Consider the following 42,139-nt stretch of genomic DNA (forward strand, 5'->3'; position numbering starts at 1 on the left):
TGATTCTGACTGTTGACTGTCTACTGACAATCTTCAATCCAAAAGGAATTGCATCATGACCCAACCAACCCGAAGGACGGCCAGGCACGAGGTCAATCAATAAATTGGCATTGACAATGTGCACGCTGTTGAGTTCTCAAGGACCAGACGCACTCGCTCCTCGGCTCAGATTCGAGCTTCGGCCACGAGGCTTGTGTACTTGGCTTGCCACCGGTGTGCGTCGGACCGGAATGTCCTGTGGCTCATCCCCGAGGGGAGAGAACCGGTGGGCTTGTCATCCTAGGCGTCGAAGCGATCGAGCACAAGGCCAGATCTGAACTTCAGTGGAGGATGGTCCCGCTTGAGGGCCGACGTGCTCTGGGCTCTCGCTCCAGCCGCTCCGCCGCACCTTTGGGGTGACGAGTAGGAACTTTACGCAGGGCTGGGCGTGTGTGCCAAGCCAGGCCCGATCCCGGGCGTGTCGCGTTGTGCAACACGCGTCGCCCGGGTGCCGGCGCGATCAGGCCAGCGTCACGCCGGCGAGGGTCTTCTTGCCGCGGCGGAGCACGAGGACTCCCCCTGGCAGGGCGAGGTCCGACAGCGGTGCGGTGGCGTCCTCGGCCCGGGCGTTGTTCACGTACACGCCGCCCTGGTCGATCGCGCGACGGGCTTCACCGAGGGACTTCACGAGCTCGGTCTCGACGAGTGCCCGCGCGACATCGGCTCCGGGTTCGAGGGTCACCGACCCCGGCAGCTCCGCGATCGCCGACCGCAGGGTGTCCGGGTCGAGCGCACCGAGGTCACCGTTGCCGAACAGGGCAGCGGCGGCGTCGATCGCCGCCTGGGTGGCGTGGACCCCGTGCACGAGCGAAGTCACCTCGAACGCCAGCGTCCGCTGCGCCTCGCGCCGGAACGGTTCGTCGGCCACCGCCTGCTCGAGCCGCTCGATCTCGGCCCGGGACAGGAACGTGAACTCCCGCAACCGGGCGATCACATCGGCATCCGCAGTGTTGAGCCAGAACTGGTACAGCGCGTACGGCGACGTCATCTCAGCGTCGAGCCAGATGGCGTTGCCCTCGCTCTTGCCGAACTTCGTGCCGTCGGAGTTCGTGATCAGGGGTGTTCCGAGCGCGTGCACGGTCGCCCCCTCGGCACGACGGATGAGCTCCGTCCCCGAGGTCAGGTTGCCCCACTGGTCCGAGCCACCCGTCTGCAGCGTGCACCCGTACTGCCGGAAGAGTTCGCGGTAGTCGAGCCCTTGCAGGATCTGGTAGCTGAACTCGGTGTAGCTGATGCCCGCGTCGGAGTTCAGCCGCGCGGCGACGGCGTCCTTCTTGAGCATCGAGTTCACACGGAAGTACTTGCCGACGTCACGGAGGAAGTCGATGGCGGACATCGGGGACGTCCAGTCCAGGTTGTTCACCAGCCGGACACCGTTGTCACCGTCCGGGCTGAGGAACCGCGACACCTGCGCCTGGAGCCGAGCGACCCATTCGGCGACCGTCTCGCGGGTGTTCAGTGTGCGCTCGGCCGTCGGGCGCGGGTCGCCGATGAGCCCCGTCGATCCGCCGACGAGGGCCAGCGGCTTGTGCCCCGCGAGCTGCAACCGACGCATGGTCAGGAGCTGCAGGAGGTTGCCGCAGTGCAGCGACGGTGCCGTGGGGTCGAAGCCGCAGTAGTACGTGATCGGATCACCGTCGAGGGCCTCTTGCAGCGCGGTCTCGTCGGTCGAGACCTGCACCAGACCGCGCCAGCGCAGTTCGTCCCACACCGAGGCGAAGGTGGGGTCGTTCTGCTGACGCGTCAGGACGTCTTGAGCGGTATCACTGGACACCCCGCCATCGTAGCGGCGGCGCACCACCGACCGCGCGCCGTCGACCGGGAGGCCCGTGGTGCGTCCGTCAGTCGAGGGCACCCTTGTGGCGTCGGTACGTCGACACCGTCGGGTCGCCCGTCAACCAGAAGCGCCAGGGGTACTGCGCACCGCCGGCGATGCCGCCGACGCCGGTGCGCGGTCCGCGCGAGATGCGCGGGACCGGAGCGGTCCCGCCGGGGCCGGGTGTGGTCTCGGTCAGGAGTTCGTCGATCACCCGGGCCAGCGGGGCGGAGGCGAGCCGGGCCTCCAGGCCGGGTGCCAGCGTGAGGACGAACGGGCCGGAGCCGTCGAGCAGCGAGGTGCCGTCGTCCTGCCCGAGCACCGCGCCGAGGGCGCCACCGAGGTTGCCGGGGCCACGCGCCAGCGCGACGTCGGCGACCGACGGGCCACGTCGTCCGCGTGCGGTGTCGACGCCCTCGATCACCTGCGCACCGCGGAGCAGGGAACCGGACGAGGTGCAGGCCGGCGCGCTGACGACGTTGACGCAGGTGTGGATGCCGTACGAGCGGTACGCGTACAGGGTGCCCGGCGACCCGAACAGGTGGCGGTTGCGCTCGGTCGGACCGCGGTGGCCGTGCGAACCGGGGTCGGTCGGGCCGGAGTACGCCTCGACCTCGGTGATCCGCAGCGTGACCCCCCGGCCCGCGATCGTCGCACCGAGCAGTGCCGGTGCGACGATCGGCGCAGGCTCGGCGAGCATCGCGAGCAGCCCCTCGGTCATCGCGTGAAGGGTGCGCCCTCGGCCAGGTCGTGGACGCGACGCGTGACGGACGCCAGCTGCTCGGCCACGCGGTCCGGAGCGGTTCCGCCGACACCCGAGCGGGACGCGACGCTGCCCTCGATCGTGAGCACGGCGCGGACCCCGGGGGTCAGGTGCTCGGAGACGGACCGGTACTCGTCGTCGGTCGGGTCGTCGAGCTCGATGCCGCGCTCTTCGCAGTACCGGACCAGTGCGCCGGACACCTCGTGCGCATCGCGGAACGGGACGCCCTGGCGGACCAGCCACTCGGCCACGTCGGTCGCGAGCGAGAAGCCCTGCGGCGCGAGCTCGGCCATCCGGTCGGTGTCGAACGTGAGCGTCGCGATCATGCCGGTGAAGGCGGGCAGCAGGACCTCGAGCGTGGCGACCGAGTCGAAGACCGGCTCCTTGTCCTCTTGCAGGTCGCGGTTGTAGGCGAGCGGCAGCCCCTTCAGGGTCGCGAGCAGGCCCGTCAGGTTGCCGATCAGGCGGCCGGACTTGCCACGCGCGAGCTCGGCGATGTCCGGGTTCTTCTTCTGCGGCATGATGCTCGACCCGGTCGAGAACGCGTCGTGGAGCCGGACGAAGCCGAACTCCTTCGTGTTCCAGAGGATGACCTCTTCCGACAGACGCGAGACGTCGATGCCGATCTGCGCGAGGACGAACGCGAACTCGGCGACGACGTCGCGGGCGGCCGTGGCGTCGATCGAGTTGTCGGCCGGGCGGGCGAACCCGAGCTCCGCGGCGATCGCGGCGGGGTCGAGGCCGAGCGAACTGCCGGCGAGGGCACCGGCGCCGTACGGGCTCACGCTCGCGCGGCCTGCCCAATCGCGGAGGCGCTCGAGATCGCGGACCAGCGGCCACGCGTGGGCCAGCAGGTGGTGCGCGAGCAGGACGGGCTGCGCGTGCTGCAGGTGCGTGCGACCCGGCATGATCGCCTCCGGGTGCTCGTTCGCCTGCTGGGTGATCGCGTCGACCAGGTCGATCACGAGCCGGCCGATGCGCCGGCCGTGGTCGAGCATGTGCATGCGGCCGAGCGTGGCGATCTGGTCGTTGCGGCTGCGGCCGGCGCGGAGCTTGCCTCCCAGCTCCGGACCGAGGTCGGCGATGAGGAGGCGCTCGAGGGCGCCGTGGACGTCCTCGTCGGAATCGTCCGGCTGCAGCGTGCCGTCGGCGTGTGCGGCCTCGAGCCGGTCGAGTCCGGCGAGCATGCGCTCGAGCTCGTCCGCCGTCAGGTACCCAGCGGTGTGCAGGGCTCGGGCGTGCGCGCGGGAGCCGGCGATGTCGTACGGGGCGAGCTGCCAGTCGAAGTGCGTCGACTTCGACAGCGCTGCGAGGGCCGCACTCGGGCCGTCGGCGAAGCGGGCGCCCCAGAGGGCTCCGGTGTTGGTGGCGTCGGTCTTCTCGTCGGTCATGTCGTCCTGCGTCGTTGTCGTCGGGCCGGGTGGCGGCGGTGTGTCGTCCGCCGGGTGGCGTGCTGTCAGTTCGCCGCGTCGCGGCGGGCGGAGATCTTGCTGGGAAGCGACCAGAGCTCGATGAAGCCCTTGGACAGGGTCTGGTCGAACGTGTCGCCGGTGTCGTACGTGGCCAGGTCGAAGTCGTACAGGCTCTGCTCCGAGCGACGGCCGGTCACCGTCGCCCGACCACCGTGCAGCTGCAGGCGGACGTCACCGGAGACGTGCTGCTGGGTGTGGTCGACGAAGGCGTCCAGGCTGCGCTTCAGGCCACCGAACCACAGGCCGTCGTAGACCAGGTCGGCCCACTCCGACTCGACACCGCGCTTGTAGCGGTTCACGTCGCGCTCGAGGGTGAGGCGCTCGAGCTCCTCGTGCGCCGTGATGAGCGCGATCGCCGCAGGTGCCTCGTACACCTCGCGGGACTTGATGCCCACGAGCCGGTCCTCGACCACGTCGATCCGACCGACACCGTGCTTGCCGGCCACGGCGTTCAACTCCTGCACGATCTGCAGCACGCTGAAACGCTGCCCGTCGAGTGCCACCGGGACCCCGCGCTCGAACGTGATCGTGACCTCGTCCGGCTCGTGCGGGATCGCGGGGTCCTGCGTGTAGGTGTAGAGGTCCTCGGTCGGCGCGTTCCACGGGTCTTCGAGGAAACCCGTCTCGACCGCACGGCCCCACACGTTCTGGTCGATCGAGTACGGCGACCGCTGTGACTGCTGGATCGGCAGCGCGTGCTGCTCGGCGTACGCGATCGCCTTGTCACGGGTGAGGGCGAGGTCGCGCACCGGCGCCACGCTCCGCAGGTCCGGGGCGATCGCCGCGACCGCCGCTTCGAAGCGGACCTGGTCGTTGCCCTTCCCCGTGCAGCCGTGCGCGACGCTGTCGGCACCGAGCTGCTTCGCCGTCAACGCGAGGTGCTTCGCGATGAGCGGGCGGCTCAGCGCCGACACCAGCGGGTAGCGCTTCTGGTACAGCGCGTTGGCCTTGAGCGCCGGCACGATGTACTCGTCGGCGTACTCGTCCTTGGCGTCGACCACGATCGACTCCACGGCACCGCAGTCGAGCGCGCGCTGCCGGATCGCGTCGAGGTCCTCGCCGCCCTGGCCCACGTCGACCGCGAGTGCCACCACCTCTTTGCCGGTGGCGTCACGCAGCCAGCCGATCCCGACGGAGGTGTCGAGGCCGCCGGAGTAGGCGAGGACGACGCGGTCAGCCATGGTGCTCAGGCGTTCGCGGCGAGGAGCCAGGCCAGCAGCGCCTTCTGGGCGTGCAGACGGTTCTCCGCCTCGTCCCAGATGATGCTGCGCGGACCGTCGATGACATCGGCCGTCACCTCGAAGCCACGGTCGGCCGGCAGGCAGTGCATGAACACCGCGTCGTCGGCCGCGTGTGCCATCAGGGCGTCGTCGACGCGGTACCCGGAGAAGGTGTCGAGACGCGACTGCTTCTCGGATTCCTTGCCCATCGACACCCAGGTGTCGGTGACCACGACGTCGGCACCGGCGACCGCGGCCACCGGGTCGGTCACGACCAGGACGGAGCCGCCGGTCTCGGCCGCACGGCCCTCGGCGTCGGTGACGACCTGGGGGGACGGCGAGAACTCGGCCGGGGCAGCGACGCGCACGTGCATGCCCGCGGTCGCGCCGGCGAGCAGGTACGACTGCGCCATGTTGCTCGCGCCGTCGCCGATGAACGCCACGGTCTGGCCGGCCAGCGTGCCGCGGTGCTCGCGGATGGTGAGCAGGTCGGCGAGCAGCTGGCACGGGTGGAAGTCGTCGGACAGCGCGTTCACCACGGGGACCGTCGTGCCGGCGGCCATCTCCTCGAGACCGGCCTGGCCGTACGTGCGCCAGACGATCGCCGACACCATGCGCTCGAGCACACGGGCGGTGTCCGACGGGGTCTCCTTGCCGCCGAGCTGGCTGTTCGCCGTCGAGATGATGAGCGGGCTGCCGCCCAGGTCCGAGATGCCCACGTGGAAGGACACCCGCGTGCGGGTCGACGACTTGTCGAAGATGACGGCGACGCTCTGCGGGCCGGCGAGCGGCTTGGCGCCCCAGCGGTCGGCCTTCATCTGGTCGGCGATGTCGAGGATCGCGGACTGCTCGGCCTGGCTGAGGTCGTCGTCGCGGAGGAAGTGGCGGGTCATGCGGAGGTCTCCTGGGTAGCGGTGCCCTGCTCGGCAGCGACGGCCGCGAGGCTCTCGGCCAGGATCGACACGAACTCGTCGATCTCGGCGTCGGACACGATGAGCGGCGGCGCGAGGCGCAGGCTCGACTCGTTCGGGGCGTTGATGATGAGACCGCGCTCGAGAGCGGCGGCGTTGACGGCGGCTGCGATCGGGCCGGTGAGCCCGACGCCGATGAGCAGGCCGGTGCCGCGGACCTCTTCGACGAGCGGCGAGCCGATGCCGGCGATGCCGGAACGGATCCGCTCGCCCTTGACCACGGCGGCCGCGACGAGGTCGGCGCGCTCGATCTCGGCGAGGACGGCGTTCGCCACGCGGGTGCCGAGCGGGTTGCCGCCGAAGGTCGAGCCGTGCTGGCCGGCCGAGAACAGGTCGGACGCCCACCCGAAGGTCACGAGCGCGCCGATCGGGAACCCGCCGGCGATGCCCTTGGCCACCGTGATGGCATCGGGGGCGAAGCCGTGGCCCTGGTACGTGAACCAGTTGCCCGTCCGGCCGACGCCGGTCTGGATCTCGTCGAGGATGAGCAGGGCGCCGTGTTCCTCGGTCAGCCGGCGGGCTGCGAGCAGGAAGCCCTCGGGCAGGTCGACGACGCCGGCCTCGCCCTTGATCGGCTCGATGATGATGGCAGCGACCGTGTCGTCGATCGACTCCTCGAGCGCAGCGACTGTGGAGTCGATGTGCTCGACCCCCGGGATCATCGGCAGGAAGTCCTGCTGCAGCGCGGGCTTGCCGGTGAGGGCGAGTGCCCCCATCGTCCGGCCGTGGAAGCCCTGCTTCAGTGCGAGGATGCGGGTCTTCTGCCCGTCCGCGCCCTTGTTCAGGCGCGCGAGCTTGAACGCCGCCTCGTTCGCCTCGGCACCGGAGTTGCCGAAGTACACCCGACCGGCCTCGCCCGCACCGGTGATGCGCTTGAGGCGCTCCGCCAGCTCGAGCTGCGGCGGGGTCGCGAAGTAGTTCGACACGTGCACGAGCTTCGCGGCCTGGTCCGCGATGGCCTCGACCAGCGCGGGGTGCGCGTGGCCGAGGGAGTTCACGGCGATGCCGGCCAGGAAGTCGAGGTACTCGTTGCCGTCGACGTCCCAGACGCGGCAGCCCTGCCCGCGCTCGAGCATGATCTTCGGCGGGGTCAGGGATCGCATGAGCGACGCCCCGAACCGGTCGTTCCAGGTCTCGGTCTGCGTCTCGCTGCTCACGGCTGCTGCCCCTTCTCGGTCGTGCTGGCCACGTGTTGGCCGGTGCTGGTGCTCGTCGACGGTGCTGCCACGCGTCGGCCGATCTCGGCGTGGGTCATCTGGTTCTCGGTTCGTCGGCTCGGGTCCGGGATCACCTCGGTGCCCGCACCACGCAGGGTGAAGACCTCGAGCAGGATCGAGTGCGGGATCCGGCCGTCGATGATCGTCGCGCCCCCGACCCCGCCGACCACGGCGTCGAGACACGCGGTCATCTTCGGGATCATGCCCGACTCGAGCGACGGCAGGAGCGCCCGGAGCTCCTCGACCGCGATGAGGTCGACGAGCGAGTCACGGTCCGGCCAGTTGCGGTACAGGCCGGGGACGTCGGTGAGCATGATGAGCTTCGACGCCCGCAGCGCGATCGCCAGAGCTCCGGCAGCCGCGTCGGCGTTCACGTTGAGCGCCTGGTCCGGGTCGGCGTCGTCGATCGCGATGCTCGAGACGACCGGGATCCGACCGGCCTCGATCGCGGCGAGCACCCCGGACGGGTCGACGTGGGTGATGTCACCGACGTGGCCGAGGTCGTACTCCTGCCCGTCGACGACCACGCCCTTCTGCTCGCCGGTGAACAGCGACCCGCCGTCACCGAACACCCCGACGGCCAGGCCGTCACCGTGCTCGTTCATCAGGTCGACGATCTCGCGGTTGACCTCGCCCGCCAGGACGTCGCGGACGACGGAGATCGCCTCGGTCGTGGTGACGCGGTAGCCGCCGCGGAACTCTGACTCGATGCCCTGTTCCTTGAGCGCTGCGGAGATCTGCGGACCGCCGCCGTGCACCACGACGGGGTGCAGGCCGGCGTACCGCAGGTAGACCATGTCCTCGGCGAACGCGCGCTTGAGGTCGTCGTTCACCATGGCGTTGCCGCCGAACTTCACGACGACGACCTTGCCGGAGAACCGTTTGAGCCACGGCAGGGACTCGATCAGGGTCGCGGCCTTGACGGCGGCGAACTCGTGTTCTTCTTCCTTCGTGAGGGGCGTGCCGGCCCCTTCGGTGTCACTCGCCATCAGCTGGAGTACGCGCTGTTCTCGTGCACGTAGTCGTGCGTGAGGTCGTTGGTGAGGATCGTGGCCGAGTGCGTCCCGACCCCGAGGTCGATGCGCACGTGGGTGTCCCGCGGCGTCAGGTCGACGGTGTCGCTCGGCTGGTCCGGTGCGCCGGCGTGGCAGACCCGGACACCGTTCATGCTGACGTCGACCGCGTACGGGTCGAAGTCGGCGTCGGTCGTGCCGATCGCGGCGAGCACCCGGCCCCAGTTCGGGTCGTTGCCGAAGACGGCCGCCTTGAACAGGTTGTTGCGGGCGACGCTCCGTCCGACGGTCACGGCGTCGTCCTCGGTCGCGGCGTGCACGACCTCGATCGCGATGTCGTGGCTCGCGCCCTCGGCGTCCTGCTGGAGCTGGCGGGCCAGATCGGCGCAGACGGCGGTCAGGGCTTCCTGGAAGTCACCGACCTCTGGAGTGACGCCGCTCGCACCCGACGACAGCAGCACGACGGTGTCGTTCGTCGACATGCAGCCGTCCGAGTCGACGCGGTCGAACGTGATGCGGGTGGCCGCACGGAGCGCCTGGTCGAGCTGGTCCGGGGTCTGCACGGCGTCGGTCGTGATCACGACGAGCATCGTCGCGAGCCCGGGCGCGAGCATGCCAGCACCCTTGGCCATGCCGCCGACGGTCCAGCCGTCCTCGGTCACGACGGACTGCTTCGCCTTCGTGTCGGTCGTCATGATCGCCGTCGCCGCGTCCGGGCCGCCGTCGGCGGTGAGCGCAGCGCCGGCGAGGTCGACGCCCCGGAGCACGTTGTCGCGGAAGGTCTGGTCGCCGACGCCGATCAGCCCGGTGGAACAGACGACGACGTCGCCCGCACCGATGCCGAGGGCGTCGCCCACGGCTTCGGCCGTCATGTGGGTCGTCTGGAACCCGAAGGGGCCCGTGAAGCAGTTGGCGCCGCCGGAGTTCAGGACGACGGCACGCGCGACGCCGTCCCCGACGACCTGGCGGGACCAGATCACCGGGTGCGCCTGCGCACGGTTGCTGGTGAAGACCGCGGCCACGGCCGCGTCCGGGCCGTCGTTGACGACGAGCGCCACGTCCGGCTTGCCGCTGGTCTTCAGGCCGGCGGTCACGCCGGCAGCGCGGAACCCCGCTGCCGCGGTGACGCCCTGGAGGCCCGGTTCGCCCTGGGTGGGCTTGCTCACGTCGGTGAGGTCGGTCACGGTGCGACTCCGTCCACGCTGAGGCCCAGGGTCTCCGGCAGACCCAGGGCGATGTTCGTCGACTGGACGGCGGCGCCCGCCGTGCCCTTCGCGAGGTTGTCGAGCGCCGTCACGGCGACCACGCGGCCAGCGGCCTCGTCGACCGCGATGCCGACGAGCGCGGTGTTCGCGCCGATGGTGTCCGCGACCCGGGGGAACTCGCCCTCCGGCAGCAGGTGCACGAACGGCTCGTCGGCGTACGCCTGCTCCCAGGCGAGCCGGACGTCGCGGGCGCTGACCCCGGGGGTGAGCTTGGCCGTCGTCGTCGCGAGGATGCCCCGCGACATCGGGACGAGGACCGGCGTGAACGAGATCGTCACGCCCGCGGCTCCCGCCACGACCAGGTTCTGCTGGATCTCCGGGACGTGCCGGTGCGTGCCGCCCACCGCGTAGGCGCTGGCGGAGCCCATGATCTCGGACGCCAGGTAGGTGTTCGCGAGCTTCTTGCCGGCACCGCTCGGGCCGACGCTCAGCACCGCGACGATGTCGTCCGACTCGACGAGCCCGGCTTGGATGCCCGGCTGGATGCCCAGCGTCACCGCGGTGACGTTGCACCCGGGGACGGCGATCCGCTTGGTGCCCACCAGCGCCGAGCGCTGCTTGCCCTGCGCCGTGATGTCCTCGACCTCGCGCCACTCGTCGGCCGAACCGGGGGTCGGGGCCGCGAGCAACAGCTCTGGCAGGCCGTAGGTCCAGGCGCCGTGGTAGTCGCCGCCGTAGAACTGCTCCCACGCCGCGGGGTCCGTCAGGCGGTGGTCCGCACCGCAGTCCACCACGAGGGCATCGTCGCCGAGCTCTTCGGTGATCGCCCCCGACTGACCGTGCGGCAGCGCCAGGAACACGACGTCGTGCCCGCGCAGGGTCTCCGCCGTCGTCTTCTCGAGGGTCAGGTGCGACAGCGAACGGAGGTGCGGCTGCGTCGCGATCAACGGCTGTCCGGCGTTCGAGAACGCCGTCACCGTCCTGACGTCGAACTCGGGATGGGAGGAGAGCACGCGAAGGAGCTCACCACCCGCGTAGCCGGAGGCTCCCGCCACGGCGACGGATACGGACATGGGATTCCACCTTTGGTCGGACTGGTCGTCGAGAGAGTCGGAGGCGGCGACCCCGGGCGGTGCTGATCCCGTCGTGGGTCAGTCGCGCAGGGTCGCCCCGAATCGCTCGCCGGCACGTCGGACTGCGCCGTCGCGGGCCTCGGTGGCCTCGGCAGCGGTCAGCGTGCGGTCCGTGGCACGGAAGCGCAGGGCGAACGTCAGGGACTTCTGTCCCTCGTCCACGCCGGAGCCCCGGTAGTCATCCACGAGCCGAGCATACTCCAACAGGTCTCCGGCACCAGAGCGGACCGCATCCAACACGTCACCGGCCGGCACCCCGGCGTCGACGACCAGGGACAGGTCCTGCGTCGCTGCCGGGTACGACACGATCGGAGCGACCGCGACGAGCTCGGGGGCCGCGGCCACCATGGCGTCGAGGTCGAGCTCGACCACGGCCACCACACGGGGCAGCACCGCAGCGGCGGACAGCTCCGGCAGCAGTTCACCGGCGACGCCCACGACGGTGTCGCCGACGAGCAGCGACGCCGCGCGGCCCGGGTGCAGCGACGGGTGTGTGGTCTGCGCGACGCGCAGTTCCACGCCGACGGCCCACGCGACCTGACGGGCCGCGTCGATCGCGTCGGCGATGCCGTACGGCTCCGCCGTGACGCCGGCCTGCTTCGCGACGCGGTTGCCGGTGAACAGTGCGGACACGTGGAACGGCTGCGCGGGCAGGGACGCGTCGAGTGCCTGGAGCGTGGCGCGGTCGGGCAGTGCGGCGCCGGCCGGGACCTCGTCGGTGCCGAGCGTCACGCCAGCCACCGGCAGGAACACCCGCGAGGTCTCGTAGAGCGCGACGTCGAGCAGGCCGCGGGACACGTTGCGACGAGCCGCGTCGACCAGGGCCGGCACGCCGCTGCGACGGAGCAGGTTCTGCTCGCTGTCGAGCGCGTTCGCGAGCACGACGCTCGGGCCGCCCTCCGGGTCGATGCCCGGGTAGGCGTCCTGGGTCGCGGCCGACACGAACGGCGCCGTCACGGCCTCGACCAGACCAGCGGCGGCGAGGGCTGCGGAGACCCGACGTCGCGCCTGCTGGTGCGGGGTGAGTCCGCGTCCGGGCGGGGCGACGGGCAGCACGCTCGGGATGCGGTCGTACCCGACGATCCGCGCGACCTCTTCGACCAAGGTGGTGTCGTCGGTCAGGTCGGGGCGCCAGGTCGGCGGCGTGACCGCGAGCTGGTCGCCGTCAGGCTGCACCGCGGCACCGATCGCACGGAGGGTGTCCACGACCTCGGCATCGGTGTAGTCCACACCGATCAGTTCGGTCGGACGCGAGATCCGCATCGCCACCGTCGCTCGCGGCTCGGTGTCGACGAGCGTCGAGCCGAGGGCGTCGGCCGTACCCCCGGCGAGCTCGACGAGGAGCTCGACGGCGCGGTTCGCAGCGGCCTCGGCCACGAGCGGGTCGACACCGCGCTCGAAGCGACGGGACGCCTCGCTTGGCAGCTTGTGCCGGCGAGCGGTGCGCGCGATCGACACCTGGTCGAAGCCGGCTGCCTCGATCAGGACGTCGGTCGTGCTCGCGGAGATCTCGGTGCGGACACCGCCCATGACGCCGGCGAGCCCGACGGGGCCGTCGTCGTCGGTGATGACCAGGTCTTCGGGGTCGAGCTTCCGCACGGCGCCGTCGAGGGTCTCGAGCGTCTCGCCCGCAGCCGCACGACGGACGCCCAGGCCGCCGCGCACGGTCGACAGGTCGTAGCCGTGCAGCGGCTGGCCGAGTTCGAACATGACGAAGTTCGTGACGTCGACCGGGAGCGAGATCGAGCGGACACCTGCCAGGGCAAGGCGCGACACCATCCAGGCGGGTGTCTTCGCGGTCGGGTCGATGCCACGGACGACGCGCGTGACGAAGGTGCTCGCACCGACGCGACCACGGATCGGGGCGCGGTCGTCGATCGTCACCGGGAAGCCCTCGGCCGAGCGGGGTGCGACGCGGTCGGCCGGGTCGTGGAAGCTCGCACCGGTGGCGTGGGCGTACTCGCGGGCGACGCCGCGCATGCTCAGCACGTAGCCGCGGTCCGGCGTGACGTTGATCTCGACCGCGGCGTCGTCGAGACCGAGGAGCGCGATGGCGTCCTGGCCGACGGTGGGCTCCATGCCGAGGTCGGCGAAGCGCAGGATGCCCTCGTGCTCGTCGCCGAGCCCGAGCTCGCGGGCCGAGGCGATCATGCCGTCGGACACGTGGCCGTAGGTCTTGCGGGCGGCGATCGGGAACGGCCCGGGCAGCACGGCGCCTGGCAACGTCACGACGACGAGGTCGCCCACGTCGAAGTTGTGCGCGCCGCAGACGATGCCGCGGGGCTCGGGCTCGCCGACGTCCACCTGGCACCAGTTGATCGTCTTGCCGTTCTTCTGCGGCTCGGGGACACGCTCGAGCACCCGGCCGACCACGACGGGACCGGTCAGGTCGAAGGTGTGGACGTCTTCTTCCTCGAAGCCGACCGACACGAGCGCCGCGTGGACGTGCTCGAGGGTGACGTCCTCGGGGAGGTCGACGGACTCGCCGAGCCAACGGAGTGGGACGCGCATCAGACCACCGTTCCGAACTGCTGCGAGAAGCGGATGTCGCCCTCGAGGAAGTCACGCATGTCGTTCAGGCCGTTGCGGAACTGCAGCGTCCGCTCGATGCCCATGCCGAACGCGAAGCCCTGGTACTCGTCCGGGTCGATGCCGGCGGCGCGCAGGACGTTGGGGTTGACCATGCCGCAGCCACCCCACTCGACCCACCGGGCGCCACCCTTGGCGTTCGGCTGCCAGACGTCCATCTCGGCGCTGGGCTCGGTGAACGGGAAGTAGTTCGGGCGCAGGCGGATCTGCGCCTCGGCGCCGAAGACCTGGCGGGCGAAGTGCTCGAGCGTGCCGCGCAGGTGCGCCATCGTCAGGCCCTTGTCGATCGCGATGCCCTCGACCTGGGTGAAGACCGGCAGGTGCGTGGCGTCGAGTTCGTCGGCGCGGTACACGCGGCCCGGGGCGATGACGTAGAGCGGGAGGTCGCGGGACAGCAGCGACCGCACCTGCACGGGCGACGTGTGGGTGCGCATGACCAGGTGGCGGTCGACGGGCTCGACGAAGATCGTGTCCGCCATGGCCCGGGCCGGGTGGTCCTGGTCGAAGTTCAGGGCATCGAAGTTGAACCACTCGTGCTCGAGCTCGGGGCCTTCTGCCACTTCCCACCCCATGCCGACGAAGATGTCCGCGACGGCTTCGTTGAGCAGCGAGAGCGGGTGGCGCGAGCCGGTCGGGCGGTGCGTCGGCAGCGCCGTGACGTCGACCCGCTCGGCCTCGAGCCGCGCACGTTCCTCGGCCACGGCGAGGACGGACTCCTGCTCCGCGATCGCCGCGTTCAGCCGACCGCGGGCCTGACCGACGAGCTTGCCGGCCGCGGCCTTCTGCTCCGGCGGCACGCTGCGCATCGACGCGTTCATCCGAGCCAGCGGTGACTGCTCACCGGTGTGCTCGGCCCTGGCCTGCTTCAGCTCGGCGACCGTCGTCGTGGCGCGGACGGCGGCGAGTGCTGCGTCCACGGCGTCGGCGACGGCCGATTCGCTGATCTCGAGAGGTTCTGACACGAGACCCAAGCCTACCGGCCGACGGGATACCACCCGCCTGCACCGAGCAGACGGTGGATGACCGTCAGTACCGGCAGGCCTGTGGAGGAACGTCAGCTCCGGAGCGCGAACGCCGACTCGTACAGGCAGACCGAGGCCGCCGTCGCCAGGTTCATCGACTCCGCCTGCCCGTAGATCGGCACCTTCACCGCACGGTCGACGAGGGCGAGGTCCTCGGTGGTGAGCCCACGGGCCTCGTTGCCGAACACCCACACGGTCGGGCCGTCGAGCATGCCCTCGGCCCGGACGGTCGGCAGGTCGTCGCCCGAGACGTCGGCCGCGAGCACCGTGTACCCGAGCGCCTTCGCCCGCTCGATGGTGTCGGCCAGGGTCACGCCGACGGAGACCGGCACGTGGAAGAGCGAGCCCGTGGTCGACCGGACGACCTTCGGGTTGTACAGGTCCACCGACCGCCCGGTGAGAACCACGGCGTCGGCGCCGGCGGAGTCGGCGGCGCGGATGATCGTGCCGGCGTTCCCCGGGTCCCGCACCTCTTCGAGGACGGCGACCAGCCCCGGCAACGCGGCCGGCTCGTCGGAGTCCCCACGGGGCTCCAGGTCGACGGCGGCAGCAGCGTCACCGACGCGACGGTCCGGGAAGACGTCCTTGACCGACGTCGGGAACTGCTGGCAGACGGCGACGACGCCCTGCGGCGTCACCGTGTCGGCCATCGCGTCGAGGACCTGCTCCGTGACGAACCAGGTGTCGACCGGCGCGTCGTCGAGCCCGTAGCGGGCGGCGGCCGTCGGCGTCACGTAGAGCTCGCGCAGCAGCTCCGGCGCGTACTGCAGCGCTTCACGCACCGCCTGCGGCCCTTCCAGCAGGAACAGGCCCGTTTCAGCACGGACGTCCTTCTTCGACAGGGCCGCAACGGCCTTCACGCGTCCGGCACGGGGGTTCTCGAGGAGTTCGCTCACGACCCAAGTCTAGGAACGACGAAACCCCCGCCGTGCGGCGGGGGTTTCGCGAGCAGAAGAACTGACTACGCAGCCTTCGGGGCCGAGGTGTCGGCCGGGAGGGCCTTCTTCGCGGTCTCGACGAGCGCGGTGAAGGTCTCGGGGTTGTTCACCGCGAGGTCGGCGAGGATGCGACGGTCGACCTCGACACCGGCCAGACCCAGACCCTGGATCAGACGGTTGTAGGTCAGGCCGTTCGCACGGGACGCAGCGTTGATGCGCTGGATCCACAGGCGACGGAACTCGCCCTTCTTCGCGTGACGGTCGCGGTACGCGTAGACGAGGGAGTGGGTGACCTGCTCCTTGGCCTTGCGGTACAGACGCGAACGCTGGCCGCGGTAGCCCTCGGCGCGCTCGAGGATGACGCGGCGCTTCTTGGCGGCGTTGACCGCTCTCTTTACTCGTGCCATTGCACTATTCCTTTACGATCCGGGGGCTCAGAGGCCGAGGAGCTTCTTGACGTTCTTCGCGTCGGCCTTCGAGAGGACCTGGTCCTCGTTCAGGCGGGCCTTGCGCTTGGCGCTCTTGACCTCGAGGTTGTGACGCATACCGGCCTGCTGCTTCATGATCTTGCCGGTACCGGTGACCTTGAAGCGCTTCTTCGACCCGGAGTGGGTCTTCTGCTTGGGCATGGTGGTGCCTTTCCGTGGGATGGATGGGGACCGCGTCGTTGCGGGGTCGGTCTGGGTGACCTATTCGGCGGGAGCGTCGCTCTTGGCCGGTGCCGCGTCCTGCTCGGGCGCGGGTGCCTCAGCCGGGGCTTCGGTCTCCGTCGCGACGTCCGAGTGGTCCTTCGCAGCGTGCTCGGAGGCACGGCGCTCGGCCTTCTGCGCAGCACGCTTCGCGTTCTGCTCGCCCTTGACGTCGGACTTGTTCTTCAGGGGGGCGATGATCATCGTCATGTTGCGGCCGTCCTGGGTGGGACGGGACTCGACGACGCCGAACTCGGCGATCTCCTCCGCGAACTTGTGGAGGAGACGGACACCCTGCTCGGGGCGCGACTGCTCGCGGCCACGGAAGAGGATCATCGCCTTCACCTTGTCGCCACCGAGGAGGAACCCCTCGGCGCGCTTGCGCTTCGTCTCGTAGTCGTGCACGTCGATCTTCAGGCGGAAACGGACCTCTTTCAGGTCCGTGTTCACCTGGTTGCGACGGGCTTCCTTGGCCTTCTGAGCGGCCTCGTACTTGAACTTGCCGTAGTCCATGATCTTGGCCACGGGCGGCTTCGAGTTCGGCGCGACCTCGACCAGATCCAGTTCGGCTTCCTGCGCGAGACGCAGTGCCATGGCGATCGGGACGACGCCGACCTGCTCACCCTGTGGGCCGACGAGTCGGACTTCGGGAACGCGGATTCGGTCGTTGGTACGGGGATCGGTGATGCGGAGCTCCTTCAATCAGGTGGTGGTCGTCCGGGACGTTTGCCCTGGACGACAGCACGAGAGAGGAGATCTGACGCACGGATCGGAACCCGTTCGGCAGCCGCCCTGCGTCGGATCCGTGGACCCGACCGACGAGAGCACCCGCTTGCTGTGCACTCGTGGAGCGATTGTGACCCGGTAGCCTGGTGGAACGCGGCCGCGGGTGGGAGAGACTCCTCTTTCGTGACACCGTTCGTCGGCTTCAGGAGAACCTGGTTCCACACGGACAGCATCTGCCGTGGGCGAGTCTAGCAGAGGAGCACCGTGACCGACACCCCGATCGACGACGACGGCAGCGGCATCGACGCCGCCAGGGACATCTCGGAGGTGCCCGCCGTCGAACTCATCAACACCGTGGCCGTGCACCTGCTGAGTGCCGCAGCCGTGAAGGTCGGCCTGGCCGACGACCCCCAGGAGCAGACCGACCTGGACGAGGCGCGCAAGCTCATCACCGCACTGGCCGGTCTGGTCACCGCCGCGGCGACCGAGATCGGCGACCACCACGCCCGTCCGCTGCGCGACGGGCTGCGCTCGGTGCAGCTCGCCTTCCGCGAGGCGTCGGCGATCCCGGACGCGCCGGGTGCGGGGCCGGGCGAGAAGTACACCGGCCCCGTCAACTAGCCGGCATCCGTTCCGCGCGTGGGATCGGACGGGAGGCCCGTGGCGGCGTCGCCACGGGCCTCCCGTCCGACACGACGCCGGATCAGGACGCGCTGCGGCCGACCAGGCGCGCGACGGCCGCGAGCGGGATGCCGACCCAGTCGGGTCGGTTCCGGGTCTCGTAGACGACCTCGTAGACGGCCTTGTCGAGCTCGAACGCGTCGAGGAGCTCGCGGTGCGCGCGGAGGTCCGCGCCGATCTCCCGCTGGTACCCGTCGAGGAAGCGTGCCCGGGCCTCGTGCGCCCAGCCCGCGGCGTCGACCGGTTCGGCGTCGTGCGCCAGGGCTCCGGCGACGTAGTCGAACGAGCGGAGCATGCCCGCGACGTCACGGAGGGTGACGTCCGGCAGCGAGCGCTCGGTCAGGGGGCGGAGCGGCTCCCCCTCGAAGTCGAGGAAGACCCAGCCGCGGGGTTCCGGAGCGGCGAGCACCTGACCCAGGTGCAGGTCACCGTGGATGCGCTGGAGGTCGGGCCAGGGTGTCGCGGTCGCACGGGCGTAGACAGCGCGGATCGCGTCGGCGTGCTCGGCGACGGCCGGGGCCTCGCGTGCCGCGGTGTCGAGGCGCTCGTGCATGGTCGCGACGGCCGTGTCTCGGCGGGCCTCGTCGGCGGGTTCGGACGGCAGGGCTCCGGCGAGGGTGCGGTGCACGTCGGCGAGCGCCGCCCCGAGCTGCTCGGCCCGGTCGCCGAAGGGGGTGCCGGCGTGCGCTTCCTCGAGGGCCACGCGCCAGGCGTCCTCGAGCCCCGGCAGGAACTCCTGCGCGAACGCGAGGTGTCCGGTCGCCGTGCCGTCGTCTCGACCGACGTCGGGCCAGCTGCCCCGCAGCGCGCCGTAGACCTGCGGGACGCGGGCACTCCCCGCGGCGGACAGTGCGAGTTGCGTCGTGACGTCGGGGTTGTCGCCGTGGTGCAGGACCCGGAAGACCTTGATGATGACGCGGGCGCCGGACTCGGTGTCGCAGATGACCGAGGTGTTGGACTGCTCGCCGGTCAGGACGCGGGCCGAGCGGATCCGACCGATGGGGCGGAGGCTCTGCGGGTCCGCGTCGATGCGTGCGGCGAGCGCCGTGATCCACGCGTGGTCGGCGGTGGCGTCAGCGATCGTGCCGTCGGGGCCGCTGGTCACGGGTGACTGGTAGAGGACCGGAGCCGCGGGGGCTGCGGGGGCCTCGTCGAGGACGAGCCGGGTGCCGGCGGCGGTGGAGAGGGTGCGGAGGCGTGGCACGGACCCCTTCGAGGCGTACCACCGGCGGTCGCGGATCCAGGACTCGAGGTCGTGGTCGCTCGGGGCGGTCGTTCCGGGTGGGGTGGTGTCGGGTGCGGTGTCGCGGGTGTCGGGTGCGGTGTCGCGGGTGTCGGGTGCGGTGTCGCTGGGGTGGCGGGCTCCGTCGCTCATGCAGCGGACCGTACGCTCCGGGGCCTGGCGAGGTGCCGAGTCCGGTCGTCATCCCTGCACAGCTCGAGGTATCGAGCTGTCCGTCCACAGAACGCGCCTGCGCCCGGACCGCACGGGTGTGGGCGGACGACACTTGCCACATGCCGAGCCAGCACCCCGCCCCCGACACCGCCCACACCGATCCACGTGCGAGTTGGCGGATCCCCGACGACCGCCGCCTGCCGGCGCTCGAACCGTTCGCGACCGAGGTCCACCGGCACGCCGTGGTCACGCTGCGCGAGACCCTGTGGGACTCCGAGGACCGGGTGCTCGCTGCCGAGGGGATCACGCTGGCCCATGCCGACGACGGCACGTGGAGCATCGACCACGGCGACGGGCTGGAACCGCTAGGACCCGACCTCGACGGCCTCGGCGACGGGCCGCCGCGGGACGCCGTCGAGGCGTTCCTGCGCGGACGGCCGCTCCGGACGGTCATCCTGCGGGACACCTCGACCGCCCTCGTCACGCTCCGCGGCAAGGACGGGCGCCTCCGGGCCGAGGTCGCGGACGTCCGTGTCGACGAGGGCGATCCCGACACCGCGCTGCTGCGGTCCGCACGGTGGTGGGCGCTGACCGACGACGGACGGAACGGCGCGACGGCTCGTGCGGCGGAGCGGGCCCTGACGGATGCCGCGACCGAACCCGCCGCGCTGTCCGCGACGCCGGACCCCCGGGTCACACCGCTCACTCCGGCACGTCGCGGCGGCCGGGCGAAGCGACCACGGGCCGGCACGGCGGCGGCGTTCGTGCTGCGGGTGCTGGGGTCTCTGCGCGCCGACCTCGTGGCCGTGGATCCGCGCGTCCGGGCGGATGAACACGACGCCGTGCACGACTTCCGGAAGGTGCTGCGTCGACTCCGGAGCGTGCTCGCGGCGTACCGCGGGGCGCTCGACCGCGACGCGACCGAGGCACTACGGGCCTCGCTCACCGAGGTCGGACGGGTCGCCGGGGCCGCCCGTGACGCCGAGGTCCTGCACGGTGGGCTGTTGCGGTCGGCGGCGCGGGCTCCCGACGGCTTCGTCGACGGTCCGACACTGGACCGCATCGGCGGGCACGCGCTGCAGCTGCGGGACAGGACGTCCGCCGAGCTCCGGCGAGCGCTGCGCACGGACGACTGGTTCCGCACCCTCGACGCGCTCGACCGACTGCTGCTCCGCGCTCCGGCCGGCCCGCACGCCCAGGACGACGCCGCGGTGTTCGTCGCGGAGCGCATCGCCCGGGAGCGCACCCGGGTCCGACGGCTGGTCGGCGGCGGAGCAGAGGACCTCGAGGCACTGCACGAGGTCCGCAAGGCCGCACGCCGTCTGCGGTACGCGGTGCAGGCGGCCGGCGACGTGGCCGACCTCGGGAAGCGCCGGCTCGGGACGCTCCGGCGGGTGCAGGAGACGCTCGGCGAGGCCCTCGACGCCGCCCATGCGGCGGCGGCGTACCGGCAGCTGTCGGGTCCCGCTGCGCAGGACGGTGCGGACACCTTCGGGTACGGGGCACTGGCGACGGCCGAGCACGTGGTGCTCGAACGGGGGCTGCGTCGGTCGCGGAAGCTGTTGGCCCACCTCTGAGCCCACAGCGCCCGGCTCTGGGATGCGCCAGGGCCTTTACAACGATGTACCGCGCGCGGGAACATGGACCCATGAGCACGCAAGACGGCACCGTGGCCGCACCTGACACCGCATCCGCTCCCGCACTCCCCCTCGCCTCGCGGCAGGACGGCACGTACCCCCGGCCGCAGATGCTCCGCACCGCCTGGGCCGACCTCGACGGCACGTGGTCCTTCCGGAACGACGGCGACGACACCGCCTGGCGCTCCGGGTTCCCCGACGCCCGCGACATCGTCGTGCCGTTCCCGCCCGAGTCCGTCGCCTCGGGCATCGACGAGCCCGGCTTCCACCCGGTGGTCTGGTACTCCCGCGCGATCACCCGCGACGACCTCGAGGCCGCCGGACACGGCACCACCGCACCCCGACTCGTCCTGCACTTCGGCGCCGTCGACTACCGCGCCCGCGTCTGGATCGACGGCCAGCTCATCGGTGAGCACGAGGGCGGTCACACGCCGTTCTCGTTCGACGTGACCGACACCCTCGCAACCGACCCCGACGCCGTCCACACCCTGGTCGTCCGCGCCGAGGACGACCCGCACGACCTGACCCAGCCCCGCGGCAAGCAGGACTGGCACGAAGACCCGCACGCCATCTGGTACCGCCGCACCACGGGCATCTGGCAGACCGTTTGGCTCGAAGCCGTTCCGACCGCCTCGATCGACTACCTGCGCTGGACGAACGTCGACCACGCAACCGTCCGCTTGACCGTTCGGATCGCCGGCGAGCGCACCGGCGGCGACCGCCTGCGCGTCGTCGCCCGCTGGGACGAGCGCGACGAGCACCTCGCCACCATCGAGGCGACGCTCGGCGACACCTCGGACGAGTTCGACGTGGTCGTGCCGATCGCGCGCCAGACGAACGGGCAGGCCGAGGACGAACTGCACTGGACCCCGGACGCCCCGCGCCTGGTCGACGCCACGGTCTCGCTGCTCCCCCGTACCGGCACGACGCCGATCGACTCCGTCGCGTCCTACTTCGGGCTCCGCACAGTCGGCGTCGACGGCGGCACGTTCCTGCTCAACGGCCACAGCTACGACGTCCGGAGCGTCCTGAACCAGGGCTACTGGCCGGACTCGCACATCGCCGCCCCGTCGCGCGAGGCGCTGCGCCGCGAGGTCGAACTCATCAAGGAGCTCGGCTTCAACGCCGCACGCAACCACCAGAAGATCGAGGACCCCCGGTTCCTGTACTGGGCGGACCGGCTCGGCATCCTGGTCTGGGGCGAGGCCCCCGGTGCCTACGCGTTCTCGCCCCGAGCCGTGCAGCGCCTGATGCGCGAGTGGATGGACGCCGTCGAGCGTGACGCCTCGCACCCGTCGATCGTCACCTGGGTCCCCGCGAACGAGAGCTGGGGCGTGCAGCACATCAGCACCGACCCGGCGCAGCAGGCATACGCCCGGGCACTCGCCGACGTCACGCGGGCGATCGACCCGACCCGTCCGGTGATCTCGAACGACGGGTGGGAGCACACCAACTCCGACATCGTCACGATCCACGACTACGAAGGTGCCGGCGACGCACTCGCCCGCACCTACGCCGACGATGCCGCCCGCACGGCGCTGTTCACGCACTTCGGCCCGTCGGACCGCTGGGTGCTCGTGGGCGGCGCGCAGGACCTCGGCCAGCCGGTGATGCTCACCGAGTTCGGTGGCGTGAACTACCAGCCGGGTGTCCAGCGCGAGGACGGCTGGGGCTACACCTCGGCCAGCGACGGCGACGACTGGGTCACCCGCATCACGGCGCTGTACGACGCGATCCGGGCGAGCTCGTTCCTGGCCGGCTCCTGCTACACGCAGCTGACCGACACCATGCAGGAGACGAACGGCCTGCTGAACGCCGACCGCTCCCCCAAGGTGCCGATCGAGCAGATCCGCCTGGCGGTCACCGGTCGCTAGCCGGGAGGCCCGGCCCCACTGAGCAGAAGACGTCGGGTCCCGCAGATGGACCCGACGTCTTCTGCTCACCCGATGGGCAGGTCGGCGCGCGGCCCGGCGCACGGCGGGGGCCGCCCGCCGGAGCGGGCACGCGCCCTGGTCTGGGAGGATCGGGCGGGTGACGAGCGTGGCGGAGACGAGCCGGGCCTCCCGGTCGGGGGTACGCAGCCTGCTGACCGGACCCCGTAGCACGTGGACCGCACCCCTGCTCATCTGGGCGGCCTCGCGGCTGCTGAGCACACTGCTGCTCGCGACGACGTACGTACTGGCGACGGCGAACGACTGGACGTTCGCGTCGTACCGGCAGGACCCGTCGTTCTTCACGTTCTCCGGATCGTGGGACGCCTCGTTCTACCGGACCATCGCTGAGCACGGCTACCCGGCCACGCTCCCCCTCGACGATGCGGGTCACGTGCTGCCGAACGCCTGGGCGTTCCTGCCCGTGTTCCCCGCGATCGTGCGGGCCGTCATGACGCTGACGGGTGCGTCGTTCTGGGTCGCGGGCGTGCTCGTCGCGACGATCGCGGGAGCCTGCGCCTGCGTGCTGCTGTACCGGCTGGTGCTCGCGGTGGGCTGCTCGCACCGTGCACGCTGGGCGACCGCACTGTTCGCCTTCGCGCCGACCGGGTTCCTGCTGCAGGTCGCGTACGCCGAGAGCCTGCTGCTCGTGCTGCTGTTCGGCGCACTGCTCGCCTTGGTGCGGCGGCGGTACTGGCTGATCGCGCCGCTCGGCGTGGTTGCCGCGTTCACGAAGCCGGGGGTGCTCGCGCTGGCCGTGGCGCTGGCGGTGCACCTGGTCGTGCGGTGGGTCGGGTCCCGCCGATCTGCTCGACCTGCCGAGGTGTTCCCGTGGCGTGACCGCGCCGCGATCGTGGTCTCCGGCCTCGTCGTCGCGGCGGCGGGTCTGGCGTGGCCGGTGATCGCCTCGGCGGTGACCGGGCGGCCGAACGCGTACCTGGACACCGAACTGTCGTGGTGGGTGGGGTTCGTCGGGCGACAGCACTTCGCCCCGCTGACGCCGTGGTTCACGATGGCCTCGACGTGGCTCGGGCCCCTCGGCATCGTGCTCGTGGTGGCGGTGCTCGGCGGTGCGGTGTGGTTCTTCACCCGACGGAGCACCCGTGCGCTCGGCACCGAGGTGCTCGCGTTCACGGCGTCGTACGGGTTGTACCTGGTGGCGGTGTTCCTGCCGCAGCAGTCGTTGCCGCGGCTGCTCATGCCGATGGCGCCGTTGCTCGGGTCGGACGTGTTCGTCCGGACGCGGCGGCGGGCTGTGACGTGGCTCGTCGTCGGGGTGTGCCTGCAGCCCGTGGCGATCGTGCTGCTCTGGTTCCTCGGCTACCCCTGAGCGGCAGGCCGATGCCTGCCCGCCAGTCGGCCTACGCGTCGAACGTGTGGAACCAGGCCGTCCCGCCCGGGTGCTGCACCGTGATCATCTCGTCGAGGTCGCGGTACGGGCCGTCCTGGTTGTGGCTCGCCGACTTGATGCGGATCGTGCCGTCGGACTCGGTGAAGACCTCGGACACGATGGTGGTGTGGTCCGGCGAACCGTTCGCGTTCCAGTCGTAGAACACGATGTCGCCGACCTTCACCTTGTCGCGCTCGTCCGAGGTGCGCCGGGTCAGCCCGAACTCCGCAGCGTTCGTCTCGAGCCACGGGTCCATCGTCGGGCAGTAGGTCCACGTGGCACTGTGCTCGGCGCCGGCGGCCCGGTTGTACCAGTCGGAGCGCTGCTCCCAGCCGCGAGCGATGAGCGTCTGGCTGACGTAGTTCGCGCAGTCGCCGCCGATCGGGTTCATGGTGCCGTACTCGGACAGGTTGTAGTCCTTCCAGTGCGCCATCGCGTACTGGAGCTGCCGGTCGACGTCGGTCAGCGCTGCGTAGGCCACCGTCGACGTCGCCACCGCGGTGGACGCGTCGGGCACCGGTGCAGCCGTGGGGGTCGGCGTCGCCGTCGCGGAGTCCTGCGTCGCACCGGTCTGGCCGTCGTTCGCGGCACTGCCGTTGCCGTCAGACGACTGGTTGGCGGACGGGCTCGGCTCGATCGTCTCGGTGAAGAGCGCGACGGCGGCGTCACCCGCGGCGTACATCGCCTGGTGCGGAGCCGTGAAGGTCACCTTCGACGCCGTGGCCGTGACATCCCTGGCGGCGACCCCGCCGACCGTGACGCCCTTGACCGCTGCGAGCCCGGTCCCCGCGATGGTGACCGTGATGCCGCCGACGAGCGGGACCTGCACCGGGGTCAGGGACTTGGCGACGGGCTTGGCCGTGGTCTCGCTGCCAGTGGCCTTGTCGCCACCTGTCGTGTCGCTGCCACCCTTGCTGCCGCCGTCGTTGCCGTTGCCGCCCTTGCCGCTGCTGTCCTTGCCGGACGAGCACGCGGCGACAGCGAGCCCGATCCCGGCGACACCGGCGAGGGACAGGAGTGCGCGGCGGTTCATCGAAGCAGTCATGACACAGCCAGCGTAAGCGACGCACCTGACGTTCCGACACGGCATGATCATGTGCGGGGGACGAGTGTCCTCCGTGTCCGGACGGACGCGTTCGAGAGGATCAGCAGACCATGCCCGAGAGCCACGACTTCTTCGTCGCCACCGACCCCGAGACCGCACGCGCGCAGGTCCGCGACGCGCTCTCCCGCCAGGGCTACGCCGTGGACGACGCCGACCAGGGAGCGCTCCGTGCGACCCGCGGCAGCATGGGCCTCACCCTGCTCATCGGCGGCCTGGCGAACGACCGGACCTTCCACACCCGGCTCGACGTGCAGATCATGGTCACGCCCGACGGCCGCACCGTCGCGCGACTGCTGCGCGGCTCGGGCAAGTCCGCGCTCAAGGGCGGTGCGATCGGCATCTCCCGCGGGAACCGTGCGTTCGAGGAGGCCGCGAACGCCATCCACGCCACCTTCACGCAGGCCGGCGTCCTGACGGACAGCTTCGCGAGCTGACGAGCTGGCGCGCCGGCGCGCGGTGGACGCGCCCCGGCTGCAGACGGGAGGCCCGGAGCCAGCTGGCACCGGGCCTCCCGTCCGTCAGGTGGTCACCGCACACGCCCTTCGCGACGATCCACGCGACGAACGTCTCGTGGATCGTCGCGGACCGCGCGTTCGGCTACGTGCAGGAGACGTCGCGGTCGATCGTCCCGGACCCGTAGGCCACCTCGACCTGGACCATCGCGATCGTGCCGCCGGGCAGCGGGGTGCCGGAGCAGGCCTTCCGCGCCTTGGTGACCGTGCTCTTGCCGAGAGCGATCCAGTTCGAGCGGCCGTACAGCGGGCTGTTCGACTTGACCGTCCCGGCGATGGTCTTCCACTGCGAAGTGGTCGAGTAGAGGCCGATCCGCTTCACACCGGCCGTCTTGAGCCCGACGATCATGCCCTGCATCGCCGCACGGTTCTGGGCGGTGTCGCGCTGGAACGACAGGCCCTCCTCGACGTCGAGCCACCAGCGGTACGCGGACGGGTTCGCGACGCCGCGGCTCTGGACGTCGTCGTACCCACGCGCGTAGCCGTACATGAAGGAGCACGCCAGGGTGACCTGCTTCTTCCCGCCCTTCGTCACGCACTTGCCGAACGGGTTGGTGGGCACGGTGTTCATGTAGCGGTTCGAGGTCGGCCAGACCTTTGCCTTCAAACCAGGGTTGGCGAACAGGACGTACAGCTGCGTCTTCGGCTGCGTCGATCCACCGACGGACTGCGCGGCCCAGTCGAGCTGTTCGGCGAGGCACCGGTTCGTTTGGTCGCCGAGCGACCCATTGACGCCGACGATGCCGAACGCCTGGTCGGTCGGGACCTGGCTGCCGCACTGCGGCCAGGAGATGTCGACGCCCAGCGGTGTGACGGCGGCAGAGGCGCCCGACGCCGGTCCGGCGACCGCGATGCCCGCGGCCACCACGACGGCGGTCGCGATGGTCGCGACGAGACGATTGAGACGGTTCATGCTCTCCCCCTGATCGGGCCCGTTGCGGGCCTGCCGCGCCCCTCCGGCGCACCGGGAGTCTAGGACGATGCGGTCAACAACACACCACCCCGGTTCGTGAACTGTGCACAACGGCACAGCTGCGCAGGCATGTGGAGACAGCAGAACGGCCCGGAACCTGTCGGTTCCGGGCCGTTCTGCTCTTGGTGGAGCTAAGGGGATTCGAACCCCTGACCTTCTCATTGCGAACGAGACGCGCTACCAACTGCGCCATAGCCCCAAGTGCTCGATCACACTAGCACCACCGATCGGCCGATCCGAAATCGCAGGAGGCCGGTCGGGCGAGCCGCGCCTCAGACCGCGCGACGCCGCCGCATGATCGCGTCGAGGTCGGCCTGCTGGTACGCATCGTCGTCGAGGACCCCCATGCCGGCCCACTTGCTCGGCGGCGCCGGCGGACCTGACGGAGCGGACGAACCGTTCGACTCCTCGGTGACGAGCTCGGGCACGGCAGGTGCCCGCAGGCCCAGCCGCTCGGCGAGACGTCCCTGGTCGTGGGCGGACAGTGACGCGGCAGCGTCCTCGAGCTCGGGGCGCATGCGTGACACCCGGGCGAGTGACGGGTCGGCCTCGCCGGCGCGGATGGCAGCGGCTTCCGCCTCGGCCTCGGCCTTGGCCGCGGCGACCCGCTCCTTGAGTCGCGCAGCGAGCTCGGCAGACGACTCCGGCGACGCAGCAGGAGCGGTCGGACGCTCGACGTACAGGGGTTTCGGCACCCGGTTCGGGGTCCAGCTGCGGTCCTCCGCGGGCTCCGCGGACTGCTCGGTCGACAGCGGCGGCGCCGGGTCCGTCCACGCGGTCGCCGGCCGGGAGGCCCGTGTCGACCCCGCCTCCGACGCCGCGACACGGGTCTTCCGCGCCGTCGCCACCTGGTGCAGCTGGGCCAGGACCGCTGCGGACCCACCCGCGGCGAGGAGCCCGGCGACACCGAGGAGCCAGAGCGCGGGAGCCACGACGAAGACCACGAGCGCGACGATGATGCCGAGCGTGCCGAAGAGGGTCGCTCCGAGCCGGGAGCGACGCATGCGCATCGCGGTCAGGGCGGGAACCGACGAGGCGCGCTCGAGGGCGGGGGCCTGCTCGGCGAGCCGACGGGTGATCTCCCGCTGCCGTGCGGCCTCGTGGGCTCGGACGATGGCGGTGCGCTTGGCCTCTTCGGACCGGGCGACGCGTTGCGCCTCGGCGAGGGACTTCGCGTTCAGTTCGACGCGGACTTCATCAGGCAGCTCGGCGGTCTGCGCGAGGATGCGGAGGGTCTGCTGCAGGCGGATCGCGTTCCGCTCGGTGGCGAGGTACTGGCGCCGGGCGGCCCAGGACGGCATCAGGTAGACGAGCCAGAGGACGGCTGCGACGAGCAGGACGATGCCGCCACCCCACGAGCCGATTCCTGCCATGGGGACACGGTAGGGGCGGGCGTATCCCCGTCGCGTGATTGGGGAACGCGTGTTGCGCGTGTCGCGGCGGAATCTACCGGCGCGGCGTGGTGTTGATGGGCAGCGCCGCTTCGTCACGAGCGGCGAGCGGGACGGCACCGAGTCCGGGCGGGACCTGGCCGCGGACCCAGCGCTCGAGGACGCCCTCGCGGACCTCTTCGGCGACGAGCGCGAAGCAGAAGTGGTCGCGCCAGTCCCCGTTGATGTGGATGTACCGGCGACGGAGGCCCTCGTACCGGAACCCGAGCTTCTCGACGACGCGCAGACTCGGGGCGTTCTCGGGCCGGATGCAGATCTCGATGCGGTGCACTCCGACCGCACGGAAGCAGTGGTCGACGGCGAGGGCGACCGAGATCGGCGTCACGTTGTGGCCAGCCGCGCCCTCGACGACCCAGTAACCGATCGAGGCGCTGGCCAGGGATCCGTAGGTGATCCCGGAGACGTTGAGCTGCCCGACGAAGCGGCCGTCGAGCTCCATCGCGAACGGCAGTCCGAGTCCCGCGCGGGCGTTGGCCTGGAGCGCGCGGATGCTGCCACGGACGTCGGTGGAGACGTGTCCTGAGGGGTTCGTGGCCTCCCAGGTGCGGAGCCACGACCGGTTGGAGGCGAGCGCGAGGTCGAGGTCGCGCGTGTCACGGAGCCGGAGGGGCCGGATGGTGACCCGCCCGTGGGACAGGGTCGGGATCGTCGTCATCGCTTGCTTCCTCCGGGATCCCGCCGCTGTGCGGGACGGGGTGTCCCGCCCGGGTCCGTGTGCACGGTCCCGGGCGGGATGGCCGACTCATTCGCCCGCGTTGAACTCCTTCAGCCACGACTTGAGGTCGGGGCCGAGGTCTTCGCGGTCCGAGGCGAGCTGCACGATCGCCTTGATGTAGTCGAGTTTGTCACCGGTGTCGTACCGGCGTCCACGGAACACGACGCCGTACACGCCGCCGGTCCACTCTTCGGCGCTCGCCATCTTCATGAGCGCGTCGGTGAGCTGGATCTCGCCGCCCTTGCCCGGCTCCTGCTTCTCGAGGACGTCGAAGACCTCGGGGCGGATGACGTAGCGGCCGATGATGGCCAGGTTCGAGGGCGCCTCGCCCTGCGGGGGCTTCTCGACGAGCCCGGTGATCTTCACGACGTCGTCGGTGTCGGTCGGCTCGACCGTGGCGATGCCGTACAGGTGGGTCTGCGACTCGGGGACCTCGAGGAGGGCCACGATCGTGGCGTTCTTCTCGCCCTGGACCTCGATCATGCGCTTGAGCAACGGGTCACGGGCGTCGATGATGTCGTCGCCGAGGAGCACGGCGAACGGCTCGCGGCCGACGTGCATCTTGGCGCGGAGCACCGCGTGGCCGAGGCCGAGCGGGTCACCCTGGCGCACGTAGTGCATGTCGGCGAGGTCCGTCGACTGGTTGACCTTCTGCAGCTTCTCGTGGTCGCCCTTCTTCTTGAGGGTCTCCTCGAGCTCGGACACGTGGTCGAAGTGGTTCTCGAGCGCGTTCTTGTTGCGGCCCGTGATCATCAGGACGTCAGTGAGTCCTGCGCCGACGGCCTCTTCCACCACGTACTGGATGGCTGGCTTGTCGACGACGGGGAGCATCTCCTTCGGCATCGCCTTGGTCGCGGGGAGGAAGCGAGTGCCCAGCCCTGCCGCTGGGATCACCGCCTTGGAAATCTGGAAGCCCATGCCCCAGACCGTATCCGATCCGGGTTTCCGGGGCATGTCATCGCTACAGGGGACACGGCATCAGCGCGTTTCCCGGCGGGAAGCCGCAACGGGCGCCCTCGGTAGACTCCTGCGCATGATCGCCGATCTCGGGAACGAGAAGCGCGCCCTGCGAGCCGAACTCCGGCAGCGGCGGCGCACCCGGACCACGACCGAACGCGACGCGGACAGCGCGGCGCTCACCGCGACCCTGCAGCGCTTCGCCGAGGAGCGCCAGGTCACCTCGCTCGCGCTCTACCTGTCGGCGTCCGACGAGCCCAACGTCCGCCCGTTCCTGAACTGGGCGTTCGCGCACGACATCCGGGTGCTGCTGCCGGTCACCCGCGAGGACGGCCTGCTCGACTGGGCCGTCGGCGACGGTGAGAGCGAGACCGAGGGGATCTTCGGCATGCCGGAGGTCGTCGGCGAGGTCCTGTCCCCGATCGCCATCAACGACGTCGACGCGATCCTGGCCCCCGCGGCGGCGGTCGGACACGACGGCGTCCGGATGGGCTGGGGCCGCGGCTACTACGACAAGACCCTCGGGTCCATGGCGAAGCGCCCGCCCGTCTATGCTGTGATCTTCGACGCGGAGTACCTCGACGAGGTCCCGCGCGAACCCCACGACGAACCCGTCGACGGCATCATCACGCCGTCACGCATCATCACGTTCCGGAGCTGACGTGCCCACTTACTCGTACCGTTGCACCGAGTGCGACAACGCGTTCGACATCAAGCAGTCGTTCTCCGACGCCACCCTGAGCGAGTGCCCGGTGTGCGGCGGCGTCCTGCGCAAGGTGTTCTCCCCCGTCGGCGTGACCTTCAACGGTGGCGGCTTCTACCGCACCGACTCGCGTCCGGCGCCGAAGTCCGAGGGCTCGTCGAGCACGCCGGCGAAGTCGGAGACGAAGGCCACCCCGGCGAAGACCGAGTCGAAGCCGAGCACGCCGAAGCCCAGCGCGTCGTGACCACGAGGACTCCTCGCCGATAGGTTGATGGAGTCGCCGACCGGCGACTGTCCTCGACCGGAAGGAGTCCCGTGAAGGGCTTCAAGGAGTTCCTGCTCCGCGGCAACGTCATCGACCTGGCCGTCGCAGTCGTCATCGGTGCCGCGTTCACCGCGATCGTCACGGCGATCGTCAGTTCGCTCATCAACCCCCTGATCGGTGCGGTCTTCAACGCCTCGAGCCTGGACAAAGCGCTCGTCTGGTCCATCCCGACGGTCTCCGGCGGCAGCGCGAAGATCCTGTTCGGCGCGATCATCGGCGCGGTCATCAACTTCGTCATCGTCGCCGCGGTCGTGTACTTCGCCCTCGTCGTGCCGGTCAACCACCTGAAGAAGGTGGCGTTCGAGCGCGTCAAGAACGACGAGGAGCAGACCCCGCAGGACGTGCCCCCGACCGACGTCGAGGTGCTGCTCGAGATCCGCGACCTGCTCCGCTCCCAGAACGGTGTCTCGACGAGCACCGGGACCGGCGCCCACATCGCGCCGAGCGACGCCCCCGAGGGCCCCGGTATCGGCGGCTCGACGAAGCTCTAGCGCGACCCGGAACCAGGTTCCGGACACGACACCACGGAGATCCGCGGTGCTGTGTCCGGAACCTGGTTTCGTTGCGGGGGTGGGAGCGTCAGGCGGTGACGCGGCGGCGCTTGGCGAACATCGCGACGGCGTACTGGACACCGGCGAGGACGTGGCCCGCGGTGCCGAGGTACACGAGCACGAGCGCGACGACACGGACCCACGGCGCGTTCTCGTCGACGGCGTGCACGGCCGAGAACAGCAGCACCGGCAACCCGACGAAGAGCAGCGCGGAACGGATCTTGCCCGTCCACGTGACGTCGAGGTCCGGGTTGCCGCGGAACAGCACGCTCGAGAGCACGACGAGCACCAGGTCGACCAGCACGACGACGGCGACGACCCACCACGGCAACAGCCCGGTCAGCACCAGCGACAGCACGATCGCGATGATGGCCAGGCGGTCGGCGATCGGGTCGAGCGACTTGCCGAGCTTCGAGGTCTGGTCGAACTTCCGCGCGATGAAGCCGTCCGCCCAGTCGCTCACCCCGAGCACCACGAGCGAGACGAGCGCCCACCCGGGGTGACCGGCGACGACCAGGCCGATGAAGACCGGGATCAGCACGAACCGGAACAGGGTGATCAGGTTCGGCCAGGTCTGCCAGTCGGGGCGCTGGCGCACGGTCTCAGTCATCGCAGCCAGGCTACCTGTTACCAGTGTGGCGGGACGTCGCGCCGGAGCTGGTCGTCGTTCTCACCGTCGCGGTGTCGCGCCGGTTCCGGTGGCGGCGCCGGGTCGTAGCCCGCCACCGGCTGGGTGGTGACGCGTCTGCGGCGCCGCACCGGGTCTCCCGACCGGTCGTCCGAGTCGCCTCCGTCAGACGCTGGACGGACGGGAGGCGCGGCTGACGACGCGTCGTCGGCTCGCGTCCACGTGCCCACCAGCTGGTCCGTCTCCGGCGTGACCGGACCGGCAGGCCGGGAGGCCCGCCGACTCGGCCGGTCGGTCATCGGCGCGCGGGGATCGGCGGGATCGAGATCTCCTGCGTGGCACCACGGTCGACACCGAGCACGGCGGCGACGGTGTTCGCGACGCGGTCCGGGTCGGAGAACAGCTGGAACGCGTGCACGCGGACGTAGTGCCAGCCGAGTCGGCGCAGGACCTCGGGGCGCAGACGCAGGGACTCGCGGAGCGACCCCCTGACCAGCGACGCGTCGGTCTCGATCGTGACGCACACGCCACCGTGCGCAGCCACCAGGCCGAGCTTGCCGCGGTGGCCGAGCGCGACCGGGATGCCGCGCATCTCGAGGCGTCGCGCCAGGTCGACGAGCAGCGGGTCGGAGTCGTCCGGCACGTACTCGGCGGTGGTACGAGCACGGACCTCGGCCAGGATCTCGGCGAGGGCGACGGTGCCGTGGCCCATCCGCTCGGCCTCGATGTCAGAGGGCTGGAAGCACGTGACGATGACCATCGAACGGCGCGCACGGGTCATCGCGACCGCGAGCAGCCGCTCGCCTCCGGGCTTGCCGAGCGGGCCGAAGTCGCGCAGCACGCGGCCGTGCGGGGTGCGGCCGTAGCCGATCGAGAACACGACGCGGTCACGGCTCTGCGCGACCGACTGCTCGAGGGTCGCGACGATGAACGGCTCGGCACGGTCGCCGATCACGAACTCGGTCAGGTCCTTGTGGCCCTGCGCCGCCGTCAGCACGGCCTGCTCGACGCGCACGGCGTGCTTCGCCGAGGCGGTGATGACCATGAGCGACTCGGTCGGCCGGGTGCGGGCGTGGTCGATGACGAGCCGGACCACGCGGTCCACCTCGGCGTCGACGCTCTCGACGGCACCGGACTCGGGGTCCGGCACGGCCTTGCCGTCGCTGACGTAGTCGAGTGCGATCGAACCGTGGCCGAGGAACGAACCGGCCCACGGCAGCGACTCGATCTTGCCGCCGTAGAAGCGACGGTTCACGAGCTCGGCCAGGTCCTCGCCGCCGGCGCGGTACGAGCGCGACAGGGACAGGGTCGGCAGCAGCGTCGACAGCTTCGCCAGCGCGGAGTCGGCGTGGAACGCGTCGAGCGTGCCCTCGTCGACCTGCAGGGTGCGGTGCTCCGGGTCGACGGCGATGCGGAACGGCGACGGCGTCTGCGTGACGGGGTCACCGAACACGACGGTCTGACGTGCGCGGCGGACGGCTCCGACGGTCTCGGCGATCGTCACCGCGCCGGCGTCGACCAGGATCACGGTGTCGAACGGCATCGTGTCGGCGATCTGCGACACCTCGTACGGGCTCGCGAGCCAGACGGGCGCGATCGACCGGGACAGGTGCGGTGCCGAGTCCTGCAGCAGGCGCGAGGTGATCGCACCCTCGCGCAGTTGGGTCTTCAGCGCCGTGGCCTCTTCCGGCCAGTCGACGAGTCCGACCTTCCAGTTCTCGGCGAGCTGCCACGCCAGGCCCTGGGAGACCCCGGCCGCGTGGGCGTCGTCGACGAGTCGGAAGTCGGCTTCGACCCGGTCGAGCATGTCGGTGTTCGCGCCGAGCAGGGCCCGGTCGGACTCGAGCATCGTCTCGAGCGCGGACTGCCACCAGGCGAGCTCGAGTTCAGCCGGCACCTGCAGGTCGGGCACGTGCCGGTTCGCCAGATCGGTGATGAGCGGTTCGAGCTGCAGGTCACGCAGCGTCTGCATGAGCTCGGTGCGCTCCTGCAGGTTGTGCAGGACGTCGGACTCGGCCGCGAGCTCGGCGATGGTGGGGACGAGCTGGTCGACCGGGGTGTTCGCGAGCTGCCGGTCGCGCTCGGTCCGGCCGAGCGGCTCGTCCAGGCGCGCGAGATCCTCGGCGACGTTCGAGAACAGCACCTGCACGTCCGCGATGCCCGTGGGCACCTCGGGGTTCACGCCGGCGGCGACGTAGCGCTGCCACAGGACGCGCTGCTGCTGCACCCGGGTCAGGGCCTCGTGCAGGTCGGACACGTGCACGCCGGGACGCACGTACTCACGGGCGAGCTTCTTCAGCCGGCGACGGTTGGTCGACGACATCGGAGCACCCTCGCCGCGCGGGGCGGTGGCCGCGACGAGCTCGGACACCGAGCGGTCGAAGACCACCGGCAGGAAGCGGTCGAGCGTGTCACGGATCTCGGTGAGCAGGCGCAGGTAGATGCCGAGCTCGTTGATCGTCGTGAACTGCCGCATGTGCGTCGTGGCGACCAGGTCGTGCGCACGGCGGAGCAGGGACGGCAGGCCGTCGGCGTCGAGGTCCTTCGCGATGCGGTGGGCACGCTGGGCGCCGTCGCTGGTGGAGAACTTCGCGCCGTACCAGGGCGAGTCGTCGGGGCCGTAGCGGAACTCGCCGAGGTTCGCCGCGCTGACCATCGTCTCGGCGACGCGGGAGCGCCCCTCGACCATGGACGCCACGGACTGCTTCGACAGACGCGCGGTCGTCGACGGCGGGACCGGCAGCAGCGACAGGCGCGACAGCTCGACCAGGCAGTCGAGCACCGAGACGCCGAAGTCGGCGTCCTTGCGGGTGAGCGAGCCGCGGTAGTCCTTCAGGACCTTGCGGAGCCGGACCAGGGCGTCGTCGACCTCGCGCAGGTTCGGACGGGCCGCCTTCTCGTTGCGGGCGATCGCTCGGACGACGTCACGGCGCAGGGTCGCGGGTGTGACCGCGACGCCGGGCAGCTGGACCTCGCCGAAGCGTGCCGCGATGCCCCGCAGGGTCGCGCGGCGCGGGCTCACCACGAGGACGCGCTTGTTCGCGGCGACCAGGCCGCCCAGGGCGTTCACGATGGTCTGGGTGCCACCGGTGCCGGGCAGGGTCTTCACGACGATGGAGTTGCCGGCCGCGATCTGCGCGATCACGTTCTCCTGCTCGTCGTCGGCGTCGAGCAGCAGCGTGTCGGTCTCCGGGCTGCGCTCGTCCGACGGAGTCTGCTCCACCGGGTGGTACGACTGCTCGACCTGCCACTTGGCGCTCGGGTTGCCGGCCAGGGCGTCGAGCACGGGGTGGGACAGGTCGCCGGTGTCCTCGACCATGCCGGTCGCGACCTCGGCGAACGTGGAGACCACGAGCCGGGCGTGCACGGAGAAGCCGGGGATGTGCGCGGTCAGGCCACGCAGGCGGTCGATGACGGGGTTCGGCGTGAACGAGCCGTCCTGCTGCGCGAGCGCCACGAAGGACTGTGCGTCGAGGATGACGCCGAACTGCTCGTGCAGGGCGTCCGCGAGACCCGGGTTGAGGACGGGTTCACCGAGGAGCCGGACCTCGAAGTCTCGGCCGTGGCGGCGGATCGCCAGCGGGCGGAGGAGCACCGGGCCGCGGAACTGCTCGTCGCCGTGCTTCCAGTCGGCCATGCCGATGCCGAGCTTGACGGCGTCGATCCCGCGCACGGTGGCGAGCTCGGTGCCCTTCGCCTCGACCTGTCCGGCGGCGACGCGGGCCGCACGGAGCGCCACCTCGTCGCGGATCAGGCTGGACAGCAGGGTGGTCTTGCCGGTGATGAACTGGGCGAGGCCGCCCGGGTGCGTCGTCGACAGCTCGATGCGCGCGCGGGGGTGGTCGCTGAAGTGGGTGAGCGGGCTGGTGCCGCCGACGCCGGTGAGCTGGCCGCGCCAGCCGTCCCACGTCGGCTCCGCCGCGTTGCCCGCCTGCAGCCGGGGATCGCCCAAGCTGATCGCCTGCGGGCTCGTCAGCTGCAGTTCCGGGCGGAGCGTGCGGTCCGGCTCGTCGTCGATCCGGTCCTCGTCCACGTCCTGCTGCTCGTCTCGGTCGTCTCGCTGATCGCGGTCGTCTCGTTCGTCGTCGGGGCGCTCGTGGGCACCCTCGACGGGGACGTCGTCGTTCACGTCGTCCTCACCGTCGGTTGCCCTGTCCGCTCGCCACACATCCGACACTGTAGGCGGGAACGCGCGCCCTCTCTGGCAATGAACCGAGGTTTCGGGGTTTCCGGCCGATGCGGCACCCGCCGGACGGCCCGCGGTGCACGTCGGACCGGCCGCGTCGCACTGCTGATGGGACGCCCGGCACGTCCGATGTGGTACCAACGGGACATGGCCATCGACGACCGCACCGCCCCGTCCGCCCCCACGCCGAACCGGCGTCGATCGGTCCCCGCCGAGATCTCCCGCTCGTGGCTGCTCGTCTCCGGTACCGCGACCGACCGGTTCGAGACGTCGCAGCGGTCCCGCGCCGACCAGATCATCCTGGACATCGAGGACGCCGTCGACCCCGCCGCCAAACCGTCGGCCCGCCAGGGCGTCGCCGCGTGGCTGGCCGGTGGCGGCGAGGCCTGGGTCCGGATCAACGACGTCACGACCGACTTCTGGGCCGACGACGTCGAGGAGCTCCGCGGTCTGCCCGGACTGCAGGGCGTGATGCTGGCGAAGACCGAGTCCCCGGCCCAGGTCACCGACACGTGGCACCGACTCGGCGGCCAGACCCCGGTGATCGCCCTCGTCGAGTCGGCACTCGGCATCGAGGAGTCCGTCTCGATCGCCAGGGCCCAGGGCGCGTTCCGCCTGGCGTTCGGCTCCGGCGACTACCGGCGGGACACCGGCACGAGCGCCGACACCCTGGCGATGGCGTACCCGCGGTCGAAGCTCGTCGTCGCCTCGCGCGTCGGCGACCTGCCCGGCCCGATCGACGGCCCGACCGTCGGGTCGTCGCACCCGATCCTGCGCGAGCAGTCGCAGGTCGCGGTCTCCCTCGGCCTGACCGGCAAGCTCTGCCTGGACACCGAGCAGTTGCCCGTCATCAACGAGGTCATCTCCCCCACACCGACCGACGTCGCCTGGGCGCAGGACTTCCTCGACGACTTCGAGGCCCGCGGCAAGGTCATCCGCGACGGATCCGACCTGCCGCGCCTGGGTCGGGCCCAGAAGATCCAGCGGCTCGCACAGGCGTTCGGCGTGGAAGCGCGGTAGGACTGCTCCCATGACCTGGTCCAACGTCCCCGGCGGTCCGCCGCAGTCCTCGCCCGGCCCCCAGGACCCGCAGCGCGGCGCCTGGGAGCGCGGGGGCACCACCCTGTTCCCGCCCGCGAAGCTCGCCGACCGGATCTCGACGGTGCTGCTGCTCGCCTTCGGTGCGGTCATGACGATCGTGACCGCCGTGGTCGGCATCATCGCGGTCATCTCGGCGACGGCGACGTGCGATGCCTCGGCCGGGTGCTCGCCGGGCGGCTACATCGGCGGCACGGCCATCGCGGTCGGTGGCGCGTTCGTGATCGGTGTCGCCACGATCGTGCTCGCGATCGGTGCGTGGATCCGCCGGAAGTCGTCGTGGTGGATCGCCGCGATCGGCTTCGTGCTCGCGATCGGCGTGATCGCGTGGGGCGGGGTCGTCTTCGCGAACGCGGCCGACGGCGAGTCCGCCGGTTCGTCGGTGTCCGCGAGCGCCTAGCTCTGGCGCGCACCGCGCTGGTCCTGCCGGACCGACTCCGAACGACACCATCGACGTCGTACGACTACGAGTTCGTCGTTCGTTGCGCCTGCCGCCAGTTCCGCGCGCGCAGCTGCGACATCCTCGACGTCGTCCGACGTCGACGATGTCGCAGCGCGTCGCATCGCGTGGGCAGAGGCGACGGGGCGACGGACGGGAGGCCCGTGGCGGACGCGGCAACGGGCCTCCCGTCCGGCACGGCGTACCGTCCAGGGCATGGTGACGGTGTCGCGGACGACGGTCGCGGTGGTCGGTGGTGGCCCCGCCGGGGTCGTCCTCGGTCTGCTGCTCGCGCGGGCGGGCATCGCGGTGCGCGTCGTCGAACAGCACGACGACTTCAACCGGGACTTCCGCGGCGACACCGTGCACGCCTCGACCATCCGGTTGCTCGACGAGCTCGGACTCGGCGAGCGCTTCCGGGCCCTGCCGCAGTCACGTCTGGACGACTTCTCACTGCCGATGCCGGACGGGTCGCGGTTGCTGCTCGGCGACTTCTCGCGACTCGCGCCCCCGTACGACCACGTGGCGATGGTGCCGCAGTGGGACCTGCTGGACCTGCTCGTGACCGCTGCCCGGCACGAGCCGTCGTTCGACATCGCGATGGGCCTGGCGGCCACCGGGCTCATCGCGGAGAACGGCGTCGTCACCGGGGTCCACCTCCGCCCGCGCGACGGCAGCGGCGAACCCGAGGAGCTCCGTGCCGACGTCGTGATCGCCTGCGACGGACGGAACTCGGTCCTGCGCCGTGCGGCGGGACTCGTGCCGCGCGCGTTCCGGGTGCCGTTCGACACCTGGTGGTTCCGGCTCCCTCGGCGGTCGGGTGATGCGGCGAGCGCCCTGACGCCGGCGTTCTCCGACCGAGACGTGCTGCTGAGCTTCCCACGGCCCGACTACCACCAGGTCGCGTACTTCGCCCCGAAGGGCTCGGACGCGGTACTGCGGGCCGAGGGCATCGACGCCTTCCGTGCTCGGGTTGCCCGACTGCGTCCGGACTTCGCGGACCGGGTGGACACGATCGCCTCGATGGACGACGTGCACGTGCTCGACGTCCGGATGGACCGGTTGCGGCGGTGGTGGCGGCCCGGGCTGCTGTGCATCGGCGACGCGGCGCACGCGATGTCACCGGCCGGAGGCGTCGGTATCAACCTGGCGGTGCAGGACGCCGTGGCGACGGCCGCGATCCTGGTGCCGTCGCTGCGGCGCGGGCTCCGCGGTGCAGGGCTGGACAGTGCCCTGGCCGCAGTGCAACGCCGTCGGAGGCCGCCAGCCGTGATCGTCCAGTCGGCGCAGGCCGTGCTGCACCGCGCGGTCTTCGAGCGGGCGTTCGCGGGGCGCCTGCAGGACGGGCCACCACTGCTGCCCGTGCTGCTCGCCCGGTACGTGCCGCCGTCGCGGGGCCTGTACGCGCGGGGCATCGCGTTCGGCCCACTGCCGGAGCACGCGCCGAGTTGGGCGCGGCGCTGACGACCGGCGCAGGACGAGGCGACGTGGGTGCGGTGGGCGGGACCGGACGGCGGACGGGAGGCGCGGGGCGGGGCTGCCACGGGCCTCCCGGCCGGCGGCTGGTCACCACCACTGCAAGACGCACCCTGGGCGTGGGCATGCGCGTCGGGCACATGCTGGGTCGATGAAGCAACGAGTCATCGGAGACGTGTCGGTCAGTGCCATCGGTCTGGGCGGGATGCCCATGTCGATCGAGGGCCGACCCGACGAACGACAGTCCATCGCGACCATCCACGCGGCGCTCGAGAACGGCGTCACGCTCATCGACACAGCGGACGCGTACCACCTGGCCGCCCACGACGAAGTGGGGCACAACGAGGAGCTGATCGCGCGGGCCGTGCGGGAGTTCCACGGCGACATCGAGTCGATCCTCATCGCGACGAAGGGCGGACACCTGCGTCCGGAAGCCGGCGCGTGGGCGCAGAACGGCCACCCGGAGTACCTGAAGCAGGCGGCGAAGGCCTCGGCCAAGCGTCTCGGTGTCGAGGCGATCGGTCTGTACCAGTTCCACCGCCCGGACCCGGCGGTCCCCTACGCCGAGTCCGTCGGCGCGCTCGGCGAGCTGCTCGACGAGGGCGTCATCCGGATGGCCGGCATCTCGAACGCGGACCCGGACCAGATCCGGACGGCGAACGAGGTCCTCGATGGGCGGCTGGCCTCGGTGCAGAACCAGTTCTCTCCGAAGTTCCGATCGAGCGAGCCCGAGCTCGAGCTCTGCGACGAGCTCGGGATCGCGTTCCTGCCGTGGAGTCCGCTCGGTGGCATCGCGAACGCCGCCGACCTCGGCACCGCCTACGAGGACTTCGCGTACATCGCGCGCGACCGGGGCGTGACCCCGCAGGTCATCGCACTCGCGTGGGAGCTGCAGAAGAGCGACGTGGTCGTCCCGATCCCCGGGGCATCGCGGCCGCAGTCGATCCTCAACTCGCTGACCGCACCGACCGTGAAGCTGCGGCCGGAGGACATCGCCCGTCTCGACGCGTCGCAGCCGGCGGCCGTCTGAGCCGCCTTCGTCCTGCCGCTGCCTGACGCGCGGCGACGCCCCGTGGTTCCGGTCGGAGCTGCGGGGCGTCGTCGTCGGGAACTGCTCAGCTGCCCGGGCAGACCGCCGACACCGCGTTCAACGAGGACTGCACGTCGCCCTGCGCGTCCGTCGCCTCGGTGGAGTCGGTGGAGCCGCTGTCGGCGATCGCGGACGCGTAGTCCCGCGCATCGTCGGTGAAGTCCTCGAAGGCGTCGTGCACGGAGTCGTTCGTGACCTTCGGCAGCGCGGCATCGAGCCGGTCGGCGAACTCGCCGACGATCGCGGCACGCGCGGCGGGGTCGGCCGGCGCCGACGACGACGACTGCTCGTCGATGAACGACTTCAGCTCGCGCTCGACGAGCGCACACGCCTCGGTCTTCGTCTGCGCGGCGGCCGACGTCTCCGACGGGGCGGACGTCTTCGACGGGGCGGACGTCTTCGACGGGGCGGACGTCTCCGTCGAGCCACCGTCGTCCGACGACCCGCCGGAGCAGCCCGCCAGCAGCGTCACGGCGACGAGCGCCGTGGTGACCGCGGTGAGCGTGCGACGCATCAGGAGTTGCACGCCTTCTGGAAGGCGTTGCCGGCGTCCTGCACCTTGGTGCTCGACTTCGTGAGCGCCGAGACGTCGGCCGACTGCGGGTCCTTCGCGATGTCCTCGATCTGGTCGACGAGGTCGCCGTAGGCGTCCTCGAACGCGTCGCCCTTCTGCTTCAGGTCGTCGTCGGACAGGTCGTCGACGCCGTCGGAGATCTTCTCGTCGAGCTCCTTGAGCTTCGTGACGGCGGCGTCCGGGTCGGACTGCAGGTTCGCGGCCTCGGACTGCACGCCCTCGGCGGCGGACTTCACGGTCTTCTCGAACTGGGTGCACTGGTCGGCCTTCGACGGCCCGGTCGAGCAACCGGCGAGCAGGGTGAGCGCGAGGCCGGCGGTGGCGAGCGCGATGAACTTGTTCTTCGGCATGGTGGAGAGTCCCCCTCTGTCGGTCCGCACTCCCCCGGATGAGGTGCAGATCCGTCATCGAGCGTACATGGAGCACTCACAGGATGACCGGCGTCGCGGCGTACCGTCGAGGGCATGCGCGCCATCACGTTCGACGACACCTCCATGTCCGTGACCGACCTGCCCGACCCGGTGCCCGCCGCCGGCGAGGTGCTCATCGAGGTCGCCGCCGCCGGGGTGAACAACGCCGACCTGCAGCAGCGTGCCGGGAACTACCCGCCGCCGCCCGGGGCGTCGGAGGTCCTCGGGCTCGAGGTCTCCGGCACCGTCCGGGCACTCGGCGACGGCGTGACCTCGGTGTCCGTCGGCGACCGCGTCTGCGCCCTGCTCTCGGGCGGCGGCTACGCCTCGCTCGTCGTGGCACCGGCGACCCAGGTACTGCCCGTCCCCGACGCCGTCGACCTGGTCGAGGCCGCCGGCCTGCCCGAGGCCGCCTGCACCGTGTACTCGAACATCGGCATGCTCGCCGGACTCCGACCCGGGCAGACGCTGCTCGTGCACGGCGGCACCGGCGGCATGGGCTCGCACGCCGTCCTGTGGGCGAAGGCCCTCGGCGCGACGGTGATCGCCACGAGCGGTGGCGACCGCAAGGTCCAGGCGTCGCGTGACCTGGGTGCCGACCTGGTGGTCGACCACCGCACCGAGGACTTCGTCGAACGGGTCCTGGCCTTCACGGACGGCGTCGGGGTCGACGTGGTGCTCGACGTCGTCGGGCCGGCCTACCTGGCGCGGAACTTGCATGCCCTTGCACCGAACGGGCACATCGCAGTCATCGCCTCGGGCAGCGGCAGCACCGCCGAACTCGACCTCGGCGCCATGATGCGGAAACGGGCGTCGATCAGCGGGACGACCCTCCGCGCCCGACCGCTCGACGAGAAGGCCGCGATCGTCGCCGCCGTCCACGAGCACGTCTGGCCCTTCGTCGCCGACGGCAGCGTCCGCCCGGTCATCGACACCGTCCTGCCGCTGGCCGAGGTCGAGGAAGCGCACCGGAAGGTCCGCGACGGCGAGGTCGTCGGGAAGGTGCTGCTGACGCTCTAGGTGTACCTGGCCATGACGTTGGTGACACTGCGGGGCTTGTGAAGAGGGGAGGCCTCCTGGCTTAGTGGAGCTGTCTAG

38 protein-coding genes and 1 tRNA gene are annotated in these 42,139 nt (G+C 71.0%); 13 read left to right on the top strand and 26 right to left on the bottom strand.

Going from position 1 to position 42,139, the window contains the following annotated elements; all coding sequences use genetic code 11:
• Window positions 1–499: 499 nt before the first annotated feature.
• From tyrS to infC, 15 genes are all read right to left on the bottom strand, one after another.
• Window positions 500–1,813 carry a tyrosine--tRNA ligase gene (tyrS, locus tag ITJ59_RS18450; RefSeq protein ID WP_194652764.1) on the bottom strand — a complete coding sequence of 438 codons (1,314 nt, stop codon included), beginning with the start codon at window positions 1,811–1,813 and terminating at the stop codon, window positions 500–502.
• A 67-nt stretch (window positions 1,814–1,880) separates the two neighbouring features.
• Window positions 1,881–2,576 carry a DNA-3-methyladenine glycosylase gene (locus tag ITJ59_RS18455; protein ID WP_194652765.1) on the bottom strand — a complete coding sequence of 232 codons (696 nt, stop codon included), beginning with the start codon at window positions 2,574–2,576 and terminating at the stop codon, window positions 1,881–1,883.
• Window positions 2,573–4,009, bottom strand: coding sequence for an argininosuccinate lyase (argH, locus tag ITJ59_RS18460; protein WP_194652766.1), 1,437 nt, complete (start codon window positions 4,007–4,009; stop codon window positions 2,573–2,575). Before argH ends, ITJ59_RS18455 begins: the two co-directional genes overlap by 4 nt.
• 65 nt (window positions 4,010–4,074) lie before the next feature.
• On the bottom strand, window positions 4,075–5,271 hold the full coding sequence (locus ITJ59_RS18465) for an argininosuccinate synthase (protein ID WP_194652767.1): 1,197 nt from the start codon (window positions 5,269–5,271) through the stop codon (window positions 4,075–4,077).
• Window positions 5,272–5,276: 5 nt separating this feature from the next.
• Window positions 5,277–6,203 (bottom strand): ornithine carbamoyltransferase, encoded by a 927-nt coding sequence (gene argF, locus ITJ59_RS18470; protein WP_194652768.1) that lies wholly within the window; start codon window positions 6,201–6,203, stop codon window positions 5,277–5,279.
• Window positions 6,200–7,438, bottom strand: coding sequence for an acetylornithine transaminase (locus ITJ59_RS18475; RefSeq protein ID WP_194652769.1), 1,239 nt, complete (start codon window positions 7,436–7,438; stop codon window positions 6,200–6,202). The genes argF and ITJ59_RS18475 overlap by 4 nt, the downstream gene beginning before the upstream one ends.
• Window positions 7,435–8,487, bottom strand: a complete 1,053-nt coding sequence (gene argB / locus ITJ59_RS18480) for an acetylglutamate kinase (RefSeq protein ID WP_194652770.1) — start codon at window positions 8,485–8,487, stop codon at window positions 7,435–7,437. Before argB ends, ITJ59_RS18475 begins: the two co-directional genes overlap by 4 nt.
• The gene (gene argJ, locus ITJ59_RS18485) at window positions 8,487–9,695 is read right to left on the bottom strand and encodes a bifunctional glutamate N-acetyltransferase/amino-acid acetyltransferase ArgJ (RefSeq protein WP_323749564.1); all 1,209 of its coding nucleotides are present in this window, start codon (window positions 9,693–9,695) and stop codon (window positions 8,487–8,489) included. Before argJ ends, argB begins: the two co-directional genes overlap by 1 nt.
• A complete protein-coding gene (locus ITJ59_RS18490) occupies window positions 9,692–10,789 on the bottom strand; it encodes an N-acetyl-gamma-glutamyl-phosphate reductase (protein WP_194652771.1) in 1,098 nt (365 codons plus the stop codon). Before ITJ59_RS18490 ends, argJ begins: the two co-directional genes overlap by 4 nt.
• 78 nt (window positions 10,790–10,867) lie before the next feature.
• Window positions 10,868–13,360 carry a phenylalanine--tRNA ligase subunit beta gene (gene pheT / locus ITJ59_RS18495; protein ID WP_194652772.1) on the bottom strand — a complete coding sequence of 831 codons (2,493 nt, stop codon included), beginning with the start codon at window positions 13,358–13,360 and terminating at the stop codon, window positions 10,868–10,870.
• Entirely contained in the window at window positions 13,360–14,400 is a 1,041-nt protein-coding gene (gene pheS / locus ITJ59_RS18500) for a phenylalanine--tRNA ligase subunit alpha (RefSeq protein WP_111086283.1), read from the bottom strand. Before pheS ends, pheT begins: the two co-directional genes overlap by 1 nt.
• Window positions 14,401–14,492: 92 nt before the next feature.
• Window positions 14,493–15,356, bottom strand: coding sequence for a TrmH family RNA methyltransferase (locus ITJ59_RS18505; RefSeq protein WP_194652773.1), 864 nt, complete (start codon window positions 15,354–15,356; stop codon window positions 14,493–14,495).
• Between the two features lie 65 nt (window positions 15,357–15,421).
• Complete coding sequence (gene rplT / locus ITJ59_RS18510) at window positions 15,422–15,805, bottom strand: 50S ribosomal protein L20 (protein ID WP_111086285.1); 384 nt, start codon at window positions 15,803–15,805, stop codon at window positions 15,422–15,424.
• A 27-nt stretch (window positions 15,806–15,832) separates the two neighbouring features.
• Window positions 15,833–16,027 (bottom strand): 50S ribosomal protein L35, encoded by a 195-nt coding sequence (rpmI, locus tag ITJ59_RS18515; RefSeq protein WP_194652774.1) that lies wholly within the window; start codon window positions 16,025–16,027, stop codon window positions 15,833–15,835.
• A gap of 60 nt (window positions 16,028–16,087) precedes the next feature.
• Window positions 16,088–16,789: a translation initiation factor IF-3 gene (gene infC / locus ITJ59_RS18520; RefSeq protein ID WP_194652775.1), complete on the bottom strand. Its 702-nt coding sequence runs from the start codon at window positions 16,787–16,789 to the stop codon at window positions 16,088–16,090.
• A 288-nt stretch (window positions 16,790–17,077) separates the two neighbouring features.
• On the opposite strand from infC, the gene ITJ59_RS18525 reads away from it, so the two are divergent.
• Window positions 17,078–17,434 (top strand): DUF1844 domain-containing protein, encoded by a 357-nt coding sequence (locus tag ITJ59_RS18525; RefSeq protein ID WP_173170823.1) that lies wholly within the window; start codon window positions 17,078–17,080, stop codon window positions 17,432–17,434.
• Between the two features lie 82 nt (window positions 17,435–17,516).
• On the opposite strand, the gene ITJ59_RS18530 is transcribed toward ITJ59_RS18525, so the two are convergent.
• Window positions 17,517–18,869, bottom strand: coding sequence for a phosphotransferase (locus tag ITJ59_RS18530; protein ID WP_194652776.1), 1,353 nt, complete (start codon window positions 18,867–18,869; stop codon window positions 17,517–17,519).
• Between the two features lie 140 nt (window positions 18,870–19,009).
• Here ITJ59_RS18530 and ITJ59_RS18535 point away from each other — a divergent pair, with 140 nt between their 5' ends.
• The 3 genes from ITJ59_RS18535 to ITJ59_RS18545 all read left to right on the top strand — a co-directional run bounded on the left by ITJ59_RS18535 (window position 19,010) and on the right by ITJ59_RS18545 (window position 23,788).
• Window positions 19,010–20,467 carry a CHAD domain-containing protein gene (locus ITJ59_RS18535; protein WP_194652777.1) on the top strand — a complete coding sequence of 486 codons (1,458 nt, stop codon included), beginning with the start codon at window positions 19,010–19,012 and terminating at the stop codon, window positions 20,465–20,467.
• A gap of 71 nt (window positions 20,468–20,538) precedes the next feature.
• Window positions 20,539–22,401: a glycoside hydrolase family 2 protein gene (locus tag ITJ59_RS18540; RefSeq protein ID WP_194652778.1), complete on the top strand. Its 1,863-nt coding sequence runs from the start codon at window positions 20,539–20,541 to the stop codon at window positions 22,399–22,401.
• Between the two features lie 157 nt (window positions 22,402–22,558).
• Window positions 22,559–23,788: a hypothetical protein gene (locus tag ITJ59_RS18545; protein ID WP_194652779.1), complete on the top strand. Its 1,230-nt coding sequence runs from the start codon at window positions 22,559–22,561 to the stop codon at window positions 23,786–23,788.
• Window positions 23,789–23,819: 31 nt separating this feature from the next.
• Here the strand turns inward: ITJ59_RS18545 and ITJ59_RS18550 are convergent, their stop codons facing one another.
• Entirely contained in the window at window positions 23,820–24,893 is a 1,074-nt protein-coding gene (locus tag ITJ59_RS18550) for an amidase domain-containing protein (RefSeq protein ID WP_194652780.1), read from the bottom strand.
• Between the two features lie 110 nt (window positions 24,894–25,003).
• On the opposite strand from ITJ59_RS18550, the gene ITJ59_RS18555 reads away from it, so the two are divergent.
• Window positions 25,004–25,387, top strand: a complete 384-nt coding sequence (locus ITJ59_RS18555; RefSeq protein ID WP_194652781.1) for a hypothetical protein — start codon at window positions 25,004–25,006, stop codon at window positions 25,385–25,387.
• Between the two features lie 163 nt (window positions 25,388–25,550).
• Here the strand turns inward: ITJ59_RS18555 and ITJ59_RS18560 are convergent, their stop codons facing one another.
• The 5 genes from ITJ59_RS18560 to galU all read right to left on the bottom strand — a co-directional run bounded on the left by ITJ59_RS18560 (window position 25,551) and on the right by galU (window position 29,522).
• Window positions 25,551–26,378, bottom strand: coding sequence for a hypothetical protein (locus ITJ59_RS18560; protein WP_194652782.1), 828 nt, complete (start codon window positions 26,376–26,378; stop codon window positions 25,551–25,553).
• Window positions 26,379–26,561: 183 nt separating this feature from the next.
• Window positions 26,562–26,637, bottom strand: a tRNA-Ala gene (locus tag ITJ59_RS18565).
• A 73-nt stretch (window positions 26,638–26,710) separates the two neighbouring features.
• The gene (locus ITJ59_RS18570; RefSeq protein WP_194652783.1) at window positions 26,711–27,811 is read right to left on the bottom strand and encodes a hypothetical protein; all 1,101 of its coding nucleotides are present in this window, start codon (window positions 27,809–27,811) and stop codon (window positions 26,711–26,713) included.
• A 73-nt stretch (window positions 27,812–27,884) separates the two neighbouring features.
• A complete protein-coding gene (locus ITJ59_RS18575) occupies window positions 27,885–28,544 on the bottom strand; it encodes a GNAT family N-acetyltransferase (protein ID WP_194652784.1) in 660 nt (219 codons plus the stop codon).
• Between the two features lie 87 nt (window positions 28,545–28,631).
• Window positions 28,632–29,522, bottom strand: coding sequence for a UTP--glucose-1-phosphate uridylyltransferase GalU (gene galU, locus ITJ59_RS18580; protein ID WP_123340808.1), 891 nt, complete (start codon window positions 29,520–29,522; stop codon window positions 28,632–28,634).
• A 115-nt stretch (window positions 29,523–29,637) separates the two neighbouring features.
• Here galU and ITJ59_RS18585 point away from each other — a divergent pair, with 115 nt between their 5' ends.
• From ITJ59_RS18585 to mscL, 3 genes are all read left to right on the top strand, one after another.
• Window positions 29,638–30,222 (top strand): 5-formyltetrahydrofolate cyclo-ligase, encoded by a 585-nt coding sequence (locus ITJ59_RS18585; protein ID WP_123293363.1) that lies wholly within the window; start codon window positions 29,638–29,640, stop codon window positions 30,220–30,222.
• A gap of 1 nt (window position 30,223) precedes the next feature.
• A complete protein-coding gene (locus ITJ59_RS18590) occupies window positions 30,224–30,508 on the top strand; it encodes an FmdB family zinc ribbon protein (RefSeq protein WP_194652785.1) in 285 nt (94 codons plus the stop codon).
• Window positions 30,509–30,579: 71 nt separating this feature from the next.
• Complete coding sequence (gene mscL, locus ITJ59_RS18595) at window positions 30,580–31,080, top strand: large conductance mechanosensitive channel protein MscL (RefSeq protein ID WP_194652786.1); 501 nt, start codon at window positions 30,580–30,582, stop codon at window positions 31,078–31,080.
• Window positions 31,081–31,168: 88 nt separating this feature from the next.
• Here mscL and ITJ59_RS18600 read toward each other — a convergent pair whose 3' ends face one another.
• Together ITJ59_RS18600 and ITJ59_RS18605 are read right to left on the bottom strand one after the other, a co-directional pair.
• Window positions 31,169–31,750: a CDP-alcohol phosphatidyltransferase family protein gene (locus tag ITJ59_RS18600; RefSeq protein WP_194652787.1), complete on the bottom strand. Its 582-nt coding sequence runs from the start codon at window positions 31,748–31,750 to the stop codon at window positions 31,169–31,171.
• Window positions 31,751–32,063: 313 nt separating this feature from the next.
• Window positions 32,064–35,801, bottom strand: a complete 3,738-nt coding sequence (locus ITJ59_RS18605) for an AAA family ATPase (protein ID WP_323749565.1) — start codon at window positions 35,799–35,801, stop codon at window positions 32,064–32,066.
• Window positions 35,802–36,101: 300 nt separating this feature from the next.
• On the opposite strand from ITJ59_RS18605, the gene ITJ59_RS18610 reads away from it, so the two are divergent.
• From ITJ59_RS18610 to ITJ59_RS18625, 4 genes are all read left to right on the top strand, one after another.
• Entirely contained in the window at window positions 36,102–36,974 is an 873-nt protein-coding gene (locus ITJ59_RS18610) for an HpcH/HpaI aldolase/citrate lyase family protein (RefSeq protein WP_194652789.1), read from the top strand.
• A 10-nt stretch (window positions 36,975–36,984) separates the two neighbouring features.
• Complete coding sequence (locus ITJ59_RS18615; protein WP_194652790.1) at window positions 36,985–37,452, top strand: DUF6264 family protein; 468 nt, start codon at window positions 36,985–36,987, stop codon at window positions 37,450–37,452.
• Window positions 37,453–37,707: 255 nt separating this feature from the next.
• Window positions 37,708–38,955 (top strand): FAD-dependent oxidoreductase, encoded by a 1,248-nt coding sequence (locus ITJ59_RS18620; RefSeq protein WP_194652791.1) that lies wholly within the window; start codon window positions 37,708–37,710, stop codon window positions 38,953–38,955.
• Window positions 38,956–39,118: 163 nt separating this feature from the next.
• A complete protein-coding gene (locus ITJ59_RS18625) occupies window positions 39,119–39,997 on the top strand; it encodes an aldo/keto reductase (protein ID WP_194652792.1) in 879 nt (292 codons plus the stop codon).
• An 85-nt stretch (window positions 39,998–40,082) separates the two neighbouring features.
• Here ITJ59_RS18625 and ITJ59_RS18630 read toward each other — a convergent pair whose 3' ends face one another.
• On the bottom strand, window positions 40,083–40,571 hold the full coding sequence (locus ITJ59_RS18630; RefSeq protein ID WP_194652793.1) for a hypothetical protein: 489 nt from the start codon (window positions 40,569–40,571) through the stop codon (window positions 40,083–40,085).
• Window positions 40,571–40,981 carry a hypothetical protein gene (locus ITJ59_RS18635; RefSeq protein WP_194652794.1) on the bottom strand — a complete coding sequence of 137 codons (411 nt, stop codon included), beginning with the start codon at window positions 40,979–40,981 and terminating at the stop codon, window positions 40,571–40,573. The genes ITJ59_RS18630 and ITJ59_RS18635 overlap by 1 nt, the downstream gene beginning before the upstream one ends.
• Before the next feature lie 114 nt (window positions 40,982–41,095).
• On the opposite strand from ITJ59_RS18635, the gene ITJ59_RS18640 reads away from it, so the two are divergent.
• Window positions 41,096–42,061 carry an NAD(P)H-quinone oxidoreductase gene (locus ITJ59_RS18640; RefSeq protein WP_194652795.1) on the top strand — a complete coding sequence of 322 codons (966 nt, stop codon included), beginning with the start codon at window positions 41,096–41,098 and terminating at the stop codon, window positions 42,059–42,061.
• Window positions 42,062–42,139: the final 78 nt, after the last annotated feature.

The organism is Curtobacterium sp. VKM Ac-1393 (assembly GCF_015350995.1).
Taxonomy (GTDB): Bacteria; Actinomycetota; Actinomycetes; order Actinomycetales; family Microbacteriaceae; genus Curtobacterium.

Coding starts and splice junctions, on each gene's coding strand:
- ITJ59_RS18455 (WP_194652765.1), bottom strand. CDS start 2,576: ATGACCGAGGGGCTGCTCGCGATGCTCGCCGAGCCTGCGCCGATCGTC.
- argH (WP_194652766.1), bottom strand. CDS start 4,009: ATGACCGACGAGAAGACCGACGCCACCAACACCGGAGCCCTCTGGGGC.
- ITJ59_RS18465 (WP_194652767.1), bottom strand. CDS start 5,271: ATGGCTGACCGCGTCGTCCTCGCCTACTCCGGCGGCCTCGACACCTCC.
- argF (WP_194652768.1), bottom strand. CDS start 6,203: ATGACCCGCCACTTCCTCCGCGACGACGACCTCAGCCAGGCCGAGCAG.
- argB (WP_194652770.1), bottom strand. CDS start 8,487: ATGGCGAGTGACACCGAAGGGGCCGGCACGCCCCTCACGAAGGAAGAA.
- ITJ59_RS18490 (WP_194652771.1), bottom strand. CDS start 10,789: ATGTCCGTATCCGTCGCCGTGGCGGGAGCCTCCGGCTACGCGGGTGGT.
- pheT (WP_194652772.1), bottom strand. CDS start 13,360: ATGCGCGTCCCACTCCGTTGGCTCGGCGAGTCCGTCGACCTCCCCGAG.
- rplT (WP_111086285.1), bottom strand. CDS start 15,805: ATGGCACGAGTAAAGAGAGCGGTCAACGCCGCCAAGAAGCGCCGCGTC.
- rpmI (WP_194652774.1), bottom strand. CDS start 16,027: ATGCCCAAGCAGAAGACCCACTCCGGGTCGAAGAAGCGCTTCAAGGTC.
- ITJ59_RS18530 (WP_194652776.1), bottom strand. CDS start 18,869: ATGAGCGACGGAGCCCGCCACCCCAGCGACACCGCACCCGACACCCGC.
- ITJ59_RS18535 (WP_194652777.1), top strand. CDS start 19,010: ATGCCGAGCCAGCACCCCGCCCCCGACACCGCCCACACCGATCCACGT.
- ITJ59_RS18540 (WP_194652778.1), top strand. CDS start 20,539: ATGAGCACGCAAGACGGCACCGTGGCCGCACCTGACACCGCATCCGCT.
- ITJ59_RS18550 (WP_194652780.1), bottom strand. CDS start 24,893: ATGACTGCTTCGATGAACCGCCGCGCACTCCTGTCCCTCGCCGGTGTC.
- ITJ59_RS18555 (WP_194652781.1), top strand. CDS start 25,004: ATGCCCGAGAGCCACGACTTCTTCGTCGCCACCGACCCCGAGACCGCA.
- ITJ59_RS18560 (WP_194652782.1), bottom strand. CDS start 26,378: ATGAACCGTCTCAATCGTCTCGTCGCGACCATCGCGACCGCCGTCGTG.
- ITJ59_RS18570 (WP_194652783.1), bottom strand. CDS start 27,811: ATGGCAGGAATCGGCTCGTGGGGTGGCGGCATCGTCCTGCTCGTCGCA.
- ITJ59_RS18575 (WP_194652784.1), bottom strand. CDS start 28,544: ATGACGACGATCCCGACCCTGTCCCACGGGCGGGTCACCATCCGGCCC.
- galU (WP_123340808.1), bottom strand. CDS start 29,522: ATGGGCTTCCAGATTTCCAAGGCGGTGATCCCAGCGGCAGGGCTGGGC.
- ITJ59_RS18585 (WP_123293363.1), top strand. CDS start 29,638: ATGATCGCCGATCTCGGGAACGAGAAGCGCGCCCTGCGAGCCGAACTC.
- ITJ59_RS18600 (WP_194652787.1), bottom strand. CDS start 31,750: ATGACTGAGACCGTGCGCCAGCGCCCCGACTGGCAGACCTGGCCGAAC.
- ITJ59_RS18610 (WP_194652789.1), top strand. CDS start 36,102: ATGGCCATCGACGACCGCACCGCCCCGTCCGCCCCCACGCCGAACCGG.
- ITJ59_RS18615 (WP_194652790.1), top strand. CDS start 36,985: ATGACCTGGTCCAACGTCCCCGGCGGTCCGCCGCAGTCCTCGCCCGGC.
- ITJ59_RS18620 (WP_194652791.1), top strand. CDS start 37,708: ATGGTGACGGTGTCGCGGACGACGGTCGCGGTGGTCGGTGGTGGCCCC.
- ITJ59_RS18625 (WP_194652792.1), top strand. CDS start 39,119: ATGAAGCAACGAGTCATCGGAGACGTGTCGGTCAGTGCCATCGGTCTG.
- ITJ59_RS18630 (WP_194652793.1), bottom strand. CDS start 40,571: ATGCGTCGCACGCTCACCGCGGTCACCACGGCGCTCGTCGCCGTGACG.
- ITJ59_RS18635 (WP_194652794.1), bottom strand. CDS start 40,981: ATGCCGAAGAACAAGTTCATCGCGCTCGCCACCGCCGGCCTCGCGCTC.
- ITJ59_RS18640 (WP_194652795.1), top strand. CDS start 41,096: ATGCGCGCCATCACGTTCGACGACACCTCCATGTCCGTGACCGACCTG.